Source organism: Janibacter terrae NBRC 107853, assembly GCF_001591405.1.
GTDB classification, from domain to species: Bacteria; Actinomycetota; Actinomycetes; order Actinomycetales; family Dermatophilaceae; genus Janibacter; species Janibacter terrae.
The window spans coordinates 1-50805 of record NZ_BCUV01000008.1 but is presented as its reverse complement, the minus strand read 5'-3'; the positions used below and the strand labels follow the sequence as shown (position 1 = coordinate 50805).

At 70.0% G+C, this 50805-nt stretch carries 48 protein-coding genes, 4 tRNA genes and 3 pseudogenes; 27 read left to right on the top strand and 28 right to left on the bottom strand.

Annotation, left to right across the window (positions count from 1 at the left end):
- Positions 1-871, bottom strand: an 871-nt coding sequence (locus JT1_RS16620; protein ID WP_169702082.1) for an ABC transporter permease, incomplete at its 3' end; no start/stop codon positions are given.
- The gene (locus tag JT1_RS16615; protein WP_068329584.1) at positions 871-1809 is read right to left on the bottom strand and encodes an ABC transporter ATP-binding protein; all 939 of its coding nucleotides are present in this window, start codon (positions 1807-1809) and stop codon (positions 871-873) included. The genes JT1_RS16615 and JT1_RS16620, both read right to left, overlap by 1 nt.
- A gap of 208 nt (positions 1810-2017) precedes the next feature.
- Between JT1_RS16615 and JT1_RS16610 the strand changes: the two genes are divergently transcribed.
- Genes JT1_RS16610 through JT1_RS16600 form a run of 3 tightly spaced genes read left to right on the top strand, consistent with a single transcriptional unit; the run spans position 2018 to position 4361 of the window.
- Positions 2018-2425: a hypothetical protein gene (locus tag JT1_RS16610; RefSeq protein ID WP_068329568.1), complete on the top strand. Its 408-nt coding sequence runs from the start codon at positions 2018-2020 to the stop codon at positions 2423-2425.
- Entirely contained in the window at positions 2416-3330 is a 915-nt protein-coding gene (locus JT1_RS16605; protein WP_068329566.1) for a hypothetical protein, read from the top strand. The genes JT1_RS16610 and JT1_RS16605 overlap by 10 nt, the downstream gene beginning before the upstream one ends.
- Positions 3327-4361, top strand: a complete 1035-nt coding sequence (locus JT1_RS16600; protein ID WP_068329564.1) for a zinc-dependent alcohol dehydrogenase — start codon at positions 3327-3329, stop codon at positions 4359-4361. The genes JT1_RS16605 and JT1_RS16600 overlap by 4 nt, the downstream gene beginning before the upstream one ends.
- Positions 4362-4413: 52 nt before the next feature.
- Here the strand turns inward: JT1_RS16600 and JT1_RS16595 are convergent.
- From JT1_RS16595 to JT1_RS16585, 3 genes are all read right to left on the bottom strand, one after another.
- Positions 4414-4500, bottom strand: a tRNA-Ser gene (locus JT1_RS16595).
- Positions 4501-4553: 53 nt separating this feature from the next.
- Complete coding sequence (locus JT1_RS16590) at positions 4554-5570, bottom strand: hypothetical protein (protein WP_068329562.1); 1017 nt, start codon at positions 5568-5570, stop codon at positions 4554-4556.
- A 59-nt stretch (positions 5571-5629) separates the two neighbouring features.
- Complete coding sequence (locus JT1_RS16585) at positions 5630-6085, bottom strand: nucleoside deaminase (protein ID WP_068329558.1); 456 nt, start codon at positions 6083-6085, stop codon at positions 5630-5632.
- A gap of 81 nt (positions 6086-6166) precedes the next feature.
- On the opposite strand from JT1_RS16585, the gene upp reads away from it, so the two are divergent.
- From upp to JT1_RS18625, 3 genes are all read left to right on the top strand, one after another.
- Positions 6167-6805 carry a uracil phosphoribosyltransferase gene (gene upp, locus JT1_RS16580; RefSeq protein ID WP_068329555.1) on the top strand — a complete coding sequence of 213 codons (639 nt, stop codon included), beginning with the start codon at positions 6167-6169 and terminating at the stop codon, positions 6803-6805.
- Positions 6806-6940: 135 nt separating this feature from the next.
- A complete protein-coding gene (locus JT1_RS18500) occupies positions 6941-7114 on the top strand; it encodes a hypothetical protein (RefSeq protein WP_169702081.1) in 174 nt (57 codons plus the stop codon).
- 2 nt (positions 7115-7116) lie between these two features.
- Positions 7117-7866 carry a PH domain-containing protein gene (locus tag JT1_RS18625; RefSeq protein WP_068329550.1) on the top strand — a complete coding sequence of 250 codons (750 nt, stop codon included), beginning with the start codon at positions 7117-7119 and terminating at the stop codon, positions 7864-7866.
- Here JT1_RS18625 and JT1_RS16570 read toward each other — a convergent pair.
- Positions 7860-8069: a hypothetical protein gene (locus JT1_RS16570; protein ID WP_068329547.1), complete on the bottom strand. Its 210-nt coding sequence runs from the start codon at positions 8067-8069 to the stop codon at positions 7860-7862. The two genes, JT1_RS18625 and JT1_RS16570, sit on opposite strands and share 7 nt — an antisense overlap.
- 217 nt (positions 8070-8286) lie before the next feature.
- On the opposite strand from JT1_RS16570, the gene JT1_RS16565 reads away from it, so the two are divergent.
- Positions 8287-9324, top strand: a complete 1038-nt coding sequence (locus JT1_RS16565; protein WP_068321680.1) for an IS481 family transposase — start codon at positions 8287-8289, stop codon at positions 9322-9324.
- 122 nt (positions 9325-9446) lie between these two features.
- On the opposite strand, the gene pntB is transcribed toward JT1_RS16565, so the two are convergent.
- The 3 genes from pntB to JT1_RS19020 all read right to left on the bottom strand — a co-directional run bounded on the left by pntB (position 9447) and on the right by JT1_RS19020 (position 12697).
- Positions 9447-10895 (bottom strand): Re/Si-specific NAD(P)(+) transhydrogenase subunit beta, encoded by a 1449-nt coding sequence (pntB, locus tag JT1_RS16560; RefSeq protein WP_068329545.1) that lies wholly within the window; start codon positions 10893-10895, stop codon positions 9447-9449.
- A 3-nt stretch (positions 10896-10898) separates the two neighbouring features.
- The gene (locus JT1_RS16555) at positions 10899-12428 is read right to left on the bottom strand and encodes a Re/Si-specific NAD(P)(+) transhydrogenase subunit alpha (RefSeq protein ID WP_068329543.1); all 1530 of its coding nucleotides are present in this window, start codon (positions 12426-12428) and stop codon (positions 10899-10901) included.
- A gap of 146 nt (positions 12429-12574) precedes the next feature.
- A complete protein-coding gene (locus tag JT1_RS19020; protein WP_255218353.1) occupies positions 12575-12697 on the bottom strand; it encodes a hypothetical protein in 123 nt (40 codons plus the stop codon).
- A 42-nt stretch (positions 12698-12739) separates the two neighbouring features.
- Between JT1_RS19020 and JT1_RS16550 the strand changes: the two genes are divergently transcribed.
- From JT1_RS16550 to JT1_RS16510, 9 genes are all read left to right on the top strand, one after another.
- Positions 12740-14389, top strand: a complete 1650-nt coding sequence (locus tag JT1_RS16550) for an acetolactate synthase (RefSeq protein WP_068329526.1) — start codon at positions 12740-12742, stop codon at positions 14387-14389.
- 63 nt (positions 14390-14452) lie between these two features.
- Entirely contained in the window at positions 14453-15670 is a 1218-nt protein-coding gene (locus tag JT1_RS16545; protein WP_068329523.1) for a pyridoxal phosphate-dependent aminotransferase, read from the top strand.
- Positions 15667-16089, top strand: a complete 423-nt coding sequence (locus tag JT1_RS16540; RefSeq protein ID WP_068329519.1) for a fluoride efflux transporter FluC — start codon at positions 15667-15669, stop codon at positions 16087-16089. The genes JT1_RS16545 and JT1_RS16540 overlap by 4 nt, the downstream gene beginning before the upstream one ends.
- The gene (locus tag JT1_RS16535; protein ID WP_068329516.1) at positions 16086-16442 is read left to right on the top strand and encodes a fluoride efflux transporter FluC; all 357 of its coding nucleotides are present in this window, start codon (positions 16086-16088) and stop codon (positions 16440-16442) included. The genes JT1_RS16540 and JT1_RS16535 overlap by 4 nt, the downstream gene beginning before the upstream one ends.
- A 29-nt stretch (positions 16443-16471) precedes the next feature.
- Positions 16472-16969 (top strand): MarR family winged helix-turn-helix transcriptional regulator, encoded by a 498-nt coding sequence (locus tag JT1_RS16530; protein WP_068329513.1) that lies wholly within the window; start codon positions 16472-16474, stop codon positions 16967-16969.
- 259 nt (positions 16970-17228) lie between these two features.
- Positions 17229-20495 carry a fused isobutyryl-CoA mutase/GTPase IcmF gene (gene icmF, locus JT1_RS16525; RefSeq protein ID WP_068329510.1) on the top strand — a complete coding sequence of 1089 codons (3267 nt, stop codon included), beginning with the start codon at positions 17229-17231 and terminating at the stop codon, positions 20493-20495.
- Complete coding sequence (locus JT1_RS16520; RefSeq protein WP_068329507.1) at positions 20492-20857, top strand: YidH family protein; 366 nt, start codon at positions 20492-20494, stop codon at positions 20855-20857. The genes icmF and JT1_RS16520 overlap by 4 nt, the downstream gene beginning before the upstream one ends.
- Before the next feature lie 7 nt (positions 20858-20864).
- Positions 20865-21191 (top strand): DUF202 domain-containing protein, encoded by a 327-nt coding sequence (locus JT1_RS16515; RefSeq protein ID WP_068329504.1) that lies wholly within the window; start codon positions 20865-20867, stop codon positions 21189-21191.
- Positions 21188-21967, top strand: coding sequence for a helical backbone metal receptor (locus JT1_RS16510; RefSeq protein ID WP_068329497.1), 780 nt, complete (start codon positions 21188-21190; stop codon positions 21965-21967). The genes JT1_RS16515 and JT1_RS16510 overlap by 4 nt, the downstream gene beginning before the upstream one ends.
- A gap of 25 nt (positions 21968-21992) precedes the next feature.
- On the opposite strand, the gene JT1_RS16505 is transcribed toward JT1_RS16510, so the two are convergent.
- The 4 genes from JT1_RS16505 to JT1_RS16490 all read right to left on the bottom strand — a co-directional run bounded on the left by JT1_RS16505 (position 21993) and on the right by JT1_RS16490 (position 27287).
- Entirely contained in the window at positions 21993-23717 is a 1725-nt protein-coding gene (locus JT1_RS16505; protein WP_169702080.1) for a S8 family serine peptidase, read from the bottom strand.
- Between the two features lie 101 nt (positions 23718-23818).
- The gene (locus tag JT1_RS16500) at positions 23819-24616 is read right to left on the bottom strand and encodes a ParA family protein (protein WP_068329492.1); all 798 of its coding nucleotides are present in this window, start codon (positions 24614-24616) and stop codon (positions 23819-23821) included.
- 31 nt (positions 24617-24647) lie between these two features.
- A complete protein-coding gene (locus JT1_RS16495) occupies positions 24648-25916 on the bottom strand; it encodes an acyl-CoA dehydrogenase family protein (RefSeq protein ID WP_068329490.1) in 1269 nt (422 codons plus the stop codon).
- A gap of 45 nt (positions 25917-25961) precedes the next feature.
- The gene (locus tag JT1_RS16490; protein WP_169702079.1) at positions 25962-27287 is read right to left on the bottom strand and encodes an acyl-CoA dehydrogenase family protein; all 1326 of its coding nucleotides are present in this window, start codon (positions 27285-27287) and stop codon (positions 25962-25964) included.
- A gap of 253 nt (positions 27288-27540) precedes the next feature.
- Here JT1_RS16490 and JT1_RS16485 point away from each other — a divergent pair, with 253 nt between their 5' ends.
- Positions 27541-29382 (top strand): phosphoenolpyruvate carboxykinase (GTP), encoded by a 1842-nt coding sequence (locus tag JT1_RS16485; RefSeq protein ID WP_068329487.1) that lies wholly within the window; start codon positions 27541-27543, stop codon positions 29380-29382.
- 714 nt (positions 29383-30096) lie between these two features.
- Here the strand turns inward: JT1_RS16485 and JT1_RS18060 are convergent.
- Entirely contained in the window at positions 30097-30843 is a 747-nt protein-coding gene (locus JT1_RS18060; RefSeq protein ID WP_169702078.1) for a hypothetical protein, read from the bottom strand.
- Positions 30844-30942: 99 nt separating this feature from the next.
- Positions 30943-31386, bottom strand: a complete 444-nt coding sequence (locus JT1_RS18605) for a hypothetical protein (protein WP_174522861.1) — start codon at positions 31384-31386, stop codon at positions 30943-30945.
- 419 nt (positions 31387-31805) lie between these two features.
- Between JT1_RS18605 and JT1_RS16465 the strand changes: the two genes are divergently transcribed.
- The gene (locus tag JT1_RS16465) at positions 31806-32915 is read left to right on the top strand and encodes a hypothetical protein (protein ID WP_169702077.1); all 1110 of its coding nucleotides are present in this window, start codon (positions 31806-31808) and stop codon (positions 32913-32915) included.
- 322 nt (positions 32916-33237) lie between these two features.
- Here the strand turns inward: JT1_RS16465 and JT1_RS16460 are convergent, their stop codons facing one another.
- A complete protein-coding gene (locus JT1_RS16460) occupies positions 33238-34485 on the bottom strand; it encodes an IS256 family transposase (RefSeq protein ID WP_068329471.1) in 1248 nt (415 codons plus the stop codon).
- A gap of 363 nt (positions 34486-34848) precedes the next feature.
- Here JT1_RS16460 and JT1_RS19100 point away from each other — a divergent pair, with 363 nt between their 5' ends.
- A complete protein-coding gene (locus JT1_RS19100; RefSeq protein ID WP_068329468.1) occupies positions 34849-35541 on the top strand; it encodes a replication initiator in 693 nt (230 codons plus the stop codon).
- A gap of 24 nt (positions 35542-35565) precedes the next feature.
- On the opposite strand, the pseudogene JT1_RS16450 reads toward JT1_RS19100, so the two are convergent.
- The 3 genes and pseudogenes from JT1_RS16450 to JT1_RS18055 all read right to left on the bottom strand — a co-directional run.
- Positions 35566-35793 (bottom strand): annotated as a pseudogene (locus tag JT1_RS16450) (integrase core domain-containing protein); the annotation flags it as partial.
- Between the two features lie 26 nt (positions 35794-35819).
- Complete coding sequence (locus JT1_RS16445; RefSeq protein WP_068326595.1) at positions 35820-36965, bottom strand: IS110 family RNA-guided transposase; 1146 nt, start codon at positions 36963-36965, stop codon at positions 35820-35822.
- Positions 36966-37208: 243 nt separating this feature from the next.
- Positions 37209-38271, bottom strand: a pseudogene (locus tag JT1_RS18055) (IS3 family transposase); the annotation flags it as partial.
- Here JT1_RS18055 and JT1_RS16425 point away from each other — a divergent pair.
- From JT1_RS16425 to JT1_RS19195, 3 genes and pseudogenes are all read left to right on the top strand, one after another.
- Positions 38212-39186 carry a replication initiator gene (locus tag JT1_RS16425; protein WP_369407445.1) on the top strand — a complete coding sequence of 325 codons (975 nt, stop codon included), beginning with the start codon at positions 38212-38214 and terminating at the stop codon, positions 39184-39186. The pseudogene JT1_RS18055 and the gene JT1_RS16425 overlap by 60 nt on opposite strands.
- Positions 39187-39188: 2 nt before the next feature.
- Positions 39189-39377, top strand: coding sequence for a helix-turn-helix domain-containing protein (locus JT1_RS16420; protein WP_068329577.1), 189 nt, complete (start codon positions 39189-39191; stop codon positions 39375-39377).
- A pseudogene (locus tag JT1_RS19195) lies at positions 39374-39724 on the top strand (tyrosine-type recombinase/integrase); the annotation flags it as partial. The gene JT1_RS16420 and the pseudogene JT1_RS19195, both read left to right, overlap by 4 nt.
- Positions 39725-39733: 9 nt before the next feature.
- On the opposite strand, the gene JT1_RS16415 reads toward JT1_RS19195, so the two are convergent.
- On the bottom strand, positions 39734-40132 hold the full coding sequence (locus JT1_RS16415; RefSeq protein WP_068329455.1) for a hypothetical protein: 399 nt from the start codon (positions 40130-40132) through the stop codon (positions 39734-39736).
- 16 nt (positions 40133-40148) lie between these two features.
- On the opposite strand from JT1_RS16415, the gene JT1_RS16410 reads away from it, so the two are divergent.
- Complete coding sequence (locus JT1_RS16410) at positions 40149-40505, top strand: tyrosine-type recombinase/integrase (protein WP_068329453.1); 357 nt, start codon at positions 40149-40151, stop codon at positions 40503-40505.
- 145 nt (positions 40506-40650) lie between these two features.
- On the opposite strand, the gene JT1_RS16405 is transcribed toward JT1_RS16410, so the two are convergent.
- A tRNA-Arg gene (locus tag JT1_RS16405) sits at positions 40651-40723 on the bottom strand.
- Between the two features lie 159 nt (positions 40724-40882).
- Between JT1_RS16405 and JT1_RS16400 the strand changes: the two genes are divergently transcribed.
- Both JT1_RS16400 and JT1_RS16395 read left to right on the top strand, forming a co-directional pair.
- Positions 40883-41611 carry a response regulator transcription factor gene (locus JT1_RS16400; RefSeq protein WP_068329444.1) on the top strand — a complete coding sequence of 243 codons (729 nt, stop codon included), beginning with the start codon at positions 40883-40885 and terminating at the stop codon, positions 41609-41611.
- Entirely contained in the window at positions 41608-43086 is a 1479-nt protein-coding gene (locus JT1_RS16395) for a sensor histidine kinase (protein WP_255218352.1), read from the top strand. Before JT1_RS16400 ends, JT1_RS16395 begins: the two co-directional genes overlap by 4 nt.
- A gap of 55 nt (positions 43087-43141) precedes the next feature.
- Here the strand turns inward: JT1_RS16395 and JT1_RS16390 are convergent.
- From JT1_RS16390 to JT1_RS16370, 5 genes are all read right to left on the bottom strand, one after another.
- Positions 43142-43231, bottom strand: a tRNA-Ser gene (locus JT1_RS16390).
- Positions 43232-43287: 56 nt separating this feature from the next.
- On the bottom strand, positions 43288-44760 hold the full coding sequence (locus JT1_RS16385; RefSeq protein ID WP_082807777.1) for an LCP family protein: 1473 nt from the start codon (positions 44758-44760) through the stop codon (positions 43288-43290).
- Between the two features lie 109 nt (positions 44761-44869).
- Complete coding sequence (locus JT1_RS16380) at positions 44870-45073, bottom strand: cold-shock protein (protein ID WP_068329438.1); 204 nt, start codon at positions 45071-45073, stop codon at positions 44870-44872.
- A gap of 235 nt (positions 45074-45308) precedes the next feature.
- Positions 45309-45752, bottom strand: a complete 444-nt coding sequence (gene aroQ, locus JT1_RS16375; RefSeq protein WP_068329430.1) for a type II 3-dehydroquinate dehydratase — start codon at positions 45750-45752, stop codon at positions 45309-45311.
- 70 nt (positions 45753-45822) lie between these two features.
- Positions 45823-45909, bottom strand: a tRNA-Ser gene (locus tag JT1_RS16370).
- A 97-nt stretch (positions 45910-46006) separates the two neighbouring features.
- Between JT1_RS16370 and JT1_RS16365 the strand changes: the two genes are divergently transcribed.
- Positions 46007-46336 (top strand): hypothetical protein, encoded by a 330-nt coding sequence (locus tag JT1_RS16365; protein ID WP_068329428.1) that lies wholly within the window; start codon positions 46007-46009, stop codon positions 46334-46336.
- Between the two features lie 73 nt (positions 46337-46409).
- Here JT1_RS16365 and cysE read toward each other — a convergent pair whose 3' ends face one another.
- Entirely contained in the window at positions 46410-47006 is a 597-nt protein-coding gene (cysE, locus tag JT1_RS16360; RefSeq protein ID WP_068329426.1) for a serine O-acetyltransferase, read from the bottom strand.
- 2 nt (positions 47007-47008) lie between these two features.
- On the bottom strand, positions 47009-47935 hold the full coding sequence (gene cysK / locus JT1_RS16355; protein WP_068329422.1) for a cysteine synthase A: 927 nt from the start codon (positions 47933-47935) through the stop codon (positions 47009-47011).
- Between the two features lie 229 nt (positions 47936-48164).
- On the opposite strand from cysK, the gene JT1_RS16350 reads away from it, so the two are divergent.
- The coding region (locus JT1_RS16350) for a heterodisulfide reductase-related iron-sulfur binding cluster (protein WP_068329420.1) at positions 48165-50805 on the top strand (2641 nt) is incomplete at its 3' end.

Sequence of the window (50805 nt, the reverse complement as noted above, 5' to 3'; positions counted from 1 at the left end):
GCCCGGCGCCGGGCCCGGGGACCGGGGCCGGCTCCGGCCCGGCGTGCGCCGCCTCGATCCGGCGTCTCCGCGCTCGCCTCGCGGGCACGGGGCTCCAGTGGAAGGTCAGCGCGGCGACAGCGACGGCACCGGCGGTCCAGGCCGCCATGACGGCCAGTGCGCCGAGGTCCCAGCCGTTGCCGGTGGTGAACGGGTCGAACTGGTCGGCGAGGGCGTCGTTGAAGGGCTTGAGGGGAAAGACCTGCGCGATCCGGTCCGCCCAGCTCGGCATGTCGCCGTACCCCATCACCCCGGAGACCCAGGACAGGACCACTGCGGTCGCGATGGATGCTGCCTGGGCGACCGCAGCGGAACGGGCCAGTCCGGCGACCGCGACACCGGCGGAGGCGAAGCAGGTCACGGCGACCAGCACCGTCACCACGGTGGCCGGCATCGTGTGCCACTGGACCTGCACGTCGTAGGCGATGACACCGACGACCAGCATCAACGTCAGCGAGCCGAGCGCGAAGAGCACCGCGGCGCCGATCCGCCCCGCCAGGTACACCCAGCCGGGCAGCGGCGTGCCGTGCACGCGCTTGAGCACCGCTCTTTCGCGGGCATCGGCCAGGGACGCGGCCACCGTGGGGTAGGCGCCGTACAGGGCACCCATCACCGCAGCCGAGGGGGTCACGAACTGCATGACCCGCACGGTCGAGTCGGCGCTGACCCTGGTGTTGCCGACCATGGCGCCGATGACGACCAGGAAGATGAGTGGGAACAGGAACGTGAAGATGAACGCGATCCGCGTGCGCCACAGATCCCGTATCCCGTAGTCCAGCTGGTCCAGCAGCAGCCGAGCCACCGAGGGTCGACCCGCGGTCAGGACGGACATCACGGGACCCCCACCGGGTGCGGCGGGACAGCCATGGCGCCGGCGTCCTCGATCAGCTCGAGGTAGACATCCTCGAGGGAGGGTCGCTCGACGGTCAGCCCCGCGAGGGTGACACCGCGCGAGCGCGACCAGCCGAGCAGTCTCTCCAGCACCTGCGTGGGCTGGGCGCTGCGCAGCTGCCAGTCCCCGCCCTGGGGCCGCAACGGCGCACCCACGTCGGGCAGCTCGGACTCCGCCACCCCGGCAGGCAGCCGGAACGTGATCGTCGAGCGCGCTCGAGCCTCACCGCCGATCTCCGCGGGGGCACCGAGAGCGATCAGCCGTCCGGCGACCACGACCCCGACCCGGTCGGCCAGGTGCTCGGCCTCGTCCATGTAGTGCGTGGTGAGCAGCACGGTCTTGCCCAGCCCCCGCAGGTTCTCCACCAGCTCCCAGGCTCGACGGCGCGCTGAGGGGTCGAACCCCGTGGTCGGCTCGTCGAGGAACAACAGCTCCGGATCTCCGACCAGCCCGAGCGCCAGGTCCAGCCTCCGCCGCTGACCCCCCGAGAGGCTCTTGACCTTCGCGTCCGCCTTGTCGGTGAGCCCGACCAGGTCGATCACGCCCTCGACCGGCAGCTGACGCGGATACATGCCGGAGTACAGCCTCACGAGCTCGCGTGGCGTGAAGTCCTCATCGACCCCAGCGTCCTGCAGCACGATGCCGATCCGCTCCCGGTAGTCGCGACCGCCGGTCTCGGGGTCGAAGCCCAGCACCTCGACCCGGCCGGAGGTGCGACGACGGTGGCCCTCCAGGATCTCCACGGTCGTGGTCTTGCCCGCACCGTTGGGTCCCACCAGGGCGAAGACCTCCCCCGGTTCGACGCAGAACGACAGCCCGTCGACCGCGTGGGTCTCCCCGTAGTGCTTGTGCAGACCCTGCACCTCGATGGCGTGCATCGCCGTCACCTCCTGGTCGATCGCGCACTGGCTCGTTCGTCCAGTACACGCCCCGCAGCCACGACCCACCAGAGGGCGAAAGCCCCGACTGCACCCGCCTGCGGTGCCGAGGACCTTCGGCCCTGCCCCGAGGCCTCGTCGCTGCATAGCGTGATCACCGACCGTTGGGGACGCCACCGAGCCCACCCACACCGGAGACGAGGGCGCGATGAACCGCAAGGACAAGATCCTCCTCGGGTTGCTGCTGTTCAACGGCCTCACGGCCGCGGGCGGGGGGCTCGCACTGATGACCGACTGGATCCCCGAGCAGACGTCCTGGCTCCGGGACACCGACTTCCCCAGCAACTACTTCCCGGGCGTGATCCTGCTGGCCATCGTCGGAGGCAGCTCGCTGGTCGCGGCCGTCGCACTGGCCAAGCGCAGCGACGGTTTGCACCTCGCCAGCATCCTCGCCGGGACCATCATGGTGATCTGGATCGTCGGAGAGGTCGCCTCGATCCGAGGGTTCCACGTCCTGCAGGTGGTCTACCTCGTGACGGGCGTGCTCGTCGTGGCGTGGACACCGGCACTCCCCCCTTCGGCCGACCTCGGCGAGGAGGAGGGATCGTGGCGATGACGCCGGCCGACGACGTCCGACGGTCCACCGAGGAGGTGAGCCGCCGGACACAGCGGCTCTGCGCCGCCGTGGCGGCGCTGGTGGTGATCGCGGCCGTCCCGACGTTCTTCGTGGACGGGATCCTCAACGGGACGGCGGTGATGAACGGATCGGCGCGCGGCACCGCGCTCACCATGTTCGCGCTGGCGCTCCCCGTGCTCGGGCTCGGCATGGTGACCTCGACCCGGGGCTCGGTCCGGGGACGGGCGGTCCTCATCGGGTCGCTCGCCTACCTCACCTACAACGCCACCCTGCTGGTCTACGCCACCCCGTTCAACGAGCTGTTCCTGGCCTACGTCGCCCTGCTCGGGCTGTCGCTGTGGTCCCTGGTCAGCGCGCTGCTCGACCCCCGCCCGCTCCTGCTGCCGGACAGCCGGTTGCCGGCGCGCGGCATCGCCGCGTTCATCCTGACGGTGGTCGCGCTCAACGCGCTGGCCTGGTTGCGGTTCATCGTGCCCGACCTGGGGCAGGACCCGCCGGGCTTCCTGGACGGGACCGGCCTGACCACCAACCCCATCTACGTCCAGGACCTCGCGGTCTGGCTGCCCGCGCTGGCGATCGTGGCCGTGCTGCTCTGGCAGCGCCGACCTTCCGGCCTCTTCCTCGCCGGGGCCGGGCTGGTCTTCTGGCTGATCGAGGCGATCGGCGTGGCAGCCGACCAGTGGTTCGGGCACCGAGCCGATCCGACCTCCGCCGTGGCGACCCAGGGCGGCGTCGTGGTCTTCGTCGTCCTCGCTGCAGCGACCCTCGTCCCCCTGGTCCTGTGGCTGCGCGGCTCGACCCATCACGAACGGAAGTCGCCAGCGATGACCACCTCGACGTCCCCGACCGGATACCCCCGTCCAACCATCAGGAGGAAACCATGAAGGCTGCTGTCGTCCCCACGCTCGGCGCACCGCTGGAGATCCGCGATGTCCCGATCCCGACGGCCGGTCCCGGTCAGGTGCTCGTACGCATCGAGACCTGCGGGCTCTGCCACACCGACATCCACGCCGCGCGCGGTGAGTGGCCGGTCAAGCCCAAGGAGCTCCTCGTCCCCGGGCACGAGGGTGTCGGGATCGTCGAGGCCGTCGGCGAGGGAGACCTGCCGGTCCCGGTCGGGCAGCGGGTCGCGCTGCCCTGGCTGGGCCACGCGTGCGGTCACTGCCGCTACTGCGTCGACGGCTGGGAGACCTACTGCACCAGCCCCTCGTACATGGGCTACACCATGGACGGCAGCTACGCGGAGTACGCCGTCGCCTGGGCGAGCCACGTCGTGCCCGTGCCGGACGGGGTCGCGCCCATCGACGCCGCTCCGCTGACCTGCGCCGGCGTGACGACGTACAAGGCGCTCAAGGTCGCACACCCCCAGCCCGGCGAGACCACGATGGTCGTCGGCGTCGGCGGCCTGGGCCACCTCGGCCTGCAGTACGCGCGGATCTTCGGCACGCGCACCGTCGCGGTCGACGTGCATGACGACAAGCTGCAGCTCGCCCAGGAGCTCGGCGCCGACCACGTGGTCGACGCGCGCGGTGACCAGGAGTCGGAGCTGGCGGCCCTCGGCGGCGTCGACATCGCCTTGGTGACCGTGCCCTCCCCCGCGGCGATGCACGCCGCCCACGCCGCACTCAACCCCCGGGGCCGACTCGTGATCGTGGGGCTGCCGGCTGACAACCGGCTCGAGCTGCCGGTGTTCGAGACGGTGCTCAAGGGGATCTCGGTCATCGGATCGCTGGTCGGGACACGCAACGACCTGGCGACGTGCTTCGACCTCCACGCCCGTGGGCTGACCCGGGTGGTGACCCAGCGCCGTCGGCTCGAGGACGTCAACGACTGCTTCGAGGAGGTGCTGGCCGGTCAGGTGCCGGCGCGGCTGGTGTTCGACATGGGGGTCCAGCACGGGGGACGGCAGACATGACAGAGGCCCCGGAACCGCTGACACGTCAGGGTTCCAGGGCCTCGGCCTAGAGCGGTGGCGGTGGGATTTGAACCCACGGTCGGCGTCAACCGACAAACGCTTTCGAGGCGTTCTCCTTAGGCCGCTCGGACACGCCACCGCGGAGCACAATACAGCGCACGTGCCCACGGCCCGAAATCCGGGGCCCGACCCTCACGAGCCGTAGGGCACCTGCTGCCACGACAGCGTCGTCTCGCCGGCGTGGCGGCGCACCGTCGTCTTGAGCCAGTCGGTGTTGTTGTTCGACCCGTCGACCGTGACGCGCCTGAGGTTGTCCGCCGGTGCGTCGACCCCGTAGACGTCGAGCCACGAGGACCCGGTCGCCAGCGGACGGTCGTCGTTGTATGCGTGGCTGTCCCCGTTGACGAGGTAGACATTGCCGTCGAAGTCGCGGGACTCCTCGGCGAGCGCCCTGACGAAGGGGGTGAAGGCGTCCACGTGCCACGTCGGCTGGTACGAGGGGTCGAACATGTCTGCCTGGAGGAAGACCGTCACGGCTCCGTCACGGTGCCTCTTCGCGGAGTCGAAGCTGGCGCGCATCGTCGCGGTGCTGGAGTCCATGCGGGCCTCCTCCTCCGCGACCTGCTCCTGGGTGGGCTCGGTCCTGCCGAGGCCGGTCCACGGCTCGAGGCCGTTGTTGCTCCCGACCACGTGCACGGCAGCCATGGAGACCCCGGCCCTGCGCCAGGTGACGTTCTCCGGGAAGCCTGCTGCCGCGTCGTCCTGCACCCTCATCTCCTGCTCGCCGAGGGTGCGGCCCGCCTCGGGGTAGAAGAGCTCGCGGATCAGGCCGAGGCGCTCGAGCGGGTCGTAGGCGCCGTTGTTCACGCGGTGGCAGTCGGTCCACTCGTTGTCGCCCGGGCTGTAGACGAGCGGGCGGTCGAAGGACTCGAAGCGGTCGCGGATCCCCTCGAGGTAGGCATCGTCGCACCGGCTCGAGCCGTTCTTGATGTCCCCGACGTGCACGGTGAAGTGCACCTGCCGGTCGGCGTCGATCTGCTCGATCCACGACGGGAAGGCGGCGACCTGGTCGGCGCCGTAGGGCACGTCACCGATGACGGCGAACGAGTAGCCGGTCTCGGCGGGCGCCGCGGTGGACGCGGAGGCGAAGGGGGCGGTGGCGACGAGCGCGACGACGGCGGGCGCGGCGAGCAGGCGGACAGGACGCACGGGGGCTCCTCGGGGAAGGACGATCTGGTCTCGTCATGTGTGCCAGAGCGATGTGAACATCAGCCCACGTCCGGGCCAACGTCCTCCCGACGCCGCTCGAAGAAGTCGACGAGCAGCTGCGCGGCCTCCCCTTCGCGCACCCCGCCGACGACCTCGGCGCGGTGGACCGAGCGACGGTCACGGACGATGTCCCACACCGACCCGCACGCGCCCATCTTGGGGTCCCAGGCGCCGAGGACCACGCGCGGGAGCCGGGTGAGCACGATCGCGCCGGCACACATCGGGCAGGGCTCGAGCGTCACGACGAGCGTGCACCCCGTGAGGCGCCACTCCCCCTTCGCCTCGGCCGCGGCGCGCATCGCGAGGACCTCCGCGTGCCCGGTGGGGTCGCCGTCGCGCTCCCGGGTGTTCCTCCCCTCCCCGATGACGACGCCGTCCGCGTCGACGACGACCGCGCCCACGGGGACGTCGCCGTCCGCCGCCGCCTGCGCGGCGAGCTCGAGGGCGCGCGCCATCCACGTCTCCTCGGCGGGGCGCTGGGGACGGGCGGGGTCGTGACTCACGGGCCCAGTCTCCCGCACGGTAGTTTCACGGGCATGCGCGTCATCGTCGCGGACCACCCGCTCATCGCCCACAAGCTGACCTACCTGAGGCACAAGGACACCGACAGCCCGACCTTCCGTCGTCTCGCGGACGAGCTCGTCACCCTCCTGGCCTACGAGGCCACGCGCGAGGTGCGGGTCGAGCCCTTCGACATCGTCACGCCCGTCGCCCCGACCACCGGGATCAGGCTCTCGACGCCCAAGCCGCTCGTCGTGCCGATCCTGCGCGCCGGCCTCGGGATGCTCGAGGGCATGGTGCGCCTGCTGCCGACGGCCGAGGTCGGGTTCCTCGGCATGCTGCGCAACGAGGAGACGCTGGAGGCGGTCACCTACGCCAACCGGCTCCCCGACGACCTGTCCGGCCGCCAGTGCTACGTGCTCGACCCGATGCTCGCCACCGGCGGCACGCTCGCGATGTCGATCCAGTACCTCGTCGAGCGCGGCGCCGACGACATCACCGCCGTCACCCTGCTGGCCGCCCCCGAGGGCATCGCGGCGCTCGAGGGCCAGCTCGCGAGCCTCGACGTGCCGGTCACGCTCGTCACCGCGGCCGTCGACGAGCGGCTCAACGAGGACGGCTACATCATCCCGGGGCTCGGGGACGCCGGCGACCGGCTCTACGGGGTCGTCTGATCCCCCTTCGTCCGCCGGCTCCGGCGCGCCGGGAGGAATGTCGGACGCCACACCCGTCACATCTGCAACACTTGAGCCCGTCCCACGCCCGCCCCGGGCCGACCCCAGCCCGCAGATGACGGAGGAGCACGCGAGATGAACACGCCGCCGATCAAGAAGATCGTCCTGTGGCTGCTCACGATCTTCCTCCTCTACGCGATTCTCACCTCGCCGAGCGACGCGGCCAACATCGTCGGCTCCGCCTGGGACGTGATCGCCAACGGCGTGCGCAACATCGGGCGCTTCTTCGACTCCCTCATCGCGAGGTAACGATGGCCGCGGAGGTCGCCCACCGAGGGCTGCGCAAGTACCTCCTCCCCGGCGAGACCCCGGTGGCCGAGATCCGGCACCACCGCATCGTCCTGCTCAAGCCCGCCGTGGCCGTGCTCGCCTCGCTCGCGCTCTGTCTCTGGCTCGACATCTCGGTGAGCGACGCCGACGCCGGCATCCTCGGCTACGTGTGGCTGCTGTGGTTCGGCGTGGTTGCCTGGGCCGCGTGGCAGTGGATCGAGTGGCGCCACACGCGGGTCGTCGCGACCGACAAGCGGATCGTGCTCTTCGAGGGCTGGATCAACCACAAGGTCTCGATGATGCCGCTCAAGAAGGTCACCGACATGGGCTACGAGCGCCCGCTGCTCGGCCGCATCCTCGGATACGGCACCTTCGTCCTCGAGAGCGCCGGGCAGGACCAGGCCCTCTCGAGCATCCGCTTCGTGCCCGACCCGGACGACAACTACCGGGCGATCTGCTCGGTGGTCTTCGGCATGGGTCCGATCGACGACGATGACGAAGGGGGCGCCCCCCGCGACGACGAGCCGGCCTGGGAGACCTCGGCGGACTACGCGACGCGCCTGGGGATCGTCGACGGCGTGTACGTCGGGGGCGGTCCGGTGCCCGACCCGGCGGTCTACGGGCCCCCGCCCCGCCTCGACAGCTCCATCTACCGCAGCCGCGACCTCGAGCACCGTGAGCACGACGCCGACACCGGAGAGCTCCCCCCGTACGACCCCGACGCCTACTGACCGTCGGTGCGGGCGCCGACCGGCTCGACGCGGCCGGTGTCGCGCATGCGGCGCACCGCCGTGAACGCCTCCCAGCCGGTGATGACGACGATGCCGACCGCCACCGCCGGGATCGAGATGCTCCAGCCCGCGTCCCAGCCGAAGGTCGCTTCGAGTTCTCGCGGCAGATCCGTGAGCAGCTGCTCGGTGAGGAGCAGCCACACGAGCGCGGCCCCGGAGACGACGGCGCTGACGAGGCTGGCTGCGGCGAGCGGGCGGCTCCACCCGTCACGCGCCCACGCACCTCTGCATTGCCCTAGGTGTTGCGGGGCATGAGGTTGGTGACACGAGGAGGGGCGTAACAGGGCGGGCAGGTCCCCGTGGCGACAGGATGAGGGTGTCAAAGCCGTTCATCACGAGCCAGCCAAAGGAACCTGCCCTGTGTCCCACGCTAATGCCCCGATGACCCCTGGTGGTCGCCTACGTCTGATCGAGCGAGTGCTGGGTCAGGCCAATGATGAGGCCGGCCCGCGGCCGATCGCGCACGTCGCAGCCGAGGCCGCGATCTCACGCCAGTGCCTGTCCAAATGGGTAGCCCGCTACCGCGAGCACGGCGAGGAAGGGCTGCACGACCGCTCCAGCCGGCCACAACGCTCCCCGAGCGCGACTGCCGAACCGGTGGTCGAGCGGATCATCGAGCTGCGGCGCCGTAAGTGGTCCGCGCGGCGCATCCATCTGGCGCTGGCCGATGAGGGCACGAATGTGGCGGTGTGCACCATCGCCCGGATCCTGCGCCGCGAGGGCTTGAACCGGCTGCGGGACCTGGACGTCGACGGGCAGCCCCTGCGCCAGCAGCCCGCCGGCAAGATCATCGCGCGCTACCCCGGGCACATGATCCACCTGGACGTGAAGAAGGTCGGACGCATCCCGCCCGGGGGCGGGTGGCGCGTCCACGGCCGCGGCTCGGACGCTGACCGGGCCCGCGGCCTGCGAGGACACCACCGCGGCGCCAAGGTGGGCTACACCTACCTGCACTCGGCCGTGGACGGCTTCACCCGGATGGTCTACACCGAGGCCCACGACGACGAGAGCGCCGCGACCGCGATCGCGTTCCTGGCCCGCGCCCGGGTCTTCTTCGCCGCGCACGGCATCACCCGCATCACCCGCATCGTCACCGACAACGGGTCCTGTTACCGCGCCAAGAACTTCACCCGCTCGGTGCTCTCCTTCGCCTCGAAACACAAGCGGATCAAGCCCTACACGCCCAAGCACAACGGCAAGGTCGAGCGCTACCAGCAGACCATGGCCCGCGAGGTCCTCTACGCCGACGCCTACCCCTCCGAAGAAGCCCGCCGACGACAGCTACAGATCTGGGTGACCCACTACAACTACCATCGCCCACACAGCGCCATCGGGGACCAACCCCCAGCCAGCCGCGCCAAGACCCGTGTCACCAAGGTCATGCCCAGTTACACCTAGGGGAATGCGGGTTCAGGTGCGCATTGCCCTAGGGGAATGTGGGGTCCGGGGACGACGAAGGGCGGCGCCCACCCCATGGGGTGAGCGCCGCCCTTCGCGGTGGTGCGGTGGCCCAGAGGACCTCAGAGGGCCTTGAGGATGTCGCCGACCCGGTCCTTGGCGTCGCCGAAGAGCATCTGGGTGTTGTCCCGGAAGAACAGCGGGTTCTGGACGCCCGCGTACCCCGTGGCCATCGAGCGCTTGAAGACGATGACGTCCTTGGCGTTCCACACCTCGAGCACCGGCATGCCGGCGATCGGGCTCGTCGGGTCCTCGGCCGCGGCCGGGTTGACCGTGTCGTTGGCGCCGATGACCAGGACGACGTCCGTCTCCGGGAAGTCGTCGTTGATCTCGTCCATCTCGAGCACGACGTCGTAGGGCACCTTCGCCTCGGCGAGGAGGACGTTCATGTGGCCCGGGAGGCGGCCGGCGACCGGGTGGATGCCGAACCGGACGTCCACCCCCTTCGCCCGCAGCTGGGCGGTGAGGTCGGCGACCGGGTACTGCGCCTGCGCGACGGCCATGCCGTAGCCCGGGGCGATGACCACCGACGAGGCCTCGAGGAGCAGCTCGGCGACGGCATCGGCCTGGATCTCGCGGTGCTCGCCGTAGTCCTTGTCCTCGCCCGTGACCTGGCCGTCGGAGCCGAAGCCACCGGCGATGACGGAGACGAAGGAGCGGTTCATCGCCTTGCACATGATGTAGCTCAGGAAGGCACCGGAGGAGCCGACGAGCGCACCGGTGACGATGAGCAGGTCGTTGGAGAGCATGAAGCCCGCGGCGGCCGCGGCCCAGCCCGAGTAGCTGTTGAGCATCGAGACGACGACCGGCATGTCGCCGCCGCCGATGGAGGCGACGAGGTGCCAGCCGAAGAGCAGCGCGATGACCGTCATGATCGCCAGCGGCAGGAGCGAAGGGGAGACGACGAACCAGACGCACAGGGCGACGGAGACGAGCACGGCGAGCAGGTTGAGCCAGTGCCGCGCGGGGAGCACGAGCGGCGAGGACTTCATCTTCGCGCTGAGCTTGAGGTAGGCGACGATCGATCCGGTGAAGGTCACTGCGCCGATGAAAACGCCGACGAAGACCTCGCCGTTGTGGATGCCGACCATGTCGATCGCCTCGAGCCGCTTGTGCTCGGCGACCGCCTCGGCGCCGTCACCGTGCGACGCGAAGAAGGTGTTGTAGCCGACGAGCACGGCGGCCAGGCCGACGAAGGAGTGCATCATCGCGATGAGCTCGGGCATGCCGGTCATCTCGACCCGGCGGGCGATGCGCACACCGATGAGCCCGCCGAGGGCCATCGTGACGACGAGGACGCCCAGGCCCCACTTGCCGGCGTCGGTGGCCTCGCCGTCGCCGTAGACCCCGTCGATGACGAGGGCGATGGTGGCGAGGAGGGCGATGGCCATGCCGGCCATGCCGAACCAGTTGCCGTGCTTGGCCGACTCGTGCCTGCTCAGGCCGGCCAGGGACAGGATGAAGAGGAGCGCCGCGACGATGTAGGCGGCGGTGACGACGGTGGACAGCACGACTCAGCCCTTCCGGAACATGTTGAGCATCCGGTTCGTCACGGTGAAGCCACCGAAGACGTTGATGCTGGCGAAGAAGATGGCGGCGGCTGCGACGACCTGGATCGTCAGGTTCGACGAGGTGACCTGCAGCAGGGCCCCGACGACGATGATCCCGGAGATCGCGTTGGTCACCGACATCAGCGGCGTGTGCAGCGCGTGGTGCACGTGCCCGATGACGTAGAAGCCGATGACGACCGCGAGCGCGAAGACGATGAAGTGCGACAGGAAGGCGGCCGGCATGAAGGCGGCGAGGACGAGGAAGACCACCGCTGCCCCGCCGATGAGCCAGAACTTGCGGTTGGGGTCGACGGGCTTCGCGGGCTCGGGCTCGACCTGTGCCGCGGCGGCCGGGGCGCTCTGAGCCGCGGAGACCTGCACGGGCGGCGGCGGCCAGAGGGTCTCCTCGGCCCGGGTGACCGTCATGCCGCGCACGACGGTGTCCTCCATGTCGAGGACGGGCCGACCGTCCTTGTCCGGGGTCAGCAGCTTGAGCAGGTTGACGATGTTGGTGCCGAAGAGCTGGCTGGCCTGCGTGGGCAGGCGGCCCGCGAGGTCGGTGTAGCCGATGATCCGCACGCCGCCCTCGGTGACGACACGCTCGTCCGCGACGGACCCGGCGACGTTGCCGCCGGAGCCGGCCGCCATGTCGATGATGACCGAGCCCGGCTTCATCGAGGCGACCATCTCCTCGGTGATGAGGCGCGGCGCCGGCCGGCCGGGGATGAGGGCCGTCGTGATGATGATGTCGACGTCCTTGGCCTGCTCCGCGTACAGCTTGGCGGCCTTGCGGTTGAAGTCCTCGCCGGTCTCCTTGGCGTAGCCGTCGCTCGAGACCTCCTGCTGGACGTCGATCCGGAGGAACTCGGCGCCCATCGACTCGACCTGCTCGGCGACCTCGGGGCGCACGTCGAAGGCGCGCACGATCGCACCGAGCGAACCGGCGGCACCGATCGCCGCCAGGCCGGCGACGCCGGCCCCGCAGACGAGGACCTTGGCCGGCGGGACCTTGCCCGCGGCCGTCACCTGTCCGGTGAAGAGGCCACCGAACTCGTGCGCGGACTCGACGACCGCGCGGTAGCCCGCGATGTTGGCCATCGAGGAGAGCACGTCGAGCGACTGCGCGCGCGAGATGCGCGGCACGGCGTCCATCGCCAGCGCGGTGACGCCCTGGGCGCGCAGCGCCTCGACCTTGTCGGGGTTGAGCGCCGGCGCGAGCAGGGAGGCGAGGATCGCCCCGGACCGCAGGCGCGGCACCTCTTCGTCGGAGGGCGCGTTGATCTTGGCGACGACGTCGCTGGCCCACACCTGCTCGGCGGGCTCGAGGGTGGCTCCGGCGTCGAGGTAGGCCTGGTCCGGGTAGGCGGAGGCCTCACCGGCACCGGGCTCGACGACGACGTCGTATCCGAGCTTGATCAGCTGCTCGACCGTTCTGGGGGTCGCCGCGACGCGGGTTTCTCCGCGCTTCGACTCCTTGGGCACGCCAAGTCGCATCGTCACTCCTGGTCAGGGGTGTGGGTGTGGTTGGTGGGCAACCTACGACAGGCCCCCACGCCACCCGTGGGTCTGGGATGGGGACGATGATCACAGGCCACGAGGTGAGACGGCGTCTCGTCTCACTGGACAGTCCCGGTCGGCGCTCAGTCCGCGTCGTCGACGGGAGGGGCCTCCCCTTCGTCCTCGGCGAGGTGCTCCTCGGCGATGGCCGCCTCCCGGGCGGCCTCCTCGTCGTCCCACACGGTGTGCGAAGGGTCGGTGCTCACCCCGCCACCCTACGGACCTACCGAAGAGTAACCTAGGGGCGCATGGAGCACTTCGACGAGGTCAGCGGCGGCGCGTGCGCCGTCTCCGCCGCGGCGGCGCACGGGGTGAGCACGATGTTCACGCTCACGGGCGCCCACGTGTTCCCGTTCTACGACGGCGCGGTCCGCGCCGAGCCGCCGATGCGCCTGCTCGACGTGCGCCACGAGCAGACCGCGGTCTTCGCGGCCGAGGCGATGGGCAAGCTGACCCGCACACCCGGCCTGGCAGTGCTCACCGCCGGCCCCGGCGTCACCAACGGGATCAGCGCCATCACCCAGGCGCACTTCTCGGGCTCCCCCCTCGTCGTCCTCGGCGGCCGGGCGGCATCCTTCTCGTGGGGAAGGGGGGCGCTCCAGGAGCTCGACCACCCCCGCCTGCTCGGGCCGGTCACCAAGCGCGCGGCGACGGTCGGCTCGGTCGACGAGATCGCCGACGAGGTCGACGAGGCCTTCCACCTCGCGGCGGCGCCGCACCGGGGCCCGGTCTTCCTCGACATCCCGATGGACGAGCTCTTCGGCGACGCCGAGGGGGCGCCGGTCGAGGCGAGCGCGCCCCTGCCCCAGCAGCCGACGAGCGGTGACGTCGACGCCGTCGCCGGGCTCGTGGCCCGCGCCGAACGTCCGCTGCTCGTCCTCGGCACCGACGTGTGGAGCGACGGCGCGGAGGAGTCGGCGCTGCGCCTCGTCGAGGAGCTCGGCCTGCCGACCCTGACCAACGGCATGGGCCGTGGCATCCTCCCCGGCGGGCACCCGCTGCTCGTCGGCAGGGCGCGCAGGACCGCTGTCGGCGAGTGCGACCTCGCGGTCGTCGTCGGCACACCGCTCGACTTCCGGCTCGCCTACGGGCAGTTCGGCGGCCTCGGAGGAGCGGACGCGCAGGTCGTGCACATCGCCGACTCCCTCGGGCAGGTCAGCTCGCACGCGGAGCCGGCGGCGAGCGCCTCCGGTGACCTCACGCTCGTCCTCGACGCCCTGCTCGCCGCGGTCACGGCACGCGGCCACGCGGACTGGACGGCCTGGACGGACCGGCTCGCCGAGGAGGCCGCCGGCCGCGCGAGCCGGGACCGGGAGCTGCTGACGAGCGCGGTCTCGCCCGCGCACCCGGCCCGCATCTACGGGGAGCTGCTCCCCCGCCTCGCGGAGGACGCGGTCGTCATCGGCGACGGCGGCGACTTCGTCTCCTGGGCCGGGCGGTTCGTCGAGCCGCAACGTCCGGGCGGGTGGCTGGACCCCGGCCCCTTCGGCTGCCTCGGCGCCGGCCTCGGTGCGGCGATCGCGGCCCGGGTGGCCCGCCCTTCGTCCCAGGTCGTGCTGCTCCTCGGCGACGGGGCCTCCGGCCTGTCGCTCATGGACGTCGACACGCTCGTGCGGCACGACCTCCCGGTCGTCATCGTCATGGGCAACAACAGCGCGTGGGGGCTGGAGAAGCAGCCGATGCAGATGCTCTACGGCTACGACGTCGCCACCGACCTCGCCCCCCGGACCCGCTACGACCAGGTGGTCACGGCGCTCGGCGGTGCCGGTGAGCTCGTCACGGACCCGGCGCAGATCGGGCCGGCCCTCGACCGGGCCTTCGCCGCCGGCGTGCCGTACCTCGTCAACATCGTCACGGACCCGCAGATCCCCTACCCCCGCTCGACGACGGGGATGTAGCCCGCCGGGTCCGTCGGCCGGTCGTTGCCGGGCATCGGCCCCTCTCCCTGAGAGACTGACGCCATGCGCCAGATCCGCCAGAGCCGCAAGCTGAAGGACGTGCGTTACGACGTGCGCGGCCCCATCCTCGTCGAGGCCCAGCGCCTCGAGGCCGAGGGCCACAAGATCCTCAAGCTCAACATCGGCAACACCGCCCCCTTCGGCTTCGAGGCCCCCGAGGCGATCGTCGCCGACATGACCCGGCACCTGCCCGGCTCGCAGGGCTACGTCGACAGCAAGGGGATCTACTCGGCCCGCACCGCGGTGGCGCAGTACTACCAGTCGCGCGGGCTGCGGGAGACGACCGTCGAGGACGTCTACATCGGCAACGGCGTGTCCGAGCTGATCTCGATGGTGCTGCAGGCCTTCGTCGACAACGGCAACGAGATCCTCATCCCGGCACCGGACTACCCGCTGTGGACCGGCGCCGTCTCGCTCGCCGGCGGCACGCCCGTGCACTACCGGTGCGACGAGGGCAACGGGTGGAACCCCGACCTGGCGGACATCGAGTCCAAGATCACCGACAACACCCACGCGCTCGTCATCATCAACCCCAACAACCCGACGGGTGCGGTCTACTCGCCGGAGATCGTCCGCGGGCTCGTCGACATCGCGCGGCGTCATGATCTCGTCGTCATGGCCGACGAGATCTACGAGAAGATCATCTTCGACGACGCCGTCCACCACCACGCCGCCGAGTACGCCGACGACGACGTGCTGTGCCTGACCTTCTCCGGCCTGTCCAAGGCCTACCGGGTCTGCGGGTACCGCGCCGGCTGGGTGATGATCTCGGGGCCGAAGCACCTGGCGGCGGACTTCCTGGAGGGTCTCACCCTCCTGGCCAACATGCGGATGTGCGCGAACGTGCCGGCCCAACACGCGATCCAGACGGCGCTCGGCGGGTACCAGTCGATCAACGAGCTGATCGTCCCCGGCGGTCGGTACCACGACCAGATCAAGCTCGCCTCGCGCCTGCTCAACGAGATCCCGGGCGTCAGCTGCGTCGAGCCGAGGGGCGCGCTCTACTGCTTCCCGAGGCTCGACCCGGAGGTCTACCGGATCGACGACGACGAGGCCTTCGTCATCGAGCTGCTGCGCGCCAAGAAGATCCTCGTCACCCACGGCACCGGCTTCAACTGGCCGGACACCGACCACTTCCGTCTGGTGACCCTGCCCGACGAGGACGTCCTCACCGAGGCGATCGGACGTATCGCGGAGTTCCTCGAGACCCAGCGGGCATGAGCCGGGCCCCGGGGGAAGGGTGGACCCTCCTCGCCGTCGCCGCGGGCGGCGTCCTCGGCTCGCTCGGGCGCTGGGCGGTCTCCTCGGCGGCCGGAGCCCCGTGGGGCACGGTGGTCGTCAACCTCACCGGCGCCCTCACGCTCGGCCTGCTCGTCGCGTGGCTCGGTGCGGCGCAGCGGCACCCGCTCGTGCGGCCCTTCGTCGCCGTCGGGCTGCTCGGCGGCTGGACGACTTACTCGACGTTGGCGCTCGACGGGCACGCACTCGCGACCGACGGTCTCGGCGGCCTGCTCGGCTACCTCGCGCTCACCCTCGGGCTCGGTGTCGGTGCGGCGCTCGCCGGGCTCGTCATCGGCGAGCGGCTCTGGCACACACCGCCGCTCGTCGACGACACCGCGATCGACCAGGAGGAGCTGTGACCGCGCTGCTCGTCGCGCTCGGCGCGGCCCTCGGGGCCGCGTCCCGACACCTGGTGATGACCTCCCTTCGCGCCCGGGGTGCGACGCCCGCGGGAGGCGTGCTCGCGGTCAACGCCACCGGTTCGCTCCTGCTCGGGCTCGTCGCCGGGCATGCCTCCGGCGGCTCCTCCGGCTGGTTGCTCCCTCTCGCGGGGATCGGGTTCTGCGGGGCCTTCACGACCTTCGCCACGCACGCGGTCGAGGTCGCCTCGGCGGCCCGCTCCGGGCGCCCCCGCCACGCGGTCGCCGACGTCGTCCTCAACCTCGCCCTCGGCCTGGCCCTCGTCTCCCTCGGCTGGTGGCTGGCCTCCTGAGGTTGCATGGACGTCCTAGGATCTCCTGCATGACCGACCGGGACCCCATCGCCGCGGCCCACGACCAGTGGGTCGCCCACGGGTGGGACGACGCCGCCGACGGCATGGCCCTGATCACCTCGATCACCCGGGCCAACCAGCTGCTCGTCGAGCGCATCGAGACCGCCCTGCGCCCGCACGAGCTGAGCTTCGCCCGGTACGAGATCCTGCGACTGCTCGCCTTCAGCCGACGTCGGTCCATGCCGATGAGTCGCCTCGGCTCGCTCCTCCAGGTGCATGCGACGAGCGTGACGAGTGCCGTGGCGCGGCTCGAGGCGCACGGGCTCGTCGAGCGGCTGCGCCGCGAGACCGACCGACGGGTCGTCCTCGCCTCGCTCACCCGCGCCGGCGAGGAGCGCGTCGAGGCCGCGACCGCCGACCTCAACGCGTGCGTGTTCCGCTCGCCGGGGCTCGCGGCGGACGAGGTGCGTTCTGCGACCGCGCTGCTCGGCTCCCTTCGCGCGGCGCACGGCGACACCGTGGAGTGACCCTTCGCGACGCTTGCTGCGCAAGCTCCTCAGGGAGCGAGGGGCAGACCGCCTGCGCAAGCTCCTCAGGGAGCGAGGGGCAGACCGCCTGCGCAAGCTCCTCAGGGAGCGAGGGGAAGCCCGCGAGCGCGAGCTCCTCAGGGAGCGAGGGGCAGACCGCCTGCGCAAGCTCCTCAGGGAGCGAGGGCGGGGGTTTCGGCATTTACTTGGATGTCCTAGTATTTGTCCGTACCGGCTCCCCGACGACGAGGACTCACCGATGGCTGCGCCTGCCACGCCCGAGCTGCACTCCCCGACCCACCCGGTCCGTTTCGTGACCGCGTCCGCGCTCTTCGACGGGCACGACGCATCGATCAACATCATGCGACGGATCATGCAGAGCCAGGGGGCGGAGGTCGTCCACCTCGGTCACAACCGCTCCGTCCAGGAGGTCGTCGACGCGGCGATCGACGAGGACGTCCAGGGCGTCGCCGTCTCGTCCTACCAGGGCGGGCACGTCGAGTACTTCGAGTACCTGACGCAGCTGCTGCGCGAGCAGGGCGCGGGTCACGTCAAGGTCTTCGGCGGCGGTGGCGGCGTCATCGTCCCCGAGGAGATCGACCGGTTGCGCGAGGCGGGTGTGCGCATCTTCTCCCCCGAGGACGGCCAGCGGCTCGGCCTGCCCGGCATGATCAACACGCTCATCCGGGACTGCGACACCGACGTGTGGGAGGAGGGCCCCGTCGCCCTCGAGCCGGTCCTCGCCGGCGAGCGCGCCGCCGTCGCCCGCGCCATCTCCGGCGCCGAGCTCGGCCACCTCGACGAGGCCTTCCTCGGCGGCATCGCGGAGGCGGCACGTCGATCCTCCGCCCCCGTCCTCGGTCTCACCGGCACCGGCGGCTCGGGCAAGTCCTCGCTCACCGACGAGCTCGTCCGCCGCTTCCGCGTCGACCAGCAGGACAAGCTGCGCATCGCCGTCATCGCGGTCGACCCGACCCGCCGCAAGGGCGGCGGTGCCCTCCTCGGCGACCGGATCCGGATGAACTCCCTCGGCGAGTCCACGTCCGGCGCCTCCCCCGTGTTCTTCCGCTCGCTCGCCACCCGCGGCGACCGCGAGGTCCCCGACTCGCTGCAGACCGTCATCGACATCATCAAGGCGGCCGGCTACGACCTCGTCATCGTGGAGACGCCCGGCATCGGGCAGGGCGACGCCGCGATCATCCCCTTCGTCGACGTGCCGATGTACGTCATGACGCCGGAGTTCGGCGCGGCCAGCCAGCTGGAGAAGATCGACATGCTCGACTTCGCCGAGGTGGTCGCGATCAACAAGTTCGAGCGCCGTGGCGCGGCCGACGCACTGCGTGACGTCGCGCGCCAGCTCGTGCGCAACCGCGAGGCCTTCGGCCAGCGTCCCGAGGACATGCCGGTCTTCGGCACCTCGGCCGCGACCTTCAACGACGACGGCGTCACCGCGCTGTACCACCACGTCCGGGACCTGCTCACCGACAAGGGGCTGCACGTCGAGGAGGGCCAGCTCGCACCGGTCGCGACGAAGTACTCCACCCGCTTCGACCAGCTCGTGCCCGCCACCAGGGTGCGCTACCTCGCCGAGATCGCCGAGACCGTGCGTGGGTACCACGCCGAGACCGCGCGGCTCGCCGAGACCGCGCGTCGCGTGCAGCGGCTCGCGCTCGTCGACGACGAGCTGACCGCGGCCGGCAAGGACGGTCACGGCGTCGACGAGCTGCTCGATGCCGCCCGCACGACCCTCCCCGCGGAGATCGGCGAGCAGATCGAGGCCTGGCCGAGCGTCGTCGAGTCCTACTCGGGCGACGAGCAGGTCGTGACGATCCGGGGACGAAAAGAGCCTGTGCGCACACGCCTTTTCAAGGAGTCGCTGTCGGGCAACAAGATCTCCCGCGTCGCGCTCCCCCGGACCACCGACCACGGCGAGCTCGTGAGCTTCTGGCGCCGGGAGAACCTCCCCGGCCGCTTCCCCTTCACCGCCGGCGTCTTCCCGTTCAAGCGGGACAACGAGGACCCGGCGCGCATGTTCGCCGGCGAGGGCGACCCCTTCCGCACCAACCGCCGGTTCAAGCTGCTCTCCGAGGGGCAGCCCGCCACGCGCCTGTCGACTGCCTTCGACTCCGTGACCCTCTACGGTCGCGACCCCGGCGAGCGCCCGGACATCTACGGCAAGGTCGGCACCTCCGGCGTCTCCGTCGCGACCCTCGAGGACATGAAGGCGCTGTATTCGGGCTTCGACCTGCTCTCCCCCTCGACGAGCGTGTCGATGACCATCAACGGCCCCGCGCCGACGGTCCTCGCCTTCTTCCTCAACACCGCGATCGACCAGCAGGTCGACGCCTTCCGCGAGCGCGAGGGCCGCGAGCCCTCCGCCGCCGAGGCCGAGGAGCTGCGCGCCCACGCGCTGCACAACGTCCGCGGCACCGTCCAGGCGGACATCCTCAAGGAGGACCAGGGGCAGAACACCTGCCTCTTCTCCACCGAGTTCTCGCTGCGGATGATGGCCGACATCCAGGAGTGGTTCATCGAGCAGCAAGTGCGCAACTTCTACTCGGTCTCGATCTCCGGGTACCACATCGCCGAGGCCGGGGCGAACCCCATCAGCCAGCTCGCCTTCACCCTCGCGAACGGGTTCACCTACGTCGAGACCTACCTCGCGCGCGGCATGGACATCAACGACTTCGCGCCCAACCTGTCCTTCTTCTTCTCCTCCGGCATGGACCCGGAGTACGCGGTCCTCGGCCGGGTCGCCCGCCGCATCTGGGCCGTGGCGATGAAGGAGAAGTACGGGGCCAACGAGCGCAGCCAGAAGCTGAAGTACCACATCCAGACCTCCGGCCGGTCGCTGCACGCGCAGGAGATGGACTTCAACGACATCCGCACGACGCTGCAGGCGCTCAACGCGCTCTACGACAACGCCAACAGCCTGCACACCAACGCCTACGACGAGGCCGTCACCACCCCGTCGACGGAGTCGGTGCGCCGGGCGCTCGCGATCCAGCTGATCATCAGCCGCGAGTGGGGCGTCTCCTTCAACGAGAACCCCCTCCAGGGCAGCTACCTCATGGACGAGCTCACCGACCTCGTCGAGGAGGCCGTGCTCGTCGAGTTCGACCGGATCAGCGACCGCGGTGGCGTCCTCGGCGCCATGGAGACCGGGTACCAGCGGGGCAGGATCCAGGACGAGTCGATGCTCTACGAGCACCGCAAGCACGACGGCACGCTGCCGATCATCGGCGTCAACACCTTCCTCCGCGAGGACGGGTCGAAGGGGGAGGCCGACGAGATCGAGCTCGCCCGCGCCACCGAGTCCGAGAAGGTCTCGCAGCTGCAGCGCGTACGCGCGTACCAGGAGACGCACCGCGAGGAGGCCGAGCAGGCGATCGCCCGCCTCAAGGAGGCGGCGACCACCGATGCCAACGTCTTCGACGTCCTGATGGACGCCGCGCGCGTGTGCAGCCTGCAGCAGGTGACCGACGCCTTCTTCGAGGTCGGCGGGCAGTACCGTCGCAACGTGTGAGCACTGATCGCTGGCCGTCGCAGGTGTACGGCGAAGGGGAGGAACCGGACTACCGCTTCTCCCTCGCCAACGAGCGGACCTTCCTCGCATGGCTGCGCACGACGCTCGCGCTGCTCGCCGCGGGGGTGGCCGTCGACGTGCTCGACCTCGGGGCGCCCGAGGCGATCACGCGCGGGCTGGCGGCGATGCTGCTCGTCCTCGGCGCGCTCTGCCCGGTCCTGGCCTTCCTCCGGTGGGCGATGGCCGAGCGCGCCATGCGCCGCGCCGAGCCCCTGCCCTCCCTCGGCGTGGCGGCCGCCGTCGTCACGGGCGTCATCCTCGTGGCGGCGGCCGTGCTCACCGTCGTCGTGGCGGGGAGGTGAGCCGGGGATGAGCGAGCTCGCGCGGTCGGCGCCGCACGGCGCCCAGCCGGAGCGCACCGCGCTGGCCTGGCAGCGGACCGCCCTCGCGGCCGCCGCCGGCGCGGCGATCATCGCCCGGCACACCTCCGGTCAGCTCGGCCCCGCGGCGCTCGTCATCATGCTCGCCACCCTGGGGCTGGCGGGCGCAGCCTTCGTGCTCGGCCGGCGGCGGTACGCCGCCGCGCCGGTCGAGCCCTCCCGACGACGTGACGGCCGGGCCCCCTTCGCGCTGGCCCTGGCGATCTCGGCGATGGCGCTCAGCGAGCTGCTCGCCCTCGCCCTGGCGGGGCGATGACCGCTCGCGACGACCTGGACGCCCCGGTCGACCTCCCTTCGCCCCTGCAGCGGGTCGTCTCGCTCGTGCCGAGCCTCACCGAGGCGATCGCCGCGACCTGCCCGGAGCGCCTCGTCGGGGCGACGGACTGGTGCACGTACCCCACCGACCTCGCGGTCGCGCGGGTGCGCGGGACGAAGAACCCCGACCTGCGTGCGATCGCCGGGCTCTCCCCCGACCTCGTCGTGGCCAACAAGGAGGAGAACCGCGAGCTCGACGTGCGCCGCCTCCGCGAGCGCGGGACCACCGTCTGGGTCACCGACATCGAGACCGTGCCGCAGGCGATCACGTCGATGCGCCGTCTCTTCACCGAGGCGCTCGACCTCGCCGCGCCGGCCTGGCTCGAGCGCGCCGACGAGGTGTGGTCGGCTCCCCCGCCGGCCGACCGCGGTCGGGTGGTCGTCCCGATCTGGCGCGACCCGTGGATGGTCGTCGGCCCCCGGACCTACACGACCGACCTGCTCAGCAGGCTCGGCTGGACCAACGCCTGCGCGGGGCCGGACGCAGACCCGTCGCAGCGCTACCCGCACGTCGAGCTCGCGGACATCGACCGCGAGGACGTCGACCTCGTCCTCCTGCCCGACGAGCCCTACGTCTTCACGCCCGAGGACGGCCCGGAGGCCTTCGAGCGGGTACCGACCCGGCTCGTCAGCGGCCGACTGCTCACCTGGTACGGCCCGGCGATGGTCGAGGCGTACGAGCTGTTGGCGCACGAAGGGCCGGACACCTCGCGGTGACCGGCCCTCCTGCGGTGGTGGCGCGTCAGCGCTTCTTCGGCGCGACCGCGGCGTAGGCATTGATGATGCCGTCGCCGTAGAAGCCGTTGAAGTCCTCGTCACCGACGCACTCCGCCGTGTAGGCGGCGGGCAGACCCGGGTAGACGAAGGTGCGCGGCTCCGGGCAGGCCTTGTTGCGGGCCGAGCCCATCAGGATGTCGCGGGTGGTGTCCGCGTCGAGACCGAAGCCCTCCTTGCCCTCGACCTTGCCGTAGCGGCTGACGATGAGCGCCGAGACGCCCGCGGCGTGCGGTGAGGCCATCGAGGTGCCCTGGTAGTACTCGTAGTACCCGCAGGCCTCCTTGCCCTTGACCGTGCCGCAGTCCTTGAAGACGTAGCCCTCACCGAACTCCGTGATGTTGCCGTCCTCGTCGACCGAGCCCTCGGACTTCACGACGTTCTCCGGGACGGAGGAGAGGATCAGGTTGGCCGGGCTGCGGTAGTCCGGGGTCCCGAAGTACTCGCGGGAGTCACCACCGGGGGCGCTGACCTCGATCTCGCCGGACTGCAGGTCCGTCGTGTAGTTCGAGTAGTAGGACTTGCGCTCCGACGGGCCCACGGCCGAGACACCGATGACCTCGGGCCCCTCGACCGGCAGGTCGTAGCAGCTCGCGTTGTCGATGGTCCGCGGGTGGGCGGCACCCTCCGGGTAGTCGGGGCTGGAGTCGTCGAAGGTGACATTGGCCAGGTCCTCCGCGGAGTTGCCGAGGGCACCGACCATCGTGACGTCCTTGGAGTGCGCGTACCGCAGGGCCCGGGACATCGACTCGATGATCATGTCCTGCTCGGCGGCCTCCTCCGGCGTGTCCTCCGGGGCACCGCCCACGCAGTTGTACGCCCACGGGTCGACGTAGAAGCTCATGTTGACCACGTCGAGCCCTGCGTCGGCCGAGTAGGTGAGGGCGTTGACGGTCGGGCCGACGAAGAAGTAGCCCGAGTCCTGGCCGGCACGCGCGTTGACGATCGAGACGTCGGGGGCGACGCCCGAGACGCCGATGCCGTTCTTCGCGGCCGCGACGGTGCCGGCGACGTGCGTGCCGTGGCCACCGTTGTCGACGTCGGCCGGGTCGACACAGGACTCGACCTCGCAGGGACCGTCGACGTCGGGCATGTCTGTGGTGAAGTTGCGCGAGAGCTTGTGGTCGAAGTTCGGCGCGATGTCCGGGTGGCTCGCGTCGACGCCGGTGTCGATGATGCCGACCTTGACGCGGTTGTCGCCGGACTCGATCGCCTGCGCCTGCGGCGCCTGGATCATGTCCATGCCCCACAGCTTGTCGTCGAGCGGGTCCGGGCCGCCCTTGGCGTCGGCCTTGGTAGCCCCACCCTTGGCCTTGACCCGGTCGGGGCGCTCGACACCGTCCTTCTTCTTCGGCTGCGGTGAGCGACCGACGACGCCCTCGTCCGCGGCGCCGAAGACACCGCTCATGCCACGGGCCTTGGCCGCGAACCGGGTGTCGGTCGAGGTGAGCGTGACCATGCCGACGGCTTCGTTGACCGAGGTGATCTTCGCTCCCTTCGCCTTGAGACGGGCGGCGAGCGCCTTGGCGCTGCCGCCGCGGTCCGCCAGGACCACGTAGTGCTTGGCGGGGCCCGTGGTCGAGCTCACTCCACTGTCCACGGTGGGCGCAGCGGCGGCAGTGGTGGTCGCCGCCAATCCGGTCAGCCCGAGCGCGCAGGCGCCCAGGGCCGAGACCATGCGTGTGTGTCGCATGAATTTCCTCCCAGAGTTTGGTCCCGGACGTCAGCCGGGCATGCAGGCCACGATATGACGCGAGTCACACCGATGGGGCCGAAGCAGCGTCCCTTCTCGACCTACCGCCCGGCGGTGCGGCGAGCGGCACGCAGGGCGTGCGCCAGGATCCCGTCGAAGAGCCCCGCGACCTCACGCGCCCCGGAGCCGCGGAAGGCGTGGATCGGGGCGTAGGCGCCCTGGGCGCGCTGCACGGACGTGCGCTCGGGGATGTGCTGGGAGAGCACGAGAGGACCGAAGAGCGAGGTCAGCTCCTCGACGCGGTACTGGTGCTCGCCGATGTGCGCGCGCACGCGGTTGATGACGATGCCGAGCGGCTGCAGCCGCGGCGCGAGGGAGGTGCGCACCTCGTGCACGGCCCGCAGGGCCCGGTCGGCGGCCGCGATCGCGAAGACACCGGGCTCGGTGACGATCACGGCTCGGTCGGCCGCGGCGAGGCCGATGCGCGTCAGGCCACCCAGCGACGGGGGGCAGTCGACGATGACGAGGTCGTACTCGTCGTCGACCTTGTCGAGCACGGTGCGAAGGGAGGTCAGCCCACGGCTGGAGAGGTCGGTCCGGTCGAGCCGGGCCAGGTCCAGGCCGCCGACGACCACGTCGATCGGCGCCGCCGCGCCCTCGCTCCAGTGACTGCGCCGGGTGGCGGCGCGCAGGTTGCGACGGCGCGGCTCCTCGATGACCAGGGCGCTGCTCGAGGTGACCTCGTCCTCGATGTCGAGCCCGGCCGTCGAGTCCCCCTGCGGGTCGAGGTCGACGACGAGGGTGCGCAGCCCGGCCTCACGGGCGGCCGAGGTCATCCCGAGGGTCACGGACGTCTTGCCGACCCCGCCCTTGAGACTGCACACCGCGATGACCACCACGTCCGCATCCTAGGCGCGGCGCGGCCTCGGACTACTTGAGCTCCTTGCTCGAGTACCCGAGGATGCGCCGGGCGACGACGAGCAGCTGGATCTGCTGCGTCCCCTCGAAGATGTCGAGGATCTTGCAGTCGCGGGCCCACTTCTCGAGCAGCTCGGTCTCGGCGTACCCGGTGGCGCCCGCCAGCTCGACGCACGCGAGCGCGACGTCGACGCAGGTGCGGCCCGCCTTGGCCTTCGCCATGGAGGCCTCCATGGAGTTCGGCTTGCCGTTGTCCGCCATCCAGGCCGCACGCAGCGTCAGCAGGTAGGCGCTCTGGTAGTCGGCCTCCATCTCGATGAGATTCGCGGCCGCAGCGGACTGGACGTTGCCCGGGCGGTCCCAGTCGACCGCGACGCCGGCCTCCCGGAGGAGCTCGGTGGTCCGGTCGAGCGAGGCGCGGGTCAGGCCCAGGGCCATCGCCGCGACGAGCGGCCGGGTGTTGTCGAAGGTCTGCATCGCGCCGCCGAAGCCGCCCTCGATCCTGATCTCCGGGTCGCCGAGCAGGTCCTCGGCGGGCACCCGGCAGTCGTCGAGGACGAAGGCCGCGGTGTCGGAGGCCCGGATGCCGAGCTTGTGCTCGAGACGCACGAGCTGCAGCCCGGGGTTCTCCCGGCTGACGACGAAGGACTTGATCGCCGTCTTGCCGAGGCTGCGGTCGAGCGTCGCCCACACGACGACCAGCTCGGCGCGCTCGCCGGAGGTGACGAAGATCTTCTCGCCGTTGAGGACGTACTCGTCGCCGTCCTTGACCGCCGTGGTGCGGATGGCGCCGGAGTCGGAGCCGACGTCGGGCTCGGTGATCGCCATGGCGGCCCACTTGCCCGCGTAGCGCGCCTTCTGCTCGTCGTTGGCGACGGCCGCGATGGCAGCGTTGCCGAGGCCCTGGCGCGGGATCGACAGCGTCAGGCCGACGTCGCCGCGGCAGGTCTCCAGGATGGACAGGACGGAGGAGATGTTGGAGCCGTTGCGGTTGGCGGAGTCCTCACGCGTGCCGGCCCTGCGCCCGGAGCCGACGGCTGCGACGTCGCCCTCCTGGGCACCGCCGTCCTCGGCGCGGGTCGAGGAGGACGCACCGGCCCCCTGGCCGGCGCCACCGTCGGCCATGCCGTCGATGACGGCCGAGACGAGGTCGAGCTCGGCGGGGTACTCGTGCTCCGCTCGGTCGTACTTGCGCGAGATGGGCCAGAAGACCTCCTCGGCCATGCCGCGCGCCTGGGCGACGAGGGGGCGGAACTTCTTCGGAACCTCGAGGTCGATCATGATCGTGTCCTTCGTGTCAGGTCGGGATGAGGAAGGGGGGCGCGCTCAGACGAGCAGCGTGCCCTCGAGGACCCCGGCGCCCCGCAGGTCGCGGTACCAGCGCTCGTTGTCGAACTCCTTGACGAAGCCGTGGCCGCCGAGCAGCTGCACGCCGCTCGAGCCGATCCACGTGGCGTGGCGGCTGACGAGGCTGCGGGCCTGGGCGATCTCGGCGGAGGCGTCCTCACCGCGGTCGAGGCGGGCGGCGGCCTTCCAGACGACGAGGCGCAGGCCGGCCAGCTCGATGGCGATGTCGGAGACGGTGAAAGCGACTGCCTGGCGGTACCCGATGGGCTCGCCGAAGGCCTTGCGCTCCTTGACGTACCCGCTCACGTGGTCCAGGACCGCCTGCGAGGTGCCGACGGCGGCCGCGGCCCACGCCAGACGCGCCCGGCGCACGGCATCGGCGTGGTCCTCGGTGGTGCCGAGCAGGTCGGACCGCGGGACGCGTACGCCCTCCAGGAAGAGGCGCGCGGTAGTGGCGGCGCGGACACCCATGGCGGGGTCGTCCTGCGTCTGCACGCCCTCGGTGCCCGGCGTGACGATGACGAGACGGGGCTCGCCGTCGATCGCCGCGGAGACGACGAAGAGGTCTGCGGCGCTCGCCCCGGGCACGATCGCCTTGATGCCGTCGAGGACGATCTCGTCGCCCTCGACCCGACCGGTGGTCCGCAACGCGAAGGGGTCGAACAGCGGCTGCGGCTCGTGGAGGGCGAGGGCTGCGGTGGGCGGGTCCTCGCTGGTGAACTCGGGCAGGTAGGTGGCCTGCTGGTCGGCGTCGCCGTAGCTGGCGATGGCCGTCGCGACCGCGGCGGGGGCCATGATCGCGGTGGTGATGCCCATGTCCCCGCGGGCGAGCTCCTCCAGCACGATCGCGCCGGTCACGGCGGAGCGCTCCTCGGCGATGCCCTCGAGCTCGGCGGGGACACCGAGGAGGTGCAGGCCCATCTCGGCGGCCGCGGTGCGGACCTCGGCGGGGATGGTGCGCTCGGCGTCCGCCTGCGCCGCCGCCGGCCGGATGACCTCGTCCGCGAGCTCGCGCGCGACGCCCTGGATCATCCGCTGGTCCTCACTGGGCGTGAGGTCGAACAGGGCCCTGGGCTTGGCCGGCGCGACGCGCGCGGGGTCGCCCGCTCCCTGCCGCTCGGCGAAGGCCCGCCCGGCGGCGGTCTGGGCCTTGAACCCGGTGACGGCGCCCTTGTACAGGTACCGCTCGACCTTGGCGCGCACCTCCTTGTCCTTCAGGCCGGGGAGACCGCCGGCCTTGGCGATCAGGCGCAGGCCAAGTCGCTGGCCCTTGTCGGCCAAGGACATCGAGTCGGTGGAAGCCATCTGGGTGATTCCCCTTCGCGCAGGTCGTGGGTGGTGCGGGAAAGTGTGCGGTACCGACGGTACCTGCTACAGGTGGTATCGGTAAACCCGTGGGTCACTACGGGTCGAGGGCGCGTCGGGGGCGTGCGTGAGATCACCCCCCGCCCCGCAGGCCCTCCCCCTCTGCCCGGTCACAGGGCGGTAACCTGCCCGCAACCGGGAGAACCCGCGAGGGACCGCCCGAACACCAGAGCACGTGAGAGGGAAACACAGCATGGTCGACGTCGACGCCGCGCTTGACGCGTCAGGTCTCACCAACGAGGCCGTTCGCGAGTACGTGAAGCACTGGGCCGAGATCACCCAGCCGGACAGGATCGAGGTGGTCAGCGCCGCCGACGACGACCGGCTCATCGCCGAGGCCGTCGAGGCCGGCGAGCTGCTCCCCGCAGGCGAGGGCCGCTACTACTCCCGCTCCTACTCCAAGGACACCGCCCGCTCCGAGGAGCGGACGATCGTCGCGACGAACGACGAGAAGGACAAGGGCGTCTACAACAACTGGCGTCCCGCCTCGGAGATGAAGGCGAAGCTGACCGAGCTCATGCGCGGCCAGTCCAAGGGCAAGACGATGTACGTCCTGCCCTACCTCATGTCCCCCAAGGGCAACGTGCTCGCGCAGTGGGCCACCGGTGTCGAGCTCACCGACTCCCGCCCCGTCGTGCTCCACATGATCCGCATGTCGCGGGTCGGCCTCGAGCACGTCAACGACCTGCCGGTCCAGGACGACTTCGTCCGCGCCGTCCACGTCACCGGCGACCTCGAGAACCTCGGCCAGGGCACGCCCGACGACAAGCGCTACTTCGTGACCGTCGCCGACGAGCGCACGATCCTGCACTTCGGCTCCTCGTACGGCGGCAACGCGCTCCTGGGCAAGATCGCCCACGGGCTGCGCCAGGGCGCGTACGACGGGTGGGCGACGAAGAAGTTCCTCGCCGAGCAGTACATGCTCATCGGCATCTCCGACAAGCAGACCGGCAAGCGCTACCACATCACCGGTGGCTTCCCGAGCGCCTCGGGCAAGACCAACCTGGCGATGATGCTGCCCCCGGACGCACTCGGGGACCGCTACCAGGTCGACTTCTACGGCGACGACATCGCGTGGCTGTGGGTCGACGAGCAGACCGGCAAGCTCATGGGCATGAACCCGGAGTACGGCGTCTTCGGTGTCGCCAAGGACACCAACGAGACGACCAACCCGACCGCGCTGCACTCGGTCGACCCGGGCACGAAGGTCATCTTCACCAACATCGCGTACAACCCGAAGACCGAGGAGGTCTGGTGGGAGGGCCGCACGCCCGAGCCGCCGGCCGACGTCGACGGGTGGCTGGACTGGAAGGGCGAGGCGATCTCCGACCGCGAGCCGGGCGACACCTCGCCGTGGGCGCACCCCAACAGCCGCTTCACGACGACGCTGGCCAATGTCCCGAACGCCGCGCCTGACTTCGACGAGCCCGAGGGCGTCGAGATCGACGCCATCATCTTCGGTGGTCGCACGCGTGACCGCGAGCCGCTGATCCGCGCGATCACCGACCTCGCCGAGGGCGTGTACGACGGCCTGACGCTGGGTGCCGAGGCCACGGCCGCGGCCGAGGGCGTCGAGGGCCAGCTGCGCTACGACCCGATGTCCAACCGGCCCTTCATGGCCTACGGCGAGGGCGACTACGCGCGCCACTACCTCGACATCGTCGGTGCCGCCAAGAACCAGCCGCTCTTCGCGCACGTCAACTGGTTCCAGAAGGACCCGGAGGACGGTCACTACCTGTGGCCCGGCTACCGGGAGAACCTGCGTCCGCTCCTGTGGCTCATGGCTCTCAAGGACGGCGAGGTCAAGGGTCGCCAGACGCCGGTCGGCATCCTCCCGACGCAGGACGAGCTCGAGCTGCTCGGCCTCGACCTGCCGCAGGAGGACCTCGACCGCATCCTCGACATCGACGTGCCGCGCTGGCAGCAGGAGATGGGCTTCCGCGAGGCGCACCTCAAGGCCTTCGAGCGCCTGCCGGAGGAGATCTGGGAGGCCCACCGTCGCGTGGCCTCCGACCTGGACAACGCCCAGGGCTGATCCGCCCCACGCACCGACGAGGCCCCGCTCCCCTGACGAAGGGGGGCGGGGCCTCGTCGTGCACCGGAGGCCCGGGAACGAGTCAGGCCCTGCCGCGTCTCCGCTGGCAGGGCCTGTTCCGTCTGTCTCAACACAGAGTGCGCCCGAAGGGATTCGAACCCCTAACCTTCTGATCCGTAGGCTCCTCCAGGGCCGAACTGGGGCACACCATGCACTGAGATCGCGGAGCGACGGCAACGGTTGTCTCGACCTGTTGCGACGGCGAAGCCTCTGGTTGCTGTCATGGCTGCTGTCAAAGTCGGGCGGAGCTACCCGGCGACCCGATAGCGGAGCAGAGCCGGTCGGAGCGGGTTCGGGTCAAGCGGCCGGGATACACGGTCAGGTGTGGATCGCAGGCGCGGAGCGCGTCCCGGATGGTGCATTCGGTGGCCGCTTGAGCCGTGCCCGTGCAGGCCGGATGGTGTAGCACCGGGTCGGTGGTTCGGAAGTGGAGGGGCGCTCGGTGAGGCGATCACCGGGTGCCTCTTCTTGTGCTCGGTCGGCGACGAAGGGCGTGCAGGTGGGGGTGCGCGGAGGGCGAGGAACGAGCCCGGAGCGCGGGGGTCCCCACCGGAGCGGCCGAAGGAAGCCGGCCGGGCGCGGGCCGGAGGCCCGCCTTGAGTCAGTAGAGAAAGTCCTCACGATGAAGTGTTAGCCACCGCTGTCGCCTGTACGTCATTCAGTCGCTTCCGAGCGCAGTTCGTTGTCATTCGACTGGACGAGATCGATGGGACCGAGGAAACGGGTGAAGTTTTCGGGGTGTTCGAGTTGAGCTTGTGCTTGGTCGACGTTCATTGCGTCTGAGTGTCCTGCGATCGTCGTTGCGATGTCGAGGCGTTCTGGGTTGCTGACAAGAACGTTCCACTGGACCTGAACTGAGCGGTCGGTCGCCAGCTCCGTCAACACCTCGGGCGGCAGGCGGCGAGAGGCAGCGGCAGCCGATCTCACGGCAGCGCGCCCGTCCCTTGCGAGTGTCACGAGGACGTCGAGTGGCAACGCACTGTTCGAGGCCAGGCTGGCTCTGACCGCGGGATGGGGGTCGCGGGCGAGTCTTCGCATCACCTCGTCGTCGGTGGCTACCAAGGAGAGTTGCTCTCTCACGGAATGGGCCGGGTCCTGGAGGACCTGCTGGACCTGCGCCCGATTCAAATCGTCGCGCTGCGCGGCGAGTCCACGGACGTCTGGATCAGAGCTGGACAAGGCGATACGAAGCGCTTCCGCGGTCGGGTTATCCACCACGGCAAATCGGACTTGCCATCGGTCATCTTCGACGAGCTGGGCTAGAACTTCCGGAGGTGTCGATGGGTTCTCCGCGGCTGCTGCGCGAACCTTCGGCGATCTGTCAATCGACGCGGCGAGCAGGTCGGTCTCGCCTGCGCGCGGATCCCCCGCAATTAGGGCCCGGTCATTGATCGAAGGCACAACTTCCACCCTTCCTGGGTATCCCGGTGCGACCGGCGTTCAACTGCCTCGCGGCGCGGGACTCCCTCATTCTGCAGGACCCGTGGGAGAGTCGACCCCTCACACCCCCACCTTGAACTCGCCGATGACAGTGCTCCCATCACTTGCATAAACGGGCACGGTCTCGCGCACCGGCTTAGCCGTGGCTGCTGCCTCTGGGCTGATGGGTGCAGGGTCGGCGGCATCGAGCTCGCTCTTGCGCACGTAGCCCGCCTTGCCGTTGGTGGCCACCGCCGCGATCAAGTCGGGCACCTCAGCTGCAGAGCTGGCGTCGAGTTCCGACCCGTATGACTCGCCTCGGGAGTTGACGCCGGAATCAGCTGCGTTGTCACGAGCCTCTCCGTGAGGCGCATCCTTGAAGGGGGGTGCGATGGTCCGGGTGGTCGACTCGGCCCCCGACTGCGGGCGTGGCTCGGACGAATTGGCGGCTGTCGCGAACGTCAGAGCCACGACGGCCCCTGCCGTGATCGCGCCCGCCGCGATAAACGCAGACATGCGCTTCATCCTGGCTCCCCCTCCAGTGGTGGTCATCCGGCTCGGCATCGAGCGGATGAACTCCCTGTTCAAGATACGGGCGTTCTCATAGCTCGACAAGGGCCCTAGTCATGAGCTGGTCGCTCGACTCGGAACAAGGGCCACCGTGTGCGGTGACGAGGGCACAAACGAGCGCTGCTCCCCGCGCGACTCCCCGAACGTTGACGTATGGGCATTCGCCGAAGATGATTCCGATGGTGCCCACGTACACCGTCAATTGTCGTGACCTTCTCGAGCCTGTGCTCGGTGAGCCTCTCGCCCGTCCTCCGCTCACGATGGTCGATGAGGTGTGGGCGATGGACGGAGAGTCTGCTGATGAGCGAGAGGCGGAGGCCGGCGAATACGTCGCTCCGGCTTGGGACTGCTGAGCGGTAGGTGACTGGCTGGCCTTGGTGTGGACCGAAACGTGGAAGAAGGATCTGACGGTCGGGATCGCAGCTTTGCGCACGAGGCATTGGGTCGAGGCCGCGGAGGTGTTTCGGTCTGGTTGGCCGGGGCAGAGGGCCTGGGCCGAGGTCCCGCCCGTGGTGGGTCATTCCCTGTGGGGTGTCGACAAGAACATGCGGCATCACGGCGGTCCGTGGGTCCGTTCGACTCTGAGGTCGGGAACCTTCTCCGCGCCGGACGACGTGGAGCGTGCTCTCCGTTCCTGGGTCGAGGAGTTCGTCCGGGACCTAGGTGATGAGTCACGTTGGTTGGACGGGGCGCATGTGGCGAGCGAGTTCGTGGGGAAGTACAGCAACGGCCGAAGTCCCGACCTCGATCTGCTCCTCGTTCGCCGTGTCGCTGGAGTGGAGGCGCCGCCCTTCGCAGGGGTGATCGAGATGGACCGTCAGTGGCGCGACCCGCGCCGGAAGGGCCCCTTCGGGCCGCTCATCCGCAAGATCAAGCCTGTGTGGAATGACCGATCCGGGTGGTATGTGCGGGAGAGCGTGGACGGTGACGCGCTCATGCTGATCGTCGATGCCGACGACGTGTCGACGGCCCAGCTCGGTCTCTTGGTCGACATGGTCCAGCGAGCTGAGGACTTCTGGGTGTACGACACCAAAGCTTTTGGGCTCTTCGGCGCCGAGGACATCCGATCGTGGTGGCACGACTCGCAGGACTCGCCGTGCGAGCGAGGTTCAGATGAGGGCGAGGCTCTCGAGAGCATGGAGCTGCAACTGCTCGTGGCTGCACGGGCTCCGGGCAAGAGGATTAGCTTCGCCAAGACCATGGAGGGCATGAGCGAGGGGACCAGCAAGTTCCGGCCCGACGGACTCTTCGGCGACCTCTTGGTGGACGTGCCCTCGACCTGCGACCTGGAGGAGTCGGCAGCCGGTGACGCAGTGCTGCTTACCGTCAACTCCATGGACCTCACGTCCGCTGACGTCGAAAGTCTCGAGGGAATCCTCAAGCACGCGAAGACAGGCTTCCGCACTTTCGAGACCATGACGATGGACCGCTTCGAAACCGACGACCTGCGCCAGTGGTGGAACGAGGCCAGGGGCATCGACTGACGACGCCTGGTTCGAGCGATCAAGTCTGAATACTCGGCCGGTGCTACCTCGAACCGACAGTGAAGGGGAGGGTCCGATCCGGGCTCGTCGCGCTGCCCGTGCCCGAGCAGCGGTGCGTGGCGCCCGGCGTAAAGATGTCTCGATGACCACTGTCAGTGACGAGTCGAGTCATCCACAGGGATCTCGGGTGAAAGATGCGCGGGGCCTTCGGGTGCGGCAGGGTAGTGGGTGCGGATCAACACCCACATTGAACGGGATAAGTCCCTGGGGGTCGGTCAAGTCCCGGGTGGTGGTGTAGCGGCGTGTTCTCCTTGGCTAGGGGTTAGGCGGTCAGTGCTGGCAGGGTGTGGTCTCCGATCTCGGGGTTGATGTCGGTGACGATGGTGATGCGGCAGCGGGCCAGGACGTCGAGGCCGAGGTAGCGCCGTCCTTCGGCCCATTCGTCGGTCTGCTCGGCCAGCACGGCGCCGACCAGGCGCACGATCGCGGCCCGGTTGGGGAAGATGCCCACGGAGTCGGTGCGGCGTCGGATCTCGCGGTTGAGGCGTTCGGCGGGGTTGTTCGACCAGATCTGGGTCCACACGTCCTTGGGGAAGGCGGTGAACGCCAGGATGTCCGCTCGCGCTGCGTCGAGGTGGTCGTGGACATCGGGCAGCTTGCCGTCGACGTACTCCAGCAGCCGCTCGAACTGCGCCTGGACGGCGTCCTTGTCGGGTTGGTCGTACACCGAGTGCAACATCGCCTTCACGGCCGGCCACATGCTCTTGGGGGTCACGGACATCAGGTTCGCGGCGTAGTGCGTGCGGCAGCGTTGCCACGACGCGCCGGGCAGGTTCGCCGCGATGGCCTCGACCAAGCCCTTGTGGGCGTCGGAGGTGACCAGCCGCACCCCGCTCAGTCCGCGGGCGCTCAGGTCGGCGAAGAACTCATTCCACGCCGGACCTGTCTCGGACGTGGCCACGCGCAGGCCCAGGACCTCGCGGTGCCCGTCAGCGTTGACACCGACGGCAATCAACGCGACGGCGTTGATCACGCGTCCGCCCTCGCGGACCTTCATCGTCAACGCGTCCGCGGACACGAACGTGAACGGCCCGGCATCGGCCAGCGGCCGGTGGCGAAACTCCTCGACGATCTGGTCCAGATCAGCGGCCATCCGCGACACCTGGGACTTGCTCAGCGAGTCGATCCCCAGGGTCTTGACGAGCTTGTCCATGCGGCGGGTCGACACGCCAGCGAGGTAGCAGTCCGCGACGACCGTGATCAGCGCGGACTCCGCGCGCTTGCGGCGCTCGAGGAGCCACTCGGGGCAGTAGGTCCCGCTCCGCAGCTTCGGGATCGCGACGTCGACCGTCCCGACGCGGGTGTCCAGGTCGCGGTGGCGGTAGCCATTGCGCTGCGCCGTGCGAGTCGCGCTGGGTCGGCCGTACTCGGCTCCGACGACGGCATCGGCGTCCGCGGACAGCAACGCGTTGATCATGGTCTGCAGCAGGGAACGCATCAAGTCCGGGGAGGCTTCGGACAGGGCTTCACCCAGCAGGCCGACAGGGTCGACAATGTGTGGTGCGGTCATCGTGATGACTCCATTCGAGAGTGCTGTGGAAGGTTCGCTCGAAGGATCACGCGGTGGCCGCACACACGTCCACAACCGGGACCATGTCGGCGACCGCGCTACACCACTATCGGGGACTCAATTTGGGGGTCGGCTCCCCACCTCGGGCCCAGTGCGCTCGCATCACAGATGGCCGCTACAACCACTCGACTGGATCCGCGCCCTGCACCCGCCCCCATGTGGCGGTGCGACCGGCGTTGAGCGGCCTTGCGGCGTCGGACCTCTCACTCTTTTTGCCGCGCTCCCCCACAGTCTGGGTGTGTCGCGTGAACCCCAAGGCCAGCACCACCGTTCACGCGGCACACCCTTCTGATCGGAGGGATCGTGCACACCACCACCGCGTCACCCTCCCCCGACCTGGCCCGGGGGGATCACTTCCCCGGCTACGGCGAAGACACCCCACTCGACCTCCCGGCCCTGGCCCGCCCCCAGTCCGCGCAGCTGATCGCCTCCCGCATGCGCGACGGCACGATGGACGCCTTCTTCGACGCCCTGGCCGCCACCGGCAACTGCGCCCACCCCGTCCGACTGGCCGGATCCTCCCTCACCGTCGACACCACCACCGGGCAAGTCATCTCCACCTTCGACACCCGGGACCTGCCCTTCGGGGTCCTGCACCGCCCCTGCGGCAACCGCCGCGCCTCGATCTGCCCGTCCTGCTCCCGGGTCTACGCCCGCGACACCTACGCCCTGATCCACGCCGGCATCAACGGCGGCAAGACCGTCCCCGACCAGGTCCGCGACAACCCGCTGCTCTTCGTCACCCTCACCGCCCCCTCCTTCGGGCCCGTCCACGGCCACCGCCACGGCCGCCCCTGCCGACCCCGACGACCCCAGGCCCGCACCCGCTGCCCCCACGGCCAACCCACCTGGTGCACCCGCACCCACGACGAACAGGACGAGGTCACCGGGTCACCGCTGTGCAACGAGTGCCACGACACGGCCTCCGCGGTGATGTGGCAGTGGCACGCCCCCGAGCTGTGGCGACGATTCACCATCGCCCTGCGCCGCGGCTGAAGCGCCCCAGGTTCTCTGCCGCTCTCATACGGGCTGCGGCTCGGGGTTGAGGGCAGCGTAGTGGGCGTGCTCGTACTCGATGGGCGGGATGTGGCCCAGCGAGCTGTGGAGCCGTCGGGCGTTGTACCAGTCGACCCAGCCGGCGGTGGCGTACTCGACGTCCGCGATGCTCTTGAACGGCCCGTCGTGGAAGACGGTGGTGCGGATGCACTCGGCCTTGTACAAGCCGTTGATCGTCTCCATCAGCGCGTTGATGCTCCTATAGATCGTCAAGTCGATCAGGCCGCGATTTCGAGCTCTCCATTAACGGGCTTGGCGATGGCGTCCGGGGCCGGCAGCAGGCGGAAGAGCTCGCGAGCGAGGTACCGCTTCAGGCACCGGATGATCTCCCGCTTCGACATGCCCTCGGCGGTGCGACGGGCCACGTAGTCGATCGTCGGCTGATGCCAGCGCATGCGCACGATGACCACGCGATACAGCGCGGCGTTGGCCTGCCGGTTCCCGCCGCGGTACAGACGGTGCCGGCTGTTGGTCTTGCCGGATCCAGCCGGGATCGGGCACGCGCCACACATCTTGGCAAACGCTGCCTCGGACTTGATCCGGTTGGCGTTGTCGCCGGCGGTGATCAGCATCTGTGCCGCAGTGTCGTAGCCGACGCCGACGGCCTCGACGAGCTGGGGCGCAGCGGCCGCAGTGAGTGCCTTCATTGATGCGGCGTGAGCCTTGGCCTCCTCGTGCAGCGCCAGCCAACGCTTCGCCATCGAGGACAGCACGTGTCGCATCGCCACATCCGGGTCGCCCGGCACAACAACGGCAGGTGCGCCACGGCGCACGGGCGGCAGTGGAGTCGGACCCTCCAGCGCCGCGCACGCGAGGATCAGCTTGTGGTCGGTGAGCGTCTCCAGCTCCGCCCGCAACGCCTCGCTCCCGGTCGCGAGGGTCGCCTTGAGCGTGATCATCGCGGTTGTCCGCGCTTGAACGGCACCGTCGTAGGCGATCTTGACCAGCCTGATCGTTTCGACCGCGCCGTCGGCGGTCTTGGGTGTCGACAGCCCGTGCCCAGCCAGGAGCTGGCGTGCAGCGTGCTCGGCATCGATGGTGTCGTTCTTCCCTGCGAGTCGACGTTCCGCGGCCCGTGCTGGGCGGGCGATCTCGTGGACGTCGTGACCGTGGTTGCGCAGGTAGCGCGCCAAGCCGACCCCGTAGGAGCCGGTGCCCTCGACGCCGAACCCGATCAGCCGACCGGCCGACCCGACGAAGGCCAGACAGAAGGCGAGGAGCTCCTCAAACCCGGCGATGGTGGTGGGCACGACGATGTCGCCGAGCCGGCCGCCAAAGCCGTCGATCGCGACCGCTACGTGGTTGTCCTTGTGGGTGTCGACGCCGACGATGACATCGTCACGCCGAAGCTGCATGCTGGGCATCGGGCTGTGGATCCTCTCTCGCACTTTCCGGGCGGGCTGTCCATGGCTCAGCTGGCCGGAGTGGGCGGACAGGACTGCGATGAGGCCCTGGTCGAGTCAGGCTCCTATCAGGTCACTGCCCACCCGGCCAGCAGCCTGGTGAACGCCACCACCCGGGGCCGACACGTCAACGCGAGGGCACCCGCAGGGCCGGTCATAAGCAAGGGTCAGACCCCAGGTGGTGGCGCAGTCACGATGCTCGCAGTCGTAGGCATCGCCGACCGACCCGATCGAGGGGCGGATCTGCTCAAGGGCAAGATGTTCCGTCAGCCGCAGACTCGTGTATTGCGACCCGGCATCCGAGTGGTGGATCAACTGGCCGGGATCCGCCAGGCGTCCCTCACGGCCGCGCTGCCAAATCGCCATCCGCAGCGGGACCATCACCAGATCGGTCTGCTTGGTCGTCGCAGCGTGCCAGGCCACGATCCGTTGGGCGTAGACATCGACGATGAACGCGACATAGGTGAAGCCCGCCCACGTCCTGACATACGTGAAGTCGGTGACCCACACCCGGTTGGGTGCCTCGGCGGTGAAGTCACGATCGAGCAGGTCACCGGCCCGGATGCCGTCCTTGGCCGGGATCGTGGTCCGAACGCCTTTGTCACGCCGCACGCCGACCAGACCAAGGGTGCGCATCGCCCGATCCACCGACCCGAACGAGGCGTCGGCGATGACGGTGCGACGTATGTAGGCGCTCATCTTCCGGCGCCCGTACAGCCCCTCCGGAGTCAACTTGCTGCGGCCGTGCTGGTCGGCTGGTCGGTGGTCCAAGCGATATCGCGCACCGCGTCCATGACCTGGGCGTCGGTGACGGTCCGTGTGGCTACGGCCCGCCCGACGCTCTTCCAGCTGCGGTAGGTCCGCGCGGCAACCTGACAGCCCTGCTCGCGCAGCACCCGGCAGATCGACTCGACCGCGTGGCCCTGGCTTCTCATGGTGTCGATGAATCCCATGATCAGCGGTTGCGGGGGTCGAGTTCCCCCGCGAAGAAAGTCGTCGCCGCTTTCAGCACGGCCACGTCCTCGCGCAACCGCCGGTTCTCGGCCCTCAACTTCTTGATCTCCTCAGACTCCTGCGTCGTGGTCCCCTCCCGACGGCCCGCGTCGATGTCCGCCTGGGCGACCCAGCGCCGTACCGACTCCCGCGAAACGTTCAGCTGCTTCGACACCGCGACCATCGCCTCGGTCATCGACGGGTACTCCTGCCGGTGCTCGATCACCAACCTCACAGCTCGAGCCCGCAACTCGGGATCAATCTTCTTCGGCATGTGCTCATCCTCCTGGACTCAAACAGGAGCGGCATCAAACCTGGGGCGCTTCACGGCATCGCCCGCCACCTGGCCGTGCCCGACACACGCCTGAACGAGCACGCCTGCATCCAGTACGCCAAGGTCGCCGAGTACCAAAGCCGCGGACTGGTGCACTTCCACGCCCTGATCCGCCTGGATGGACCCGCCGCCGGCGGCACCGGCTCCCCCGCGCCCCCCTCGCTGACCGGCCACGCCCTGGCTGGCCTGGTCCGCGACGTCGTGCCCACCGTGACCGCCCTCGCCGAACCCGTCGACCACGACGACAGTCCACGCGTGCTGGCCTTCGGCGCCCAGGTCGACGCCCGCACCGTACGCGCCGGGTCCCGCACCGACGACCCGACCGGACCGCTGACCCCCGACCAGGTCGCCGGCTACCTCGCGAAGTACTCCACCAAGGACTCCTCGAGCCTGCACGGCCACGGCCAAGGACGCCCCCACCTCCTCGCCCTCAAACGGGAATGCCGCAAGATGGCGCAGCGAGCCGCAACCTTCCACCACGTCGACCACGACTACCAACGCATGAGCCAGTGGGTGCGCTGCCTGGGCTTTCGCGGCCACTTCGGCACCAAGTCCCGCCGCTACTCCATCACCCTCGGCGCCCTTCGCCGCGCAAGGTCCCGCTGGCAAGAACTCGCCGCCGAGTCCCGCCGCACCGGCACCCCGATCGACACCCGCGACCTCGAAGCACGCCTGCTCGCCGAGGACGCAGACGAAACCACCCAGGTCGTCGGCGCCTGGACCTACATCGGCACCGGCTGGCGCGACCACACCGAAGAAGCAATGGCCCTGGCCGTCGCCGCCCGCACCCGCGAGTACGACCTGTGGAAAGCCCAACGACGCGTGACCCGAAGTGGACTAGAGACAAAGGGATGACCATGACAGAGAAGCTGTTGATGACGGTGGCCGAAGCGGCCGAGGTGCTGAACGTCGGAAAGTCCGCGGTCTATGACCTGATCCGGATGAACCGACTGCCCAGCGTGAAGATCGGTCGACTGCGTCGCATCCCGGTCTCCGCGGTGCACGAATACGTGGCCGCGGTCTCCGACGAGTGGTCCCGAGCATGAGCCGCCGGGCCAACGGCGAAGGGTCCATCTACCAGCGCAAGGACGGACGCTGGACCGGCGCGGTCTACGTGCTGAACCGCGAGGGTGGCCGGCAGCGACGACAGGTCTACGGCAGGACCCGTGCCGAGGTGGCCGGCAAGGTGGCCGACTTGCTCAGCCTGAACCGGAAGCACATCCCCGCCGCACCCGTCGAGGTGACGGTGCAGCAGTACGCGCAGTCCTGGCTCGAACGGCTGGGGTCGTCGGGGCTCAAGCCCGCGACGGTCAGCAACTACCGCTGGGTCCTCGACCGGCATGTCCTGCCGAACATCGGGCGTCAGCGGCTGGTCGCGCTGTCCCCGCAACACGTGCGGAACTTACTGCTGGCTGTCTCCGAGTCCGGCGTCTCGGCCCGAACGGTGCAGCTGAGCCGGGCGGTGCTGCGCTCGATGCTTGCGGATGCAGAACGCGATCAGCTGATCCACCGCAACGTCGCGGCCCTGGTCAAGGGACCTCGCGTCGAGCGGGAGGAGGTCGTCCCGTGGACCGCGGACGAGGCAGGTCAGTTCCTGACCTCGCTCGAGGGGCACCGGCTGCGCCCCCTCTTCGCCGTGGGTGTCGCCCTCGGACTGCGCAAGGGAGAGCTGCTCGCCCTGCGGTGGCAGGACGTCGACCTCGACGTCGGCGTGCTGCGCGTTCGGGCGACGGTGCAGCGGCTCGGCAAGGGTGTGGGTCTGGTGACGGGGCTCGCCGAAGACGGCACGCAGTCGGCGCACGCTGCCCCTCCCCCGGGTGCTCGTGGACACCCTTCGGCAGCATCGGACGGCCCAGGAGCTGGAGCGAGCAGAAGCGACCTCGTGGCACGACGCGGGGTTGGTCTTCACGACGTCGAAGGGGACGATGATCGAGCCGCGCAATCTCAATCGCTTCCTCGACGAGGCGATCGCTCGAGCCGGCCTGCGACGGATCCGGTTCCACGACCTCCGGCACACGTGCGCGTCCTTGCTGCTGGCGCAGGGGGTCTCGCCGCGCGTGGTGATGGAGGTCCTCGGCCACTCCCAGATGAGCATGACGACGGACCTCTACGGTCACGTCATGCCCTCGGCACTGCGGTCGGCGGCAGATGCTCTCGACGGGGTGTTCGGCTGATGATCCAGCAGGGGCGAGTCGCCCAGTTGCTGTCACGGCTGCTGTCAGTGGCCGTCGCCGTCGTGGTCCGCCGGAGGCCCGGGAACGAGTCAGGCCCTGCCGCGTCTCCGCTGGCAGGGCCTGTTCCGTCTGTCTCAACACAGAGTGCGCCCGAAGGGATTCGAACCCCTAACCTTCTGATCCGTAGTCAGATGCTCTATCCGTTGAGCTACGGGCGCTCTCCGCCGGGCTGTGCTCGGCGACAAGTGAAGAGAGTACCTGCTCGCTGCCGAGCAGCGAAATCGGCGCCACACGGCGCGCTGCTGGCCCCCTTCGTCCACAGCAGATGCACAGCGGACGCATGGCGGGCGTGTGGTCGAGCCCGGTTGGATGGGTCCATGACCGCCCGGACCGCGCCCTCGCTCACCCGACCCGACGGCTCACCCGTCCGGGTGCTCGTCGTCGACGACGAGGTCAACCTCACCGAGCTCATCGCCATGGCTCTGCGGTACGAAGGGTGGGACGTGCGGACCGCGGGCAGCGGCACCGAGGCGGTCCGCGCGGCCCGCGACTTCGGGCCGGACGCGGTCGTGCTCGACATGATGCTCCCGGACTTCGACGGCATGGAGGTCCTGCGGCGCATGCGCGCCGACGAGCCCGAGGTGCCGGTCCTCTTCCTCACCGCCCGCGACTCCGTCGAGGACCGCATCGCCGGGCTCACCGCGGGTGGGGACGACTACGTGACCAAGCCCTTCTCCCTCGAGGAGGTCGTCGCCCGCCTCCGGGCCCTCATGCGCCGCACGGCCGTGAGCACCGACGAGGGCTCGTCCCTGCTCGTCGTCGGTGACCTCACCCTCGACGAGGACAGCCGCGAGGTCGTGCGCGGCGGTGCCGAGATCGAGCTGACGGCGACCGAGTTCGAGCTGCTGCGCTACCTCATGCGCAACCCTCGGCGGGTGCTGTCCAAGGCACAAATCCTCGACCGCGTGTGGGACTACGACTTCGGCGGGCAGGCCAACGTCGTCGAGCTGTACATCTCCTACCTGCGCAAGAAGGTCGACGCCGGGCGTGCGCCGATGATCCACACCAAGCGCGGCGCGGGCTACGTCATCAAGCCGGCGTCGTGACGCCCCTTCCGCTCGAGGTGCTGCGCCACCCTGCCGGCTGGACGCTGCGGGCCAAGCTCGTCGCCTCGGTCCTCCTGCTCTTCCTCGCGGTCACCGCCCTCACCGGAGCCCTCACGGGCCTCGCGGCCCGCCAGTACCTCACCCAGCAGGTCGACCAGGACCTGCGCGACGCGTCGGGACGCCTCGTCGGGGCGATCGACGGGACACAACCGCCGCTGCCCACCGGACCCAGCGGCGGGCCCCCCGCAGGCAGCGGCAACGCGGTGCTGCACCTCGTCCTGCGGGACGGTGCCGTCGTCGTCGACGAGCGCGGTGACGAGCTCAACTACGCCGTCAACACGCGCGGGGCCAACGACTCGCTCGACGCCGAGCAGGTGGCCCGGCTCAACGCCGCCGACCTCGGGGCGCGGCCGAGCACCGTGGACCTCGGCGGCGACATCGGCCCCTACCGTCTCGTGTCCGTGCGTACGCGCGACGGGTGGACCGCGGTCACGGGTGTGCCCGTCGGACCCATCGACACGACGGTCCGCGCGATGGTGCTCATCGTCGCCGGCTCGAGCCTCATCGGGCTCGTCGGCGTGTGGGTCGGCGGCACCTACCTCGTGCGCCGCAACCTCCAGCCCCTCGACCGGGTCGCCGGCACCGCCCGGCGGGTCTCCGAGCTCGAGCTCGACGCGGGCGACGTCTCGCTCGCCGAGCGCGTCCCCGACGTCGACCCCCGCACCGAGGTCGGGCAGGTCGGGCTGGCGCTCAACTCCATGCTCGACAACGTCGACGGTGCGCTGCGCGCCCGGCAGGAGTCGGAGACGCGGGCCCGCCAGTTCGTCACCGACGCGAGCCACGAGCTCCGCACCCCGCTGGCCTCCATCCGCGGCTATGCCGAGCTCTCGCGGCGGGAGCCCGAACCGGTCCCCGAGGGCGTGGTCCACGCGCTGTCGCGGGTCGAGTCGGAGGCGCTGCGCATGCAGGCGCTCGTCGAGGACCTGCTGCTCCTCGCCCGCCTCGACACCGGGCGGCCGCTGGAGCGCGAGAGCGTCGACCTGACGATGCTCGCGCTCGACGTCACCGGGGACGCGCGCGCGGCCTCCCCAGCACACCGCTGGGAGCTCGACCTGCCGTCGGAGCCGGTGGAGATCGTCGGTGACCGGGACCGGCTCCACCAGGTCCTCGCCAACCTGCTCGCCAACGCGCGCACCCACACGCCGCAGGGGACGACGGTGCGGACCTCCCTTCGCCGTGAGGGGGACCGCGTGCTCGTCGCGATCGCCGACGACGGACCCGGGATCCCGGAGGACCTGCGCCCCGACGTCTTCGAGCGGTTCACCCGGGGCGACGACTCGCGCCAGCGGGCGTCCGGGAGCACCGGGCTGGGGCTGTCGATCGTGCGGGCGGTGACCCGCGCCCACGGTGGGTCGGTCGAGGTCGAGTCCCGCCCGGGCCGGACGGTCTTCACCGTCTCGCTGCCCGCAGGCTGAGGGTCAGGGGACGACGCAGCCCCCGCGCCGATGGGCCCGGGGGCTGCGTCTGCTGCGGAGGCGGAGGGATTTGAACCCTCGATGGGCGGTTAGCCCAAACCGCATTAGCAGTGCGGCGCCATAGACCGGACTAGGCGACGCCTCCAGACAACCCGGACAGAGTATCTGCCGGGCGGTCGGGCCTCCAACTCGGGTCCCGGTTCAGGCGCAGATGTCCTCGGACGCCGCCCGGGTCTCGACGGCGGTCGGGGCGGCCGGCGCGCGGACGGTCGCCTCCGGGATCGGTGCGTCGCCGAGGCGGTTCGGGACCTCGCGGGCGTGGCCGGAGCCGGCCCCGAGGACCACCTGGACGCTGCCGCGCTGCTGCCCGGGCTCCACCTTGAGCTTGGCGCCCGGGTACGCGGCGGCGACGGTGCGCGCGGACTCCGTGTCCCCCTTCGCGTGGCGGACGAGGACGCCCGTCGTCCCGGACGTCGGGGCGAGGTCCGCGACGGTCGCGGTGAAGCCCTGCACCTCGAGCGCGGCGACCTCCTGCCGGGCCAGCCCGGACGCCCCGGTGTCGTTGACGACGCTCACGGCCACGGACGAAGGGGGGACCGTGAGCGGACGCTGCTTCGTCGTCCTCTTCTCGGCGCCCGGCAGGGGGGTGTCGTCGCGGACCGCGGCCCACAGCTCGTCCGAGGCCTCCTCGCGCCACTGCACCCGGTTGGGATCGGCGGGGTACGGCTCGGTGGGCACGGTGACGAAGACGAGCTCGTCGGTGCCGAGGTCCTTGAGGCTGGTCGCGATGGACGTGAGGCGGGAAAGCCCGAGGCGGTCGTCTGCGGTCATGGACCGGGTCGCGGCATTCAGGAACCTGTAGAGACGGTCGGGGCGCAGCAGCAGCGAGGTGTCGGTGGCCTCCTGGGCCATCGAGGACATGAAGGCCTGCTGCCGCTTGATGCGCTGCAGGTCGGAGCCGTCGCCGAGGGACTTGCGCATGCGCACGTAGCCCAGCGCCTCCTTGCCCTCCAGGCGCTGGCGGCCGGCCTCGAGATGGATCTGGGCGTCGGGGTCGTCCACCGCCTCCGGCAGGCAGACCTCGACGCCGCCGAGTCCGTCGACCATCGACTGGAAGCCGCTGAAGTCGATGACCGCGACGTGGTCGACGTAGATCCCGGTGAGTCCCTCGAGGGTCTTGACCGTGCACGCCGGTCCGCCCTGGTTGAAGTTGTCGTTCCACCGGCGGACCTCGCCGTCGGCGACGGTCGATGCGGGGTCGTCGCAATCCGTGGGCGCCTTGGTCATCGAGTCGCGCGGGATCGAGATGACGTATGCGGACGAGCGGTCCGCGGAGATGTGCACGAGGAGGTTGGTGTCGGAGCGGGGGCCACCCTCGGCGGTCCCGACCCCGTACTCGGTCGTCCCGAGGCCCTCGCGCGTGTCCGAGCCGATGACGAGCAGGTTGATCGCGCTGTCGACGTCGGCGGGCCGCTGCGCGGACCCCTTGGCGATGTCGACCCGGGTGATGTTGTTGTTCAGCTGCAGGCCGACCGTGAGGCCACCGGCCGCCACCAGTGCGCCGACCGCTCCCGAGGCGACGAGCCCCCTGCGGCGGAAGGTTGCCCGACGAGCCTGGCGTGCCCGGCGCACCTGCGCGCGGGTGGGGTGGGGGCCGTGTCCGTCGGTGCTCATCGCAGCGCCACGATAGCGGCCCCGACGTGCGAAGGGCCCCCACCATCCGGTGAGGGCCCTTCGACGAAGCGGTGTTGTCACCGCATCAGGTCGTGCGTCATCGCGTCGATCAGACGGGGTGAACGCGCTCGGCCTGCGGGCCCTTGGGGCCCTGGGTGATCTCGAACTCGACGCGCTGCGCCTCGTCGAGCGACCGGTAGCCGGTCGTGTCGATCGCGGAGTAGTGAACGAACACGTCGGGGCCTCCGCCGTCCTGGGCGATGAAGCCAAAGCCCTTCTCAGCGTTGAACCACTTAACGGTGCCCTGTGCCATGAGGTGAAACTTCTTTCCTGTTGAACAATCCGGTCCCGCAGGTCGCGGTACCTTGTGCCAGCTGCAAAGCTCCCCTCGGCAGAGGTACACGCCTCTGGTAATACTGTGGGTCCGGCTGGCGGCCGCACCCAAATGCATCGTGCGAGAAGTTCTGTTGTGCAACTACGACATGGACGCTACCAGCAAAAGAGCGCAGGAGCATGTCCTCGGCCACAGGGCATCTGCACGAAGGGTCTCAGGAGCGGTGCCGGACCACCGCGTCGACGGCGTCCACGTACCCCTGGACGCCCCGCCCGACGATGACCTCGTCGGCCACGTCGCTGATGTAGGAGTGGCGGCGGAACTCCTCGCGCGCGTGGACGTCGGAGATGTGCACCTCGATGACCGGGGCCACGACCGCGGCGAGCGCGTCCCGGATCGCGACCGACGTGTGCGTCCAGCCGGCAGCGTTGAGCACGAGCCCGGTGCACGAGCGCCGGACCTCCTGGATCGCGTCGATGAGCACGCCCTCGTGGTTGGTCTGCCGGAAGTCGAGCTCCCAGCCCAGCTCCTCGCAGCGCGCGCGGCACAGGGCCTCGACGTCGGCGAGCGTCTGCGAGCCGTAGATCTCCGGCTCCCGCTCGCCCAGCAGGTTGAGGTTGGGTCCGTTGAGGACGACGAGGACGGGTCGGGCGCTCACGCGCGCAGCCTAGCCCCGGCCTCCTCACCCCATCGCGCAGACGTGGACGTCCCCGCGTGAGCCGAGCGCGCGGAGGGCGTGGGATTCGAACCCACGATGACGTTGCCGCCATAGCGGTTTTCAAGACCGCCGCACTAGGCCACTATGCGAGCCCTCCAGCCGCCGGGGACCCCGGCGAGCGAGACCACGGTAGGCCATGGGCCCAGTGGGTAGTGTCGGTGGTGAAGCCGACCAACAGATCGAAAGGACGTCAGATGTCGAAGATCTCCTTCCTCCTGGGAGCCGCCGTCGGATACGTGCTCGGTGCTCGCGCCGGCCGGGAGCGGTACGAGCAGATCCGCGCCGGGGCGAGCAGGGCGTGGCAGTCGCAACCCGTGCAGAGCCAGGTGGCCACCGCCAAGCACACCGCCAGGACCAAGGCCGCCCCCGCGGCCCTCGACGCCGTGAGCTCCGCGGCCTCGGTCGCTGGCGACAAGATGCGCGAGGGCGCGGCCAAGATCACCGGCGACCCCCACCGTGATGTCGCGAGCAACCTCGAGGGCCCGTCGACCTACCCGCTCGGCGAGGGGCCGACGCCGTCCTGACGCACGTCCGGGCATGACGAAGGGGGGATCGCACCGGCCGGGTGCGATCCCCCCTTCGTCGTGCTGCGGAGGATCAGATGAAGATCGCCGGGTCCGCGTAGAACAGCTCCTCGGCGCTCGGCCCGCCGGCCTCCAGCTGGGGGAAGCGGTACTGCGCCGGGATGCCCGTCGCGACGGCCCCGGTCGGGACGTCCTTGACGACCACCGAGTTGGCCCCGACCTTGACGTTGCTGCCGACGTGGATGTCACCGAGGATCTTCGCGCCGGCGCCGACCATGACCTTGTCGCCGAGCGTCGGGTGGCGCTTGACCCGCTTGCCGGACGTGCCGCCCAGGGTCACCCCGTGGAAGAGCATGACGTCGTCACCGACGATCGCGGTCTCGCCGATGACGACACCCATCCCGTGGTCGATGAAGAAGCGTCGACCGATGTGCGCACCCGGGTGGATCTCGATCCCGGTCACCGATCGCGACACGTAGGCGAGGAGCCGGGCGGGCCACTTCCAGCCGGGTCGCAGCCACCAGCGGTGGGCGAGGCGGTGCAACCAGATCGCGTGCAGACCGGCAGAGGTGAGGAGCACGACCCACCGCGAGGTCGCGGCGGGGTCGCGCTCCATGGCCGCGACGAGATCCTCACGGATCGTGGCGCGGATCGGCAGGTGGGCGTCCACGGTCAGTCGACGAGACCCTCGAAGAGCGGGGTGGAGAGGTAGCGCTCGCCGAAGCTCGGGATGATGACGACGATCGTCTTGCCGGCGTTCTCCGGGCGGCGGGCCACCTGGTCGGCGGCCGCGAGGGCGGCACCGGAGGAGATGCCGACGAGCAGGCCCTCGTCGGTGGCCGCCTTGCGCGCCCAGTCGATCGCCGTGGGCGCGTCGATGTCGATGACCTCGTTGTAGATCTCGGTGTCGAGGATCTCCGGGACGAAGTTGGCGCCGAGGCCCTGGATCTTGTGCGGGCCGGGAGCGCCACCGTTGAGGATCGCGGACTCGGCCGGCTCGACGGCGATGATCTCGACGTCGGACTTCTTCGAGCGCAGGTAGCGGCCGGCGCCGGTGATGGTGCCGCCCGTGCCGATACCGGAGATGAGGATGTCGACCTCACCGTCGGTGTCCTCCCAGATCTCCGGGCCGGTCGTCTTCTCGTGGATGGCGGGGTTGGCCGCGTTGGCGAACTGGCGGGCCTGGACCGCGCCGCGCTCGGCGGCGATCTCCTCGGCCTTCTCGACCGCGCCCTTCATGCCCTTGGGGCCCTCGGTGAGGACGAGCTCGGCACCGTAGGCGCGCAGGAGCGCGCGGCGCTCCTTGGACATCGTCTCGGGCATGGCCAGGACGACCTTGTAGCCGCGCGCCGCGCCGACCATCGCCAGGGCGATGCCCGTGTTGCCGGACGTCGCCTCGACGATCGTGCCGCCGGGCTTGAGCTCGCCGGAGGCCTCGGCCGCGTCGATGATCGCGGCGCCGATGCGGTCCTTGACCGAGCTGGCCGGGTTGTAGAACTCGAGCTTCGCGGCGACGGTGGCCTCGGACTCGATGATGCGGTTGATCCGCACCAGGGGGGTCCGGCCGACGAGCTTGGTGGCGTCTTCGTAGATGGGCAACGCGGGTCCTTCCATCGGATGGTCAGTGAGCCGCGGCGACCGCGGCTGCTCGTCCGGAAAAACGAACGAGGTGTTATGGATATTCCAACATCGCGTTATCCATGGTCGCAAGGGGGTCTCAGGAAGGGGTGCGCCCCCCTTCCCGCCTCCGAGCCGGGGCCGCGCGAGGTGACGAGGGCCGCACGACCTCAAGGCTGTTGCGGGCCCCGCGCGACCTAGACTCCCCCCCATGTCTGCCCTCCAGATCGTCGCGATCATCCTCGGGGTCGGGGTCACCATCGTCGGATGGGGCCTGCTCGCTCGAGCCGTCAAGCACTTCTTGTCCGTCTTCAAGCTCGGAGCACCGACTCCGGCCAAGGAGCGGACGAACCAGCCGGCCACGCGCACGGCGACCCTGCTCCGGGAGTTCCTCGGCCACACCCGCATGGCGCGGCTGCCCGTCGTGGCGATCGCCCACTGGGTCACGATGATCTCCTTCGGCGTGCTCTTCCTGACGCTCGTCCAGGCGACGGTCCAGCTCTTCGACCCGCACTTCGTGCTGCCGATCATCGGCTCGTTCTTCCTCTACGAGTGGATCACCGAGCTCTTCGCGGTGACGGGCATCGTCACGATCGTCATGCTGATGGTCATCCGGCAGAAGAACCACCCGCGCTCCGCCGACGGGGAGGACGGCCGCAGGTCGCGCTTCTTCGGCTCGACGTTCTGGCAGGCCTACTACGTCGAGCTGACGATCCTCGGCGTCGGCATCTGCATCGCGCTGCTGCGCGGCCTCGAGCGGGCGCTGCTGCTCAACACCGGCGAGACCGACCACGCGTCGCTACTGCACTTCCCGCTCACCGGGTGGCTCGGGTCGCTCTTCTCGGGGATGTCCGTCGGCGCCCTCGAGGCCGGCATCGTCGTCGTCGCGCTCATCAAGCTGCTCATCTCGTACGCGTGGATGATCACCATCTCGATCAACCCGACGATGGGCGTCGCGTGGCACCGCTTCCTCGCGTTCTTCAACATCTACTTCAAGCGCCACGCCGACGGCCGCACCTCGCTCGGTGAGCTGCAGCCGATGCTGGTCGAGGGCAAGCCCTTCTCCATGGAGGTCATGGAGGAGATGGAGGAGGAGACCACCCTCGGCGTGGGCAAGGTCGAGGACTTCACCTGGAAGGGATTGCTCGACTTCTCCACCTGCACCGAGTGCGGTCGCTGCCAGAGCCAGTGCCCCGCGTGGAACACCGAGAAGCCCCTCTCCCCCAAGCTGCTGATGATGACGCTGCGCGACCACGCGCACGCCAAGGCGCCGTACCTGGCCGCCGCCAACGGGACCTCCGGCGTCCTCTCCTCCTCGGGTGGCGCCCGATCGCAGACCGCCCACGGCGCGGTCGCGCTGGCCGGCGCTCCGAGGCAGACCGACGGGTCCGTCGCCACCGCCGAGCCCGACGCGATCAACTGGGCCGAGATGGCCCTCGTCGGCCAGACCGGCTACGACGTCGACCACCCGCTGTCGGCGTACAACCCGCACGGCCCGGACGCCGTCATCGACGAGGACGTCCTGTGGTCCTGCACCACCTGCGGCGCCTGCGTCGAGCAGTGCCCCGTCGACATCGAGCACGTCGACCACATCGTCGACATGCGGCGTTACCAGAACCTCATCGAGTCGGCCTTCCCGAGCGAGCTCGGTGGCCTGTTCAAGAAGCTCGAGTCCAAGGGCAACCCGTGGGGCATGGGCGCCAAGGCGCGCATGGACTGGGCGAAGGACCTCCCCTTCGCCGTCAAGGTGCTCGGCGAGGACGTCGAGTCCGCCGACGAGGTCGACTACCTCTTCTGGGTCGGCTGCGCCGGCGCCTACGAGGACCGGGCCAAGAAGACGACGCGTGCGGTGGCCGAGCTCTTCGACCACGCCGGCGTGGACTTCGCGGTCCTCGGCAACGGCGAGACCTGCACGGGCGACTCCGCTCGCCGCGCCGGCAACGAGGTGCTCTTCCAGATGCTCGCGGAGCAGAACGTCGAGACGCTCAACGAGGTCGGCGCGACGAAGATCGTCGTCACCTGCGCCCACTGCTTCAACACGATCAAGAACGAGTACCCGCAGCTCGGCGGCAAGTACGAGGTGCTGCACCACACGCAGCTGCTCAACCGCCTCGTCCGCGAGAAGAAGATCGTGCCGGTGAACCGCCCCGAGGGCCCGCGCAAGTCGAGCCTGAAGGACGTCGCCTCGTCGGCGCCGTCGGTGACCTACCACGACCCGTGCTACCTCGGTCGCCACAACAACGTCTACGCGCCGCCGCGTGAGCTCATCTCCGCCCTGCCGGGTGTCGAGCTCAAGGAGATGGAGCGCTCCAAGGAGAAGTCCTTCTGCTGCGGCGCCGGCGGTGCCCGCATGTGGATGGAGGAGCAGCTCGGCTCGCGCATCAACCTCAACCGCACCGAGGAAGCCATCGCGACCGGCGCCGACCGGATCGCCGTCGGCTGCCCCTTCTGCCGCGTGATGCTCAGCGACGGCCTGACGGCCAAGCAGTCCGAGGGCGCGTCCGAGGAGATCGAGGTGGTCGACGTCGCGCAGATGCTGCTGGCGTCCATCAAGGAGGCCACCCCGGCCCAGGCCAAGTCCGGCACGACCGAGGCGCAGGAGCAGGCCGAGGCCGAGCCCAAGACCGCCGTCCCGGCTCCGGCCGAGGGCCAGGACGCGAAGGGGGCGACCCCGCAGGCCCCGAGCGAGGCCGAGACGGCCCAGACCGCCGAGGCGGTCGAGGAGGCCGGCGAGGACGCGCAGGCGGTCAAGGGCAACGAGACCGTGGCCGGCAAGAACTCTGCCCCGTCGTGGGAGACCGACTCGGCGGCCGCCAAGAACGCCGCGCCCTCGTGGGAGACCGGCGCCGCTA

Coding starts and splice junctions, on each gene's coding strand:
- JT1_RS16615 (WP_068329584.1), bottom strand. CDS start 1,809: ATGCACGCCATCGAGGTGCAGGGTCTGCACAAGCACTACGGGGAGACC.
- JT1_RS16610 (WP_068329568.1), top strand. CDS start 2,018: ATGAACCGCAAGGACAAGATCCTCCTCGGGTTGCTGCTGTTCAACGGC.
- JT1_RS16600 (WP_068329564.1), top strand. CDS start 3,327: ATGAAGGCTGCTGTCGTCCCCACGCTCGGCGCACCGCTGGAGATCCGC.
- JT1_RS16585 (WP_068329558.1), bottom strand. CDS start 6,085: ATGGCGCGCGCCCTCGAGCTCGCCGCGCAGGCGGCGGCGGACGGCGAC.
- upp (WP_068329555.1), top strand. CDS start 6,167: ATGCGCGTCATCGTCGCGGACCACCCGCTCATCGCCCACAAGCTGACC.
- JT1_RS18500 (WP_169702081.1), top strand. CDS start 6,941: ATGAACACGCCGCCGATCAAGAAGATCGTCCTGTGGCTGCTCACGATC.
- JT1_RS18625 (WP_068329550.1), top strand. CDS start 7,117: ATGGCCGCGGAGGTCGCCCACCGAGGGCTGCGCAAGTACCTCCTCCCC.
- JT1_RS16555 (WP_068329543.1), bottom strand. CDS start 12,428: ATGCGACTTGGCGTGCCCAAGGAGTCGAAGCGCGGAGAAACCCGCGTC.
- JT1_RS16550 (WP_068329526.1), top strand. CDS start 12,740: ATGGAGCACTTCGACGAGGTCAGCGGCGGCGCGTGCGCCGTCTCCGCC.
- JT1_RS16545 (WP_068329523.1), top strand. CDS start 14,453: ATGCGCCAGATCCGCCAGAGCCGCAAGCTGAAGGACGTGCGTTACGAC.
- JT1_RS16540 (WP_068329519.1), top strand. CDS start 15,667: ATGAGCCGGGCCCCGGGGGAAGGGTGGACCCTCCTCGCCGTCGCCGCG.
- JT1_RS16530 (WP_068329513.1), top strand. CDS start 16,472: ATGACCGACCGGGACCCCATCGCCGCGGCCCACGACCAGTGGGTCGCC.
- icmF (WP_068329510.1), top strand. CDS start 17,229: ATGGCTGCGCCTGCCACGCCCGAGCTGCACTCCCCGACCCACCCGGTC.
- JT1_RS16515 (WP_068329504.1), top strand. CDS start 20,865: ATGAGCGAGCTCGCGCGGTCGGCGCCGCACGGCGCCCAGCCGGAGCGC.
- JT1_RS16510 (WP_068329497.1), top strand. CDS start 21,188: ATGACCGCTCGCGACGACCTGGACGCCCCGGTCGACCTCCCTTCGCCC.
- JT1_RS16505 (WP_169702080.1), bottom strand. CDS start 23,717: ATGCGACACACACGCATGGTCTCGGCCCTGGGCGCCTGCGCGCTCGGG.
- JT1_RS16495 (WP_068329490.1), bottom strand. CDS start 25,916: ATGATCGACCTCGAGGTTCCGAAGAAGTTCCGCCCCCTCGTCGCCCAG.
- JT1_RS16490 (WP_169702079.1), bottom strand. CDS start 27,287: ATGGCTTCCACCGACTCGATGTCCTTGGCCGACAAGGGCCAGCGACTT.
- JT1_RS16485 (WP_068329487.1), top strand. CDS start 27,541: ATGGTCGACGTCGACGCCGCGCTTGACGCGTCAGGTCTCACCAACGAG.
- JT1_RS18605 (WP_174522861.1), bottom strand. CDS start 31,386: ATGAAGCGCATGTCTGCGTTTATCGCGGCGGGCGCGATCACGGCAGGG.
- JT1_RS16460 (WP_068329471.1), bottom strand. CDS start 34,485: ATGACCGCACCACACATTGTCGACCCTGTCGGCCTGCTGGGTGAAGCC.
- JT1_RS16445 (WP_068326595.1), bottom strand. CDS start 36,965: ATGCCCAGCATGCAGCTTCGGCGTGACGATGTCATCGTCGGCGTCGAC.
- JT1_RS16420 (WP_068329577.1), top strand. CDS start 39,189: ATGACAGAGAAGCTGTTGATGACGGTGGCCGAAGCGGCCGAGGTGCTG.
- JT1_RS16400 (WP_068329444.1), top strand. CDS start 40,883: ATGACCGCCCGGACCGCGCCCTCGCTCACCCGACCCGACGGCTCACCC.
- JT1_RS16385 (WP_082807777.1), bottom strand. CDS start 44,760: ATGAGCACCGACGGACACGGCCCCCACCCCACCCGCGCGCAGGTGCGC.
- JT1_RS16380 (WP_068329438.1), bottom strand. CDS start 45,073: ATGGCACAGGGCACCGTTAAGTGGTTCAACGCTGAGAAGGGCTTTGGC.
- JT1_RS16365 (WP_068329428.1), top strand. CDS start 46,007: ATGTCGAAGATCTCCTTCCTCCTGGGAGCCGCCGTCGGATACGTGCTC.